The sequence below is a fragment of the Pimelobacter sp. 30-1 genome, from assembly GCF_018831735.1.
Classification (GTDB): domain Bacteria; phylum Actinomycetota; class Actinomycetes; order Propionibacteriales; family Nocardioidaceae; genus Nocardioides.
The window spans coordinates 1-56,783 of sequence record NZ_NHTS01000018.1; the positions used below are offsets into that span (position 1 = coordinate 1).

The window sequence follows — 56,783 nt, forward strand, 5'->3', positions numbered from 1 at the left end:
CATCCGTACTCGCCGGTGACGATCTCGGCGACCGCGCTACACCACTATCGGGGACTCAACTCCGCATTGGTCGCGCTCTAGCGTCTCCTGTCGAGGGCTACCGTGTTCGCGTGCCCCTCGCGGAACTCGAGGTGCTGGCACCTCGTGTTCCGGCCTCGGGGGCTGGCACTCGTGAAGAGCTGCTTGCAAGTGTCCTGTGGGAGGCGTGCGCGGAGGCCGCGGTTCATAACCGTGAGAACGCTCGGGCCACGCGCGCCGGGGCGCTCCCCAGTGAGCGGCTCGTCGCCCGGCTCCTGCGGCGCTCTCACGCCGAGTGGCACGACTACGGCACTTGGCTCTTCACCACCTACAACAGGTTGGCCGCCGGGGCGCCGGCGGAGTTCATCGAGCAGGCCTGGAAGTCGAGGCATGCTCGTCTCGAACACATCAAGCCGCGCGAGACCCCGGCGCGACGCCTGCCCTAGCAGCCGATGGTGCCGTTCAGGCTGAACGGCTGCTGTAGCGCGGCGGCCGCGGTCGGAGGCCCCGGGACGTACTGGATCGTCGACGTCACGGGGCGTCGGGGTTCGGCCACCGCCGCGAGATCTACAAGTGAGGGCGCAGAGTTCGGAGCCCCTTACCGGAGACGCCGCCGTCGGGCGATCGCAGCGAGATCGACGACGATCGCGCCCGACTCCCAGCACTCCGTCCACCCAGCTTGGGGGAACTCTGCTTCGCTGAGGCGTGCGCGATGCGCTGCGGTGGCTTCCAGCACCGCGCGTTCCAGGCGTCGAGCTGTGTGCCAGTCCTGGAGTTGGATGCACTGCACCACGCGCCCGCCCTGTCGCTGGTGTTGGTTGAGTCGGTGGTCGTTGAGGCAGTGAGTGATGCCGACCTTGAACACCTCAAGGTGCTCGAACTCGACGACGTAGACGCGGTGCGGGAGGTTCTGGAAGCGATGCTTCCTGTCGCACAGCGGACACTCAGCCGGGTCATGCTGCACGGCGGCCCACCTACGGATGCTCTGGACGATCCGCGGTCCTCCAGGAACTGGGTCACCGCCTGCGTCGACGATCTCGTAGAGGCGCGTGCTCCCGTCTGGTCCGCCGCGCCAGATCTCCACGACTCCGTAGCGCCGGCCATCGCGGCAGGCTTCGAACCAGTGCTGCCCTGTGCTCGTGCCGGGGATCGGGCCGTCCAGGAGAATCCCACGGCGAGACCGATCGTCATCGGGCGGCGCGTTGTCGCAGTCGTGGTCCGGGGTCGCGATCGCCCACTTTCGGTAGGCATCGAAGGTGGGGGCGCGGGGCGCTCCGGGCACGGCGATACCCGTGTTGTCGACGAGCTCGTAGAGACGACCGTCGCCGCGGGGGCCACCGCGCCAGACCTCCACGATCCCGTAGCGGCGGCCGTCGCGCAGCGCCTCGATCCATCGGAGCCCGACTCCGGTCCCAGGGATCGGCCCCCTGCGCACGACGCCGCACCGGGCACGGACGACCGGGCACGATGGATCGTAGGGAGCGCTCACTGTTCGAGAACCCTCACGGGTACCTGCATCAGGTCGAGGCCGAAAGCCACGGCCCGGGCGGCGCCGTTCGGCTCGCGGCTCGGGACCACTACCGCAACGATCGGGTGGCCCGGCCGGAGGACGAGGGCTGCGTTGCTGGCACCCTCCCCAGCCAGCTCGACGAGGTCGACGGCGCCTGTTGCTGCGTCTCGGACCTCGAAGCGGAGAACGTCTCGGCCGTTCTCGATCGTGAGGATCGGCCGGTCCTCGACGGTGCCCTGCAGCGTCACTAGCTCGACCATCGCGGTACGCCCTTCGCGACCTGGTCGTTCTAGTAGCCGAAGGCGGCGGTCAGGATCGCGAGGCCCTGCCCAAGGCCCACGAGGGCCAACAGGACCAAGTTCTCCCGGGTCCGAGGGACGATGCGCCACCGTAGGGCGAGCGCCCACGCCAGGACGAGGACGCCGAGGATCAGGGAAGCCATGAGTCCCGCGGACGCATCGGTGAGCAGGGCAACCGGAGCGACCGCGACGGTCAGAGGGACGCACGCGACCGCGAGAATTTGCAGCCGCTTCCGCCACCTCCCACGCTCCTCAGGGCTGAGGTCTCTGGGGCTCACGCGTGATCCAACATCTGATGTAACTCCCATAGAGGTCGATACTGCTCGAAGGGTCCGACAGAACCCGTCCGCTCCGGTTCGATGCTAGGGCCGGGCGGTCAGTGACGCGGCTGCTCGGTACGCGATCCGCGCCCGGTCGCCGTCGTCGCGGTCATCGTGCAGCGCGCCAAGTCCATACCAGACCTGAGCGGCCGCTCCGCGCTCGTCGACGGGGACCTGGTCGGGATCGCCCAGCGCGGTAGCGGCGGCATCGAAGTTCAAGACCGCCGCCTCGAGACGGCCGGCACGCTGGTCGATCTCGCCCCGCACGACCAGGCAGGAGGCCCTCACGACGTCGTCGACGAGCGCGTCGTGGCTGGCGCCCTCGAGCACCTCCAGGGCCGCGTCGTCGTCGCCAGCGGCGACCGCTGCCCGTGCAAGGAGCGCCCGGACCGCCTCGACCCTGGCCGGCATCGCCTCGGTCTCGATGAGCGTCTGCAGGACTGTCGCGAGCGTCTCCTGCGCCGAGAACCCAGGGACCGCCTTCTCGTCGACGAGCAGCAGCTCGCCGACGACGGCGAGATGCTCGGCCCTCACGCGAGCGCGCGTGGCCTCGGCTTCCACTTCGGCGGCGGAGCGTGCGTAGGTGGCGGCCAGGTGGGTCTCGCCCGAGGCGAGTACCTTCGCGGCGGCGTCGCGGTAGGCGACGGCGAGGTCACGCTTGCTCGCGGCCGGCATTGCTCGACGAGCAACTGTGGTCGCCGCGCCGTAGTCGCGACGGGCCAGGTGGACCCTGGCCAGCCGCGTCGCGAGCATCCGGGCCTCCGGCGCGGCCGCGAGACCGACGGCCTCGAGGCGAGCCAGGGCGGCTTCCCCCGTCTCGACCGCTGCTCCGAGACGGCCGGCGCGGAGCAGCGCGTCGACCAGCAGCGGCGCGGCCGCTGTGCACCAGGCGGCCAGGGGGTCGTTGGCGGGCGCGTCCACGATCGCGTGCAGCTCGTCGATCGCGCCGTCGACGTCGCCGTCGGCCAGCCTTGTTGCTGCCTGGAGGAAGGTGACCTCGCCCTGGACCGCGGTGTCGCCGGTGCCGACCAGGAGCGCGCCCGCGGCGCCGAGGGTCTGCTGCGCACTGGCAAGCTCGCCAGTACGCAGCAGGTAGGGCACCTCTGCCAGGCGCACGGCGATCGCTCCGCGCTCGCTGTCCAGCCCTGTGAGGAGCTGCTCGGTGCTCACGCCGAGACGAGCGGCGATCCGCTCCAGGAGGTTGAACTCAGGACGTCGCTCCCCTGACTCGATCCGCGACAGGTAGGCCGCCGAGACGTCGCCGCCGACGACATCAGCCTGGGTCAGCCCGGCAGCTCTGCGGGCCGTCTTGATGTTGTGGCCGAGTACGGCCGCGTCGATCATCTCGTGCATCGCGACGAGGTCGTAGCGGGTAGTGACCGCGTTCATGCTGGTGATCCCTTTCGGTTCGTTCGACGTCCCGAAGGCCCCCATTCGCGCCAGGCCCTCGGTACATCGGGGTGTTTGCTCTACCTCACCCGGCTGCGCAGTACGCCTCGCCCCTTCGTCGGTCCGGCCTGGCTCCTTGCCTCGGCGCCCACGGCACCGCTGGCGAGTTGCGCAGCAAGTCCGCTGCCAGCGGCATGACCGGATGCCTCACGTGCCACGCGCGCGGCGTCGGACAGCCCGACGGCAGTCGCGGGAGCGCCGAGCGGCGTCCGATCGACGCGGGTAGCAGCTCCGACCTCGATGTGGTCCGGGCGCAGCCACGCCACCGATTCGACGTCCCAGCCGTACATCTGGGCCCGAACCGCCGCGTTCGGCGCGGCCCAGTCTTCGCTGTACCAGCCGTTCGGGAGAACCGAGCGATCCACCCACACAGCGTCGATCCCATCGGCTGCCATGGCCTCGAACGCGATTCGCCCGTGCGGTCCTGGCCAGCGTTCGGCCGCCTCCGCCAGGGCGGCGACGGTGTCGAGATGGACGACGCGCGCTGCGGCCGGGTCCGCTCTCACGCTCCACATCCGCTCCGGCCGTCCCACCGCCTGCAGACGCTCCCGGCCCGACATGCGATCGCGCCGCCGCTCGTCGTACTTGCCCCCGTAGTACAGCTCTGACCAGCCCGTCCGCACCCCCTCGGAGCTGCGTGAGGTCGCCGGGCCGGTCCACAGCGCACCGCTCGGCTTACCGCCAAGCTGGTGTGGCCCCGCAACCTCCGAGTCGCGCGCGGCGATCCAGGACGTCGAGCAGCGCCGTCCGAGGTGGAACTGTTCAGGCACGTCCGCGCCCGACACGATCCGTAGCTTCGCTTCCATGACCGGCTGCCCCCTCTCCCTAGGAACGTCGGAGTGTTCGGCCGGCGGACCTGGTGTTGCCTGGACCTCGCTGGACCTTGGCCGCGGCCCCCTTACGGGACTGCGGCGCGGCCTGCAGCTGGTCCTGGGTCGAGCGGGAGAAGCCGTGCGACGACCCGTCGCGCGCGGTCTCGGCGTTGCTGCTCATCGCATCGCGCATTGCCTCGTCGCGGCGGTCGTACGCGGCCGCCTGCTCCGCCCGCGCGTCGTCGGTGAAGCCCTCTGCGGCGTCGAGGTACTCCTCACTGGCAGCAGCGTCCGCCTCCAGGTCATCGGCGCGCTCGTCGACGACGCTCCGGCCTGCTGACGACAAGCCGTCGCCATGCGCCGGCACAGATCCGTCGCGGTCGGCCGCCGGCGATCCGTCGCCAAGGCGCCGATCGTCCGGGTCCACGGCAAGACCCGCCAGGGCGGCCTGGGCGGCGTCTCGATCACCTCGAGCGGCGGCCTCCCTGGCCTCTGCCGTGCTCCGTACGCTCGAGGTCGCGTCAACCTCGGCGACCCGGAGCGCAAGAAGATCGCGCTCGATCGGGTCGCGCAGGTGGGGCTCCAGCTCGGTCATGAGGACCCCGAATCCGGTGCGGGTGGCCTCGGGCGAGGCCAGGTAGCGGTCGACCACGGTCTCCGCGGCCGAGCGCGCGTGCTCGAGGTCGGCGAGCTCGCTCCTGAACAGCTCCGGGGCGGTCTGCCATGCGGCTGCCGGGTCGCTGCCCGGGACCTGGAGCTGGCGGACGTCGAGGCCACGCTCGCTGAGCCGGTAGAAGTCCTCCTCGGTGGCCTTCTGCCCGCCGGCGTCGTTGTCGTTGGCCACCCAAACGCGGTTCTCGTTGCGACCCGCGCGCTCGGCGATCGCTGCCGCCTGCGTCCCGGTCATCGCGGTGCCCATGGTCGAGACGCCGGCAGCGCGGCCCTCCGAGGCAAGGCTGGTCGCCAATGCGTCGAAGGGGCCCTCGACCCGCACAAGTTTCGCGTCGGGGCCGGCCTCGTAGAGACCGAAGACGTAGTCGCCCTTGCGGAACGCCGGCGTCTCGCTGGTGTTCTTGACCTTCGGCGCCCGCGGGTCGCCCGACAGGTCGCGGCCGAGGAACCCGACAATCTCGCCGCTCTCGTGGTCGCGGATACCCATCATCACGCGATCGCGGAAGGTGTCCCGCACGCCGTAAATGCCCGGCTCCGCGAGGCCGGCGGCGAGCATCTCGTCATCGCTCGCGCCCTGCGATCGCAGATGGTTGCAGAGGTTCATCCAGCCCCCGGGTGCGTAGCCGAGTGCCCACGGGCCGGAGTCGACATCGCTACCGAGGCGGTCGACCAGGTAGCGGTGCCCCTGCGTCCCGGGCCGCAGCTTGCCGGCGTAGAAGTCCGCGGCCATGTGGTTCAGCTCGATCACGCGCTCCCGCGCGATCGCCGGCACCGACCCCGACGCCGTCCGTCCGGACCTCGCCGCCGTGCTCGGCGCGCTGGCCGCGCCGGCTGTCGGGGGCACGGCGGCGACCAGCGGCGCTGTGGCCGCCGTCGGCGTGCTCACACGCGCCGCCTCCGCCGTCCGCCGTTCACGGTCCTCGGCCGCTCTGCGGGCCTCGGCGTTCACCGCGGCCCGCTCTGCGAGCGTCCCGATGAGAGCGCCCTCAGGGCTCAGACCGCGCCGCTCGCGCATCATCGTCGCCAATCGCTCGGCGGATCGCTGGGCGCCGACGTCGCCGACGAGCGCAGCGGCCGAGGCATCACGCCAGGCCGTCGCGACCTCTTCCGGGGACGCGGCGTCGAACCGCGACGGCGTGAGGAAGGCGTGCCACGACTGCTCGACCACGACCTCATCGGGCAGCCCGATGTGGTCATCGAGGCTGCCCATCCCGGCCTCGTGCATCGCCGCCTCGTGGTCGCCCGCTTCGAGGGAGGTCCGCGCCTCGCTTCCCTCGACCCACAGACGCTCAAGTGCGTTCTCGCGGCCTTCGCTGTCGAGGATGCCCGCATCGTCGAGCCACTTGACCTCTTCGAACTCGTCGCCCCGGTCGACGTGGCGCGACCACTGCTCCCACTGCGAGACCTCGGGCAAGGCCCCGGCCTCGGCGAAGTACTGCCAGTCGGTGTGGAAGTCCTCCTCGATCTGACCGTTCGGCGGCCGGTCCTGCTCCAGCCTCTGCACCTCGGCCGGCACGGCGTACCACGAGGGCGCGTGCTTCTGGGCCAGGTCGTACGCCTGGTTCATCGTCAGCATGGGCCGCGCCGACGAGTCGTCCTTCGGCAGTGCTGACCGGTCCGCGAAGTTGATCAGGACCGACGGGTGCTGCCCGTGGGCAGCCTGGATCCGCTGCGCCATCTCCTGCTCGGCGGCCCGCGCCGTCGGGTCCATCCCCGACCATGACGCCGCCGCGGCCCATCTCCGTGAGGCCGCCGCCGGATCGAGCTTCTCCAGGGCGCCCTCGCGCAACCACGGCAGGTACTGCCGGCGAGCAGCGTCACGCTGCGCGAGCCAGTCCTCGCGGACCCGCGCAGCGCTCTCCCGCACACCGTCCTGGCTGCGGCGCGCGTAGCGCTCCATGACTTGCGCCAGCCCGGTCGCGACGGCCCGGAGCGCCCGGTCCATCTCGTGGCCGACCTCGAACTCTTCATGAGTGCTCATCGAGCAGCTCCTCTCGTGTGGTGTCGGGTGGTGGTGCCGGCGTGGGTCTCTGCCCGGCGCGCTGCGGCCGCGTCCATCGCGATCCCGCCGCCGCCGGGCTGGTCGACGGCGGGCTGGTCGACGGCGGGCGATGCCGCGCTCGACGACGGGCCGCTGGTCGACGAGTGCTGTACCTGCGCGGCCTCGATGACGGCGAACATGCCCGCGGGTGCCGGCACCGAGCTCCACGGCTTCTGGGGCTCGTGGTGCTCCTTCTTGTAGTCGCAGTTGTAGAAGACGCCCTCGGGATCGGTCAGCGTGCGCATGTGGACGTCGAAGTGGTCGCGCAACCAGGTCGAGAACGACGGCGCAGGCTGAAGCCGCATCACCTCGAACGCCTCCCACAGCGCCTCCAGGCGCGTGATCGCTTCGGCGTGCTCCCACCACTTCTCGCACCAGCGCACCCGCGTCACGGCGTACCGGTGAACCAGGTTCGGTAGCACGAACTTCGTCACGAACAACTCGACCGTCGCGAACCGCGGCGCCGGCGGCGCCTCCTCGACGACCGGTGCAGCGAGCGCCGCTGCCAGTGCACGATGCTCGGCGTCGACGAGCAGGCTGGCCGACTCGAGCTTGCGCTCTGCACGGCCAAGCTTGATGCCCGCGCGCCGGAAGGCGCGCTCGGCCTCGGCCAGGTTCGCGCGGGCCTCGGCCTTGCGCCACGGCTCGAGAGACTCATCGGTTTCCGCGGCCTCGGCCTTCAGCTCGAGAACCGCGATCCGACCCTCAAGGTCGGCCAACGAGTCCTCGGCCGACGCGAAGGCCTCCGCTGCCGCCTCGAGCGCCGCCTCGGCGCCAGCCAGGTCACCGGTCGGCCTCACGGGCAGGTCCACGGTGAGGCTGACGCTGTGAGGACGGCCCCGTGCGGGCTGCCGGTCGACGTCGTGACCGCCGCCCAGCTCGCCGTCGACCTCAGCGACCTCGGCGTCATCGTCGTGGCTCGTGGGCATCAGGACGCCACCTCCCCCGCCGCGGCGCCGGCGCCGTCGTGCTCGCGGTTGGCGTCGACGTCCTCGTCCTCGGCAACCATCCACGGCTGCTTGAACGCCTCGACCGATTCCGCGACGCGCTCAGCGTCGCGACGCTTGGACAGGTCGACCAGCTCGCCGAGGATTGACCGTACGCCTGAGACCAGCAGGACTCCCCTGCCGGTCGGCATCGCGCGCAGATCCGCCTCGGTGAGGATCCGCTCGTCCTTCGTCGACGTCGACGTCGAGCGGTGTCCCGGGCCGGTGCTCACCGAGCTGTCGCGGCGCTGGCGATCGCCGACCAAGTGTGCGAGGGAGGACAGGTGCTCGTCGTCGTTGATGCCGCGTCCGACGAACGCCACGTTCGCGGCCGACCACAGCTCGGTGAACCCGTCCTTGCCCCAGCAGCGGTAGCCCTGGGACCTCGATTGCAGGATCACGACCAGGATCAGGCCGAGGCTGCCCGAGTACGAGAACAGCGAGGGCAGCTCGCCCCAGCGCACGATGTTGGCGCACTCGTCGAGGCAGAACAGCACCGGCGTCGGCACCCGGTCTCCGTTCTCCTCGGCGAGCTCGCGGCCGGCTTCCCACAGCGCCGCCGTCAGCGATCCAACGAGCGCGCGGGCCGAGCCCTTGCCGTCCTTGGACAGCAGGTAGATCGTGTCGGTCGACCGGACGAAGTCCTGGGTCGAGAACTCGACGCCGCCCACCTCGGGCCTCGTGACCCACTGAACGAAGTCCGGGTTGGCCATCCAGCCGACCCCCGACTGGGCGCCGCCGTAGATGCCGTCGCGGGTCTCCGCGACCTTCGCGCGTACCGACTCGACCTGGCCAGCGGCTACCGCGTAGCCGCTTTCGTGCAGGATGTCGGCCGGGTCAGGGAGCCCAGGCGCGCCGTCGGGGTTGTCGAGCCAGCGCGCGATCATCGCCACCTCGTGCCCGCCGAGAGCTGCGGCCATGATCATGTTGCGCAGCAGCTTGCGGCCCTCGGGGCCGAAGAACGGGTCTTCGGTTCCCATCTCGCCTTCGGAGCGTGAGTCGAGCCAGATCCCGGCGAGCTTCTCGGCGCGCTCGATGTTGGTCACGTACGAGAGCGGGTTCCACCAGAACCGCACGCCCTCGCGGTAGATGTGCTGCGGGTCGAAGATCCAGCAGCGGCCGAGCTCCGAGCGAGGCCCGCGGGTGAGGTAGACGATGTCGCGCTTGTTCGACGTCGCCACCGCGGCGCCGCCGTGCTCGACGAGCTGAGGGACCGCGACCGACCGGGTCTTGCCTGCGCGTGGCCCCATGATCCAGACCTGGCACCACTCGTAGGTTCCGTAGAGCCACTGCCGGTTCAAGACCGCCTTGCACAGCGAGATCCCGATGCCGGCCTGCTGCGAGCCCAGACGCTCGGTATCGGCGGCAACCGCCTCAGGCGACAGCTCGACCAGGTCGCGCCGCGACGACATCGCCGACGCCAGGCTGTCGGTCCACTGCCGTCCCTTCAGCGCGACCATCACGACCCTGGTGACCGTCCAGGCCAGAAGCGCGATCGGCACCGCGAACGCGGCCAGCCACAGCGTCGCCGTCGACGACCAGCGACCCTCGGGCCCCGGCTTCAGGAGCCAGCGGCCGGGGCCGCCGGCCCCCAGGCCAGCCATGCTCGCGGCGAGGTAGGCCAGCAGCCATCCCCCCACGAGCAGCAGGAGCGCGGCGAGGGCCGCGACCCAGAGCCAGAGCCCGTCCTGGCCGACGTTCGTGAGTTTGTTAGGCCGCTGCCTCGTCATCGCGTTGCTCCTCTCAGGAGGCGTACTCGTCGAGGGCCTCGACGCCGCCGCGTCGCGCGGCCGCCTTTTGATCCCGCCACGTCTTGTCCGTGTCGTGGATGCCGCCAACGACCCTCAGGCCCTCGACCTCGACGCGGGTCAACTTCACGCGGAACGGGATGCCGGGCTTCTTGCCGGCCTTGATCATGAACATGCCCTTGCCCAGCGGCTCGCCGCCCTGTCCGGTCTCCGGGTCCGCCTCGCCGATCTGCGCCCACTGCGTCAGCTGGTCCTTCTCGACGTTCGACAGGGCGAAGACCTCCTCGAGGTTGCCCATCTCGCCCGGGTTAAGGCCGCCCATGATGACCATCTCCGAGCGCGACACGAAGCCCCACGCCTTCGCCGTGGCCTCGGGGTTGTGCAGCTTCAAGTCGTCCATGCCGTGCGTGCACAGCAGTTGGCCCAGACCGATGGTCCGGTTGAGCCGGGTGATCTCGTCGACGCGGTCGACCATGAACTCCGCGGCCCGCAGCGCGCGCCACAGCTCGTCCATGACGAGCAGGTAGACGCGCCGCGGTGCCAGGCCGGCATCGGCCAACACCTTGGCGGCCGCCAAGGTCGTCGACCCGTAGGTCCAGCAGACGAGCTGGACGCCGGCCTGCAGGATCGGGTCCATCTCCTCGAACGCCGACAGATCGAACACCACCGGCTTGTCGATCCGCAGCTGCGTCGTCGTCGGCTTGGCGAAGACGTCGCCGAAGATCTCATCGCCACCAGTCAGCGAGTTGAGCGCATCGAGCAGACCCTCGGCGCGGTCGTCGTACCGCTCGACGTCGCCGCGGTCCTGAGCCTGGACTCGCACCCGCGGGTGCCGCGCCTTGATGAGCGCCTGGATGTCGGCGAACACCGGCACCTCATCCGGATGCTCCGCGTCCCAGGCGCCCAACGCCGCCGAGAGCATGTTGCGCTCGTGGGCAGCGAGGTCGCGTCCCAGGGCAAGAGCACACAGGCCCACGGCGACGTTGATCCGTCGCCCGCGGATGTTCGCGAGGACCCGGCTCCTGACCTCTTCCGGGAGCTGCGCCAGCAGGCCAGCCACGGGCCCCGGGTCGAGCGGGTTGATGAACGAGTCCGACCGGTTCGGCGACAGCACCTGACCGTCGAGCTCGTTCATCAAGTCGACGTAGTCCGGCTTCCAGTCCGACAAGACCATCGGCAAGATGCCCTTGACCGGCAAGAAGCCAGCGATCCGGCGGATCAGCGTCGACTTCCCGACGCCGGGGCGCCCGATCACGAATCCCGACGGGTTGTTCAGCATCCCGTGCAGGAACCACAGCACGGGATCCCCGCACACCCATCCGCGGCCTTCGAGGTGCTCCCCCAGCGGCGTTCCGATCAGCGGCAGGCTCGACCCGACCACGAACGGGAACAGGCCGCACGTCTGGACAGTTGGACCCCGGAACTCCGGGTGCGTCATGACCCGCATCGTCCGGCCGCCGCCAGGTAGCCGCCAACCCTTCGGGCCCAGCTCGCCCCGCTCCCCCTCCTCGGCGGTCTTCTTGCTGGTCCTGGTCGGCTTCGCCGGACGCTCCGGTGCCTGCAGCGCCTTCCGCTCGCGTCGCGAGAGCCCGCGGGTCGAGAACAGCGCATCGACCTCGCGAGCGCCGACCGTCGCGCTCGCGCGAGCACGCGGTGCGGACTTCCTTCTGAACGCCATCGTCGCCTCCTCAGACCTGGTCCGCGAACGCCGCGAGCCCGGCGTGACGGTGCGGCACCATCCCCAGCGGCAGCGCCGCGATGAACGCGGAGTCCTGCGCACCGCGCGGCAGTCGCATCCGCAGCCGCGCCTGCGGCGCTAGCCGCGTCGTGACCATCTGGGAGACCCGGTCAAGCAGGTCACGGTCCAGCACGGTCACCGTCACCAGGAGCCCAACACGGATAAGCGGCGATCCGAGAGCCTCCTGCTCCGCAGTCCGCCGCGCCGTCATCACGGCCTGACGCTGCGCCTCCTTCGCTCGCGGCGATCCCGAGTACGCGATCGACGCCGCCCGCACGTCGTTGTCAGCGATGTCGGCCGACTTCAGCGGCGACTCCGTCCGGTAACACAGCGTCACCCGCTTGCGGACGATGTCGCGGTGCGGGGCGAGCAGACGCTGCAGCACCGTGCCGAAGAACGAGCCCTTCGGGGCCTCGCGCATCTGCCAGGTCCGCGAGAACGCTGTCTCGTGCTGGTAGTGGTCGAACCGGTTCACCGCCGTCAACGGGCCCGACTCGTCCCACGTCAGCCCCGTCCCGCCGGCGAGCTGCGCCTCTTCCACGCGAGGCGCCACCGACGGGTCGAAGGCGACCCGGGTGAAGTCGACGATCTGCTGCGCCTGAGCCGCCCTGCACTTGGAGCCGGCCCCCGTCGCCACCAGCGTTGAGACCAACTCGGGCAGGAGATCTCCGATCTGCTGTCGCATCTCCTCGGCGCTTCGGACCAGCACCTCCCCCGTCTCGTCGTTGCGCTCCTCGCCGGAGAAGGTGATCGTGACCCGCGTGATCACCTGCGGCGAGCCCAGCGAGGCCGACGCCTTGATCTGCTCAGCCATCGTCGCCGAGAACGCCGGCACCTCGTCGGCGTTCTCCGCCCGGCCACGGTCGATCGCTCGCGCAAGCCTCTGCCCCGAGTCCGGGGCAGACTCGACCGTCACCTGAGCCGCGACGATGTTGCCCACCTTGTTGAGCTGGCCCATCCACGCGCCCCACTGAGCGACCTCGGCATCGAACGTCTCAGGGTCCTTGCCCGAGATCCCGGACGGGTTCGTGTTGATGACCACCGAGTAGAGGTTCGTCTCACCCCACGTGAGCAGCCCGAACGCGTTCCCGTGGATGTCGTGGCACTCCTGCAGGCCAAGCGTCGCCGCAACTCCCGGGAGCGCGATCTTGCCGTCGGGGACCTTGCCCGTCAGACCCTGCGACAGCAGCGTCTCCCCCGACCGCTCACCGCGACCGAAGCGCACCCCCGCGACGGCCTTGGTGTAGCGACCCTGACCGTCGCGCGTCTTGATCGCCTCCGGCAGCACCGCAGCCAGCGACAGCACCGTCCACCCGACCCCGAGCCCGAGGCCCCACAGACCCCAGCCTGCGACCATCCCGGCCGCGATGATCCCTACGAGGACCACCGCCGCGAAGATCAGCGCCACCGACGCCACCGCCGAGAGCCCCCACAGTCCCGGAAGCTTCGGCTCCCGCAAACCGGCGTACTGAGTCTGACTTGCCATTTCGCCTACTCCGATCAGGTCGTGCTTTGTGATTTGTCGCGTTTAGCGCACGTAGCCCGGCGCCGGGCCCGCTGCGCGCTACTGCGCGTCCCGGCTCGTGTCCTCGCCGGCCTGGCTTGCCTGGCTGGTCAGGTTCTGCACCGTGGCGGCGCCGAGCTGCACGCCACCACTTCCGCCGCTCCCCGACGTCGACGACGCCGGCGCCGGCGCCGGCGGTGCCGGCGGCGTCGCGTGCTCAGCACCCGAGGCCCCGGTGGCACCGTCCTCGCCGTGGTCGCCGGGCCCTCCCGGAGCACCGGCCTGGCCGCTCCCTCCCGAAGACGGTTCGCCGTCACTGGAAGTAAGCGACGGCGACGCTGCGCCCGGAACGCCGTCACCGCCCGGCCGGCCGGTGCCCGACCCTCCGCCCATGCCCGCGCCCGCCATGGCCGCGCTTCCACCACCAGTGCCCGCCAGGGCCACGACCGCAGCACCGGTCGCGACACCCGCCGCGATCGCTGCGCCACCAGAGAACGCCGACGACGACCCCACCGCGGCCGCCGGGGCGACGAACTTCAGCAGCGCCGGCAGCGCGAGCACCGCCATCACGATGACCGTGAAGCCGTAGATGGCGTTGATCAGCTGGTCCGACGTCGTAGCCCCTTCCGACATCAACTTCAGTCCGACGCCGTAGATCACCGCGGCGGCCGGCTTGTAGAGCACGAATCCGACCAAGAGCGCCACGACCTTCTTGAACCGCATCCACCCTTCCTCCGTCGCGGTGCCCGCCGCGACGGTCTGGGCAAACGAAAGCAGCACGATGACCGCCGCGCCCCGCACCACCATGAACAGGCACTGCATCAGGCTCGCGATGATCGCGAAGATGTAGAGGATCAGGAGCGACCCCGCCGGCGCCGGCGCCGCCGACTTCGGCCCCAGAATCGCCGACGCGAAGATCGACGAGAAGCCCTTAGAGGTCTCCTCGCCGGATGCCCGCTCGAGCACCCACGGCGAGAACTCATCGCCCGCCTGGATGCACAGCATCGTGATCGCCAGAACCGGCAACCCGCACGCCAGCGTGACCACCAGCGACCGTCCGATCCCCCGCGCCCCCTCCCCCGCGCGCCGGGTGTCGAAGGCGATCTTCAGCAGCGCCCCCGACAGGCTCATGAGGAACACCAGGAACGCCACCGGTCCCAGCCACCCCTGCACCGAGGTGATCGTTTCGTTGCCGGTCCAGCTCTGCCCCGACCCCGACGCCACCTCCGGCGACGGCACCTTGATCCAAAACGTCGCCACGGCCTCGAGCACGTCACGAGCCCCATCCGCGATCAACTGAAAGAACGAGTCCGCCGCACTCGCCGCAACGCTCTCCGCCGCTCCACCTAGGAGCTCACCCGGGCAGGCGAGCGGATCCGTAATGCCACACGACATCGCTACGCCCCCCAGCTGACGTAGCCCGGCGGGACGGACTCAAGTCCACCGCCGCCGGCGTTGCGCGTACCGTCAACACGCCAGTCACCGGCAGCCCAGATGAGCGGGACATTCAGCGTGCCGAAGGAACCCTTCGCCGAGACGACCAGGACAAGGTTGCAGCGCTCCGCACTGCAGCCTTCGACGTGGAACGCGGCGATCTTCCAGCCCAGCTCCCCCGGCGGAGCGGAGAGCGCCTCGTCGCGGTACTCCCCGGCTGTCATGCCGGCCTCAATGACAGCGGTTCGTTCGGCGCTAGGTGCGGCCGCGATCGCCGACACGATGTTGAGCGCTGCGAAGAGCGCGCCCGTCGGGCTGTGCTGGTAGCACGTTCGCACGAAGCCGCTGACTTCCGAGGGTCCGTAGTCGGCAGAGCTGGGCGCGACCGCGGCGCCGACCGGCTCCCAGGTCGCTTTCGGCGGCAGCGTCGGGGTCTCGGTGGACCCCTTGGTTCCGTTGCAACCCAGGTCGTTCCAGCCGGTCGCGGCGGTTCCGCCGTCGCTGGGGTTGGGGGCTGGTGAGGAGAGGGGGGCAGGCGGCGGCGCGGGGTCGGGGCCGCCGGTTCGTGCCGGGTCGTCCTTGGACGAGGGCAGCACGAGGATCAGCACCAGGCCGAGGGGGATGATGATCACGACCACGGCTGCGACCCACCACCACGGGTTGCGGTCGAAGAAGGATCCGAGTCGTCCGTTCGTCTCGCCACTGTCGTTGCTCACGTGCGTTGCTCCCTAGTTCGGGCGGGCAGAGAGAAGTTGTTGGCGCCTGGCCCGCCCTTAGCCGATGACGGCGAAGGTCGTGAAGATCGCGGTGGCCGAGCCGAGCACGATCGCGCACATCAGGATGATGACGGAGGCCTTGCCGCCCTCGAAGTGGCCACGGCTGAGGGCCCCCCAGCCGGTCATGCCGATGGAGACCAGGAAGGCGATGAACAGGAGGAAGGCGACGATGCCGGTCGTCCATGCGCCGAGGACGCTGAGCTTCTCCATGCCCGGCGGGAGGACCATCGGGACGAGGTTGGCTGCGAGTGCGGTGATCTGAGTCATTTCGGACCCTTTCGTTTCGAGTTGAGGCGGGGGTGTCGGGGGTGTCAGTAGTTCTGCGAACCGGTGGGCTGCTCGGCGTCGCCGTCGTCGCGATCGCGCAGGCGCGCTGCCTTGCGCAGGATGCGCCGCACGTCGCGGGCGATGCGCCCACGGTCGGCCGCCGGCGGTAGAGCGGGGTCGTGTCGAAGGTCTTCGTCCCAGGGCAGGGTCCAGCAGTTCGGTAGCGACCGCTCAACGGAGCGCAGCGCCCGGGCCAGGCCCTTGGACAGCGTCGGTGCGTCTTGCACCACGCACAGCCCAAGGACCCGTAGCGGCTCGAGGTTGCGGGCGGCGAACTGCTGACCAGCGCGCCGCGCAAGGTCGAGCCCTCGAGCGTGGCTGCGCGTCACGAACAGGACCGGGATCGTCACGTCGACGACGTTGTCCAGGCCGACCCCGCAGTCCAGTGCCTTTGGACCGAGTAGGGCTGCCATGGTCGACGTCCCCGCACCACCGTGCAGGCCGACGACCTGCACCAGGTGCTCGCCGGAGGCTGGCCTGACCGGTGGCCAGGTCCCGGGCACCCGGAGCGCTGGGTTGAGCGGGGTCGGTGCCGGAGGAGGGATCGCAGGACCCGTCACGTGCCCCAGGCCGAGCCTGCTCAGGCCGCTGCCGCCTTCGTCGGCGGCCTCCAGCTCGTCGTCGTCCTCACCACGTCCGCTTGCGGCGCGACGTGCCGCCCCGCCTGGCTCGGCCAACAGCGGGTTCACTCCCGCTGCCGCGGGCGCCGTCGCGGTGTCCGGGTTCGAGCGGGAGAAGAACCGCCGCTTGGACCCGGCCACCGCCTCCGTCTCAGCCGACCGCGACGGCGCCGAGGAGATCTCGTCGAGCTCGACGTCCTCCGGCGCCTCCGTCGACGCGTGCTCAGCGGCAGCCGCGACGCGCTCAGCGGCCACGTTCGCGGCCACCCTCGCCCAGTGCTCGCGTGCCGTCGCGCTCTCGGAGGGATCGTCGATCATCACTGCGCTCCCTTCGGGAAGCCGATGTGCTCGAGCCGCCACGGCGCTGTCTCGCTGGTGCGTACCAGGAACAGCGAGTAGCGGCCCTCGTTGGTGGGGACGTAGACCTCCGCGGTCACGCCCTCGGTGTACGGCGCAACCGGCGCCTCGGAGATCTCGCCGGTCACCTTCACCGTCGGGAAGGTTCGAGGGTCGTCGTAGATGTGCACGCCGGCCGCTGCAGGCGACAGCAGCGGCTCCAGCTCGGCCCACCACTGCTCGTAGCCCATGCCCGCGCTGGCGTGCCCGTAGAACGCCTCCCACACGGCCTCGCCGAACGCGACCGGGTCGGTCTCCTCGGCGCCCTCGGGAGCCGTACTCGGCGTCGACGAGCTGGCGCCCGGCCTGGCGCCGGGTGTCTCGTCGCCGCGATCGTTGTCGCCGCCGAGCACTCCGGTCGCGAACAGCACGACGACGCAGACCGCGACGAGTCCGACCCCCAAGACGATGAACGTGCGCCGGCCCTCGGCCAGCACCGTGCTCAGTGCGCTCATGCTCCCTCCTCCTCCTCGCTCGGTCGGTCGACGACGTCACGGGGTGCCGGGCGAGGGTCAGCCACCCACCCGAAGAGCAGGTCGGCCGCGCTGGTCGGTCGGCGGCGGAACCAGCAGAATCCGGCGTAGCCGCCGATCATGAGCGCTACTCCGGGAACGGTGACCCACCAGTTCGACACGAGCCCGCCCACGATCACGACGATCGAGCCCAGCGGGATCGCCGCCACGACCACGACCAGGACAGCACGAGGCGCCGAGGAGAGAGGAGAAGGTCCGTGCGTCATCGGGCTGCTCCTTGCAGGATGCCGGCGTTGACCGGTGCGGCACGGCCCGCGAGGGGCGCCTTGACCGGCACGTCGTTGCCGGACGTCGCCCACGGCACCGCCCAGCCCTCGTAGGTCAGGTGCCAACGGCCGTCGGTGATGTCCGAGGCGGGCCCGACGTCGACGTAGTCCTTGCGCCAGGTGTCGGTGCCGGCCACCTGGCCGTTGCCGAGATAGGTCACGACGTGGCCGTACGGGTTGCCGGCGTTCGTGTAGTAGAGCCAGGCCCCGATCGGGGGCGCGTGACCGTCGACACTGTTGGCGTCGTGGAACACGCCGTTTGCGCGGAACGTGGCCATCGCCGTGGCGGCCGACTCGTAGCCCGAGTTCGGGCGTCCAGCGAGCTGCGCCACGAAGTTCTGGCACCGCCGGAACCAGCCCCCGCCACCGGCAGCGAACCGCTTCGCCCGGGCGATCAGCTCGGCCTGGTCGTAGGGCCCGACGCGCTTCACCGCAGCGTTGACGACGAACCCGCCGCCGCCGTTGTCGGTCGAGGCGCCCGCGGTGTCGCAGTAGACCGCCGGCAGCGGCGCCGATCCACCGGCCAGGGCGTCGACGTCGACCAGGACGCCGTGGTGGTCACTGATCAGCGAGATGGTCCGCTGCGCGACCACCCGCGCGTCGGCCGGAACAAAGACGTAGTCGATGATCCCGCCGCCGTCGTGAGTGGAGACTGGCCCCAAGACGTCAAAGCTAGGCTTCAGGCCCGCCAATCCGAGCTTGGCTCGCGGCCCCCACGGGTCGTTGGCCCGGTACTGGGAGTTGAAGTCGCCCATCGTGATGACCGGGCCCGAGCCCTTCAGCTCGTTGATCAGCGCCACGCCACGGTCCATGCCCTTCGCGAAGAGCTGACGCCGCAGCGGCACGTTGGGACCAATGTGTGCCGGGTTGACCATCTGGTGCATTGACACGACGGACACGACCGCTCCGTCGGCGTTGGCAAGCGTCGCCCAGGTCGCTGCCCGACCGCGGTCGGTCTTGCGCGGGCCGTCCTCGACGAGCACGACGGCCCCGCCGGCGACCTTGCGCCAGCGGTCGGTGCGCCAGAGCACGGCCGTGGAGCGGAACTCCGCCCTGGCCGATCGGAGCCCAGCCGGCGGCTGGTTGCGCTGCAGCGCGTAGCCCGCCGGCGTGATCTGGGCGTCCGAGCGCAGACCCTGCTCGTTGAGCGAGATGAAGTCCGGTGCCTGAGCAACGACCTTGGACAGGTCAGAGTTGAAGCTGCCGCGCGGCAGGTTGTACTTGATGTTGGCCTGGACCACCCGGATTCGGCCGAGGTCCTTCGCGTCCTTCTCCGCCGTCGCTGCGGTGCGAGCCGAGGTGGGCAGGTCGACCGTCGCTGCCACCGGCCGCGCGACGCCCGTGCCTCCTACGCGCTTGCCGCCGGTGAGGTGCTGCAGCAGGGCCGCAGCGTCGTCCCAGAACTGCTGGTAGACGTAGGGGTCACGGTTGCGCTGCACCGCGTGGGCCGCGAGCGTGGGCGGGTTCATCGTCGCCCAGCCCTTGACCTTCACCAGACGGCTGTAGAAGGCGTTGGTCGCGTAGACCGGGTCCATCACCTGCTCGAGCGTCCCCCAGCCGTACTTCGGGGTCTGCTGGAACAGCCCCCACGCCGTCTCGGGGTTGGTGGGGCTCATCCCGTGCTGCTTCTTCGGGATCAGGCCGGACTCGTCGATCGCCGTCATCAGCGCGATCTGCTGACCTCGAGGCGGGATGTTCCGCTGCGCACCGACGCGCACGATGATCGCGGCGTTCGTCATCTGCTCGGCGTTGTAGGGCCCCCACGGCGCGACCTCGCCGTCCTTGACCTGCAGCGACGACCCGCCCGTCGGCGAGCACGCGCTCGCCGGGGGCGTGTAGTCGGCACCGCCGACGATCGGGATCACCAGCAGGATCAGGAACCCGACCGGGAACGCGATCATGGACGCGATGAAGGCCTTCATCGCCCACCGCCCTCAGCAGGCGTGAGCGCGTACAGCCACACGTCCGGCTCGCCGCCGTTGGTGACCAGGTAGGCCGAGGACCGCACAACCGCCTGGGGAGCGGTGACGGTGACCGAGGCCTGCCCGGGATCGGAGCGCCCGCCGAGCCCATCCGGGCCCGCGGACAGCACTTCGTTCCCGGAGGTGCCGAAGGCGATCTCGTCGCCCACAGAGACGGTCGTCCAGCCCTCGATCTCGTGCGTCGCGCCGTCGGTCAGAGCAACCACGGTCGAGACATAGAGGCCCCACGCTCCCGACGGACCCGCCACCAGGGGAAGCTGGGCACCCGCCGTCGTGGTGCCCGTCCCGGACGCCAGCGGCTTGCTGACCCAGCGGCGGGCCCAGGTGCCGTCGTCGCCACCGCTCGTGGGTACGTCGTACCCGGCGAGGACGATGCCCGCGCTGCTCGACGACGTCGACGCCGTCGCCGACGTTGTGGTCGGCGCCGGTGCGGCGTAGGCCAGGATCAGGCGCTCGCCGGTCCAGCCAGCGACGGACACCTGGCCGGCCGCACCCGGCTCGATGCTGGCGCCTGCTCCGGAGACTCTGCCGGAGGTCGAGACGTATACGCGGTCATGGGAGACGGCGATCAGCGAGCCCTCAGGCCCGGGCGCGACAGGCAGCGCGCCGGCGGGCATGACCCGGTCGACGAGCTCGCCGTCGACGACGATCTGTGCGTGGTTCGACCGGCCAATCACGACCGGACCCGTCGCGGTGACCCTGATCTGACCGCCCGACGCCGTGTCGAGCTTCCACTCGCCGACCTCGTCACCGTCGGCCGGGTCGAGCGCAACGAGCGACGACGACGTCGCCACGACCACGGCCGGACGGTCCTCGATCGTGGTCAGCAGCGGCCCCGTAGTGATCGACGACCCCAGGTCGTGATCCCACGCCTTGATGCCCGTGTCCGCCTCGTACGCCTTGATCCGGTCCCCCGAGCCGCCCGCGGCGTACACCCGCTCAGCGTCGGCAGCGACACTGCCGCTGGTCGCGCCAGACAGCGAGCCGAGCTTGACCGCCCACGTCGCGACGGGCGCGTAGCCCGCCGGCGCGACCACCGGGAGCTGCCGGGCGGCCGGTGCCTTCACCGCGGCGGTCTCCTCGGAGCCGCGCAGAAACAGGATCCAGACCATGAACGACACCAGCAGCACCGGGGGACCGAAGACCAGCAGCACGATCGGATGGATGCCGCGCTTCGCGTCGCGGTCACCATCCGGCGTCTGAATCGCCCGGCCCTTTCCGGGCTTGCTGCGCTTGCTCGACTTGCCCGACTTGGCGGGCTTGGCGATGCCAGTGCCTCCCGTCGGCCCCGACGACGTCGTACCCGTGGGCGCTGCGGTGACGTCGTAGACCTTCTCGTCGGCGGTGACCACGGTCTGGAACACCTCGCCGTCGGGGGCCTGAACGCGCACCCGCACCGCCTTGGTCGACCGGATCTCGCCGAGCCGGCGGCCGGCGATGGTCGCGGCCTTGGCCACGATCGCTGCCCGCACTGGCTCGAGGTCGAGGTCGGAGGCGACGATCTCGTCGTCGACCAGGCCGACGTACTCGCCGTCGTCGGTGTCGCGGATCTCCGCACGCAGCATGGGGTACATCGGCACCGTCGTCGGGTCGAACTCGTCGGGCTGCTCGGCAACCGACAGCTCAGGCTTCGCCATGGGTCACCGCCGATCCGAGGCTGCGACGTCCACACGCGGCAAAGACCAGCAGTGAGGAGAGGAGGGGAGCGATAGTCGGCGGCGACGGCTGCGCGGAGGACCTGCGCGACGCGTCGTTGAGGCCGGTCGACCACGACACCCGCGAGGCCAGGTGCGCCACGTGCGTATCGGCCCGGCGGCCGCGGAGGCATCGCGTCGCTGAGCGCGGAATGCCCAGCGCGGCTCCCTCAACCACGACTCTCTCCCCTCCCCTTGCTTGCTTCCCCGAGATCAACCACGAGCGGTTCCCCCGTCAGCTCCCGGTCGCGGCGCCGTCGGCCCCCTCGGCCAGCCGGCGGTGAACGGCCTGCCCTGCCGCCAACCACGGATTGACCACGTCCGCATCAGGCAGCGCCGGAACATCGACGACCGGCTCCTGGGGAGCCGCAGTCACGGCGCCATCAGGTGCGAGCAGGAACTCCGCAGGAACCTCGCCACCCTCGATCCGGATGTGGACCGGGCGGCCAGCACGCTCAGCCTCGTCGAGCAGCATCCGCATCACTTCGACCTCGAGGTCTGCGTGAGTCGTGGCCGAGCACTCCTCGCTCCCCTCGGAGGTGGTGAGGGTCGCGGCGTTCTCGTTGAGAACGGCGAACACCTCAGGACCCGCGGTGCCGGACATCAGCGCACGACCTCGTAGAGGACGCCGCAGCTCGACGTCCCTCCGGCGATCAGGTCGCCGGAGGAGAGAGTGGTCTGCCACACGTACCAGCCTGTGTTGGCCTTGGCCGTGATCACGGCCTTGCCCATCGTGTAGTCGCCGTTGCCCGAGACGTTGCGGCTCTGGTTCTTGCTCGCGACCCGCTTGGCCTCGGTGCAGCGGGCGTTGTCCTTGCTCGCGAACGGTCCGTAGAGCCGCGAGACCACGGTGTGGCCCTCGGCCCGGTCGAACCCGCTCACCTTGACGGTGACGTTGAAGCCCTCGCCGATCTTGACCTGGCGGCTGCGGCCGGCTGGCCGGTCCTGGGCGATCGCCGCCTGCTTGATCACCCGCACCGGCGTCCCACACGTGGACGCGGCGGTGCTGAGGTCGTTGCCGCCGACCGCGACTCCCGCACGGTAGTAGCCCGACTTCGGAGGGAGCCAGGACGGCAGGGAGTATCGGCCGTTCGTGCTGGTCGACGTCGACGAGGTGTAGGGCCGCGGGGAGCTGCAGTTGCTCGCCGAGGTGTCGAAGGGGCCGTAGTACGAGCGCGTCACGCTCCGAGTCCCGGAGCCGCCCGCGATCGTGTACGAGCCACCGAGGAGCTGGCCGACCCGCAGGGCCGAGGCGGCGTTGGCGACGCTCACCGACTGCGAACCCGACGCCCGCACCGAGGTGCTCGAGGCGATGGCGGTCAGCCGGCCCGCGACGGCGACGGCAGAAGCGCGCTTGTTCTTGGGCGCGCGGACGAGCAGGCGCCACTCCGGGACCCGGTCAGCGCGGGCGGTCGCGGTCGTGATCCCCGACTGCGTCACGTCGAAGTTGGCCGTCGCGGTGCCCTCGCTGTTGGTGTACTCGACTGGCGTCGCGCCGCCGTAGCTGAACGTCACTGGCACGTTGGCCAGGCCGAGCCCCGAGGCGGACTTGATCGTGTAGGTCACCCTCGTGGCCGATCCGACCGCGGCGGTCGTCGAGGTCATGCTGACTCGGTACGGGCCGGCCGTCTTGGCGCAGGCCGCCAGCATCGACTTCGCGTAGGAGCGGACGTACTTGCTCTGCCCGGCCTGACGGATCCGCGCCGCGCCGCGAGCCTTGGAGATCCGCCACTTCCCACCCCTGAGGAGGTGGTAGGTGACGGCGTCGACCGCGGCCGCCTGGATACGGTCCTTGAGGTTGCCGTAGGTCGCGAGCACGCACGCGGCGACGCTGGTGTTGCGCGCCGAGGGCTTCGCGGCCGACCCGTTGAGGTCGGAGACCGGGACTGCCGGTCGATACTTGGACTTCACGTTGAGCTTGCGCGGCTCCAGCCGGTAGACGTGCTGGCCGCCCATGCTGCGGCCGCCGATCCAGGAGGAGTCGGCGTACTTGGTGGTCTTGATGGAGTAGCCGGCCCACCGGCCGCCGGCTGCGGCCTCGGCCTCAGCCATCGTGACGCCCTGCGTCACGACCGTCAGCGAGACCAGCGCGGCGAGCCCAGCCATCGTGAGCTGCCACGGACCTCTGTTGCGCGGCATCACCCACCAGCGCAGCAGCCCCAGCAGCACCATGCCCTGCCCGACTCCGATCAGGACGACGGCCGCCGTGGGGAGAAGCATCGTCGCGACCACGACCCGCAGGAAGGCCGTTGAATCCAGCTCGTCGGGTCGACGCCCCGCCCACAACGTGTTCGCGGCGTGCCATGCCAAGACGCCCGTGATCGCTGCCAGCGCGCCGACGAGGACCAGTGTGCGGGCCTGCTTCTGCCCCTCCGTGTCCGGGTTGCTCAGTGCATTCGTCATCGGTTCTTCCTTCCCCCAGGGGCCACGCGTGGGCCCTCGATCTGCATGTTCTGTGCCGGCGTGCCGTCTCATGGCCGCGGTCCCGGCGGTGGGTTGTCGTTGATGCCCTTCGGGCCCCGCGGCTTCTTGCCACCGCCTGAGCCGCCACCGGAGCCCGTGCCGCCGCCCGAGGTTCCCGAGCCGGTCGTCCCTCCGCTCGAGCTCCCGGACGATCCGGTGCTTCCCGACGAGCCCGACGAGGTGCCGCCGCTCGAACGCGGCGGAGCGGTCACACGAACAGTCCCGGTCACCGGCTCCGCGCCGACGACTCGGACCGTCCACGTCGTCCGGCCGGCAGGGAGCTTGCTCAGCGTGAACGTCGTCCACCGCTCGGTGAGCGTGATCACCCGCCGCACCGACGTGCGCGGTCCTGCGGGATCGATCACGACCACGGCACGCGCAGGACGTTGCCGCGCGGTGATCTTCAGCTCGATCCGGTTCACGCCTCCGCGCGCCCGCACTTTCGGCTTCTGCACAGCCACCGGCGGAGCCGCGGTCGGCTCCTGCGTTGGTGCCGAGGTTGGTGCGGAGGTTGGGGCTGAGGACGACGGTGCCGAGGTCGGCGTCTTGGTGCCAGCGCGGGCTGGCTCGCCGTCCGCTCCCCCGGTGAGCAGGACCGCGCCCCCGGTTGTCAGAGCCGCCAGCATCACGACCACGACCGCTGCGACGACCCGGCCCGAGGAACGGCGGCGACCATGACCAGGATCGACAGGTACCGCGACAGCGGGCGCCGTCGCCGTCGGCGCATGCTCACCGTCGACGGCGGCCGCCTCAGCGACGTCGCCCTTCTCCTCGGTGCTCTGGTGGTCGACCATCTCGGCCGCGTCCGGGAGAGCTGCCTCAGCCGATCCCGCCTGCGCCGACGCCGGTGCCACGGGCTCCGGGTCCTCGAGGACCCTGAAGTCGCTCGTGGAGCCGTCCGGGTGGATGACGAGCTCGATGCGCCCCGTCGCGTCAACCGCGATCGCGACGACCGGGCGCTGCAGCGGCTGCGCGAACCGCTCAGCGGCCGCCTCGATGCCGACCTCGTGCAGTGACCGGCTGCCGTCATGGCTGACCAGGTCGCCGTTGACCCGCACGGCGTCGCCGTCGAGCTCGATGCGGACCAGCGGCTCGCTGCGCTGGCCGTCGCTGTGGTGATCGCTCATAGTGCGACCGCCCTGGGGGTAGCGCGCATCCCAGGGGCGCAAGCCCGTTGGTTCATCCCGAGATCCTTCGTTCCTGCCCTGACGGGGACCGCCAAGACCAGTGGGAGGCACTGTAAGCCTGTGAGCGCGCGAACGTATCGCCGATTTCCGCGGAATCTGGCTCGACCTGGCATGTCGAGCCCTCTCGCCGATGCCTGTCGGGAAGCGTGATGGTGGGTGGCGCCGCCGAGCTGGGCAACGCTCGGCGGCGCCTGGTGGCCGGGGACATTGCGCCTGGAGCGACCTCGACGCGCGATGAGGGGATCGCACGGAGGTCCAATCGGACGTGTCCACCTGGCCGATCGCCCGGGGCATGAGGGTTGGGGACGCCCCGGGACGTTCATGGCGGCTGCGCTCATGACGAGTACCGCCTCCACAGCAGCACCGCTGCCATGGCGAGCAGGGGAACGACGATCATGACGCCCACGACCGGCGCGGGAGCGCCAGCGGACTTCGCCAGCCCCGCCGCGCCCGCGACGATCGCGGCGCCCGCGTAGGGACGCGTCGCGCGCCGCACGCCGGCGGGGATCCGTGTCGCCATGGTCGCCTCTCCTCCTGCTACGTCACCGACCGCTGACCAGCCGGGCAGTGACCGTGACGTTGTGCGTGTAGTGGTAGAACCCCGAGGCGTAGACCCGCTTGCGGGCGCACGAGACGAGGCTGATCGTGCGCGGCCCGTCGTGGCGCCAGATCCGCTCGGGCAGGCTCGCGGTGCGCTTGGTGAAGGTCTTCGCGACGACCCGGAAGACCTTCCGCTCGCCGCCGACCGTCCACACGATCCGCGCGCCCTTGCGCAGGCGCTCGATCGAGGCGAACGCCCCCGGACGCCCAGCGCCGTCGGCGACGTGGGCGACCAGGATGCTCGAGCCGGACTTCGCAGACCACGGGCGCGAGCCGCGCCAGCGGCCCACGACGCTCACATCGGCCGGCACCGCAACGGCGCCAGCTCGCATGCCGACCGTGCGCACCGAGGCGCGCGTCCGAAGCATCGGAATGTTCAGCACCGAGGAGACGGAGGACCGCGGAGCAAGCGGATCGGCGGTCGTCTGAACGGTCGACGTGGGTGGGGTGAGGGCCCCGGCGGGGGCCGGAGCGGCCGCCAGCACCAGGCTGACGACCACCCCGACCACCCCCATAACCCCCGAGAGCGCAACCCCACGACCGAGGGCCAGCCGAACCCGGGACCAGACCCGGTACATGAGGCTGCGGTTCATCAGCTCCTACCTCAGAACGGGTGGTAGGCGCCGACGGTCTTGGCCACCACGCTGCGGCCGAACCCGGCCGGGCCCGTCGGGATGTCGGGACGACGCGGCTTCTTCACCAGCGACGTCTGCGACTTCTTGCCCGGCTTGTGCTCGTGCGGGTAGTTCGTCGTCGACTCGTTGACCGACTCGCCGTAGGTGTAGCAGCCGGCCTTCTTGAGCTTCTTCGAGACCCGCGTCTTGTACTTGCCGTTCTTCGACGCGATGAACGAGCCCTTGTCGACGACCTTGGCGCGCGCCTTGGGCCGGTCCCAGTTGACGGCCTTGCAGGAGCCGTTGACCGGCTTCATCGGGCCGTACAGGGTCCAGTAGACGCGGACCTGGACGCCCGGCAGCAGGCCGGTGACCCACACCGTGTCGTGCAGGCGGCCGCCGGTGAAGGCGATCTGGCGCGAGACCAAGGTCTTGACCGCCGGGGCGGCCTTGTCAGCGAGCGTGGTCTGGGTGACGTGGCCGACCGGGTGCTCGACGTTCTCGACGACGTCGTTGCCGATCAGCCGCTCACCGTAGGAGTAGCAGCCGCGCGCCTGGACCGGCTTGCTCACCGGGGTGGTGATCGGACCGTTGCCGGTCGCGATGACGGAGCCCTCGTCGAAGACCGGTGCGTCGACCCACGCCGAGGCGGGCAGGTCGCACTTGCCGTTGACGGCGTCGACCGGACCGTACTTGGTGTACATGATCTCGACCGTCTGCCCGGGCAGGAGGCCCGAGACCATGATGGTGTCGAACGTCGTACCGCCCACGAGGATCTTCTGCGCCGAGACCTGCGTGGCGATCGTCGGCTTGTTCTTGTCCGCGAGCGTGGTCTGCGAGACCTGACCGACCGGGTGCGAGTACGGCGCGATCTCGTCGTTGGCGAAGATCTCCTCGCCGTAGGAGAAGCAGCCCGCGGCCGGGACGAGCACCTCCGGCGTCTTCAGCTCGTGGCCATCGACGATGTCACCGGCAGCAACGGTGAAGGGAGCCGTCGCCAGCACGCCAGCGTTGGCGTAGCTGACACCCTCGCAAGACCCGTTGATCGGGGCGACCGGACCGAACACGGTCCACTCGCCCTTCAGGTCCTGGGTCAGCGGCTCGTCGTGCTCCGGCACGCTCAGCTTGATGGTGTCGTAGATCTTGTCGCCGGCGCGGCTGCGCTGCGCGGAGATCTGCGTCGATGCCGTGACGGCGAGCAGCGGGTGCGAGACCAGGGTGGTCTCCTGGACGATGCCGCACGGCGTGGTGACCGCGATAGTGTCGGCCGTCGCGGCGAGCGTGATCACCCAGGTGTAGTAGCCCTCCTCGGAGACGGAGACCTTCGGGGTCTTGTAGTCGCCCGACCCGTTCACCGGGAAGGTGACGGTCTTGGCGAGCTGAGCAGGCTGACAGTCGGTCGCCGTCGGCTGCGCCTCGTAGCGGCCGTAGAGACGCGCGGTCGCCGTCGTCGTGACGCCGGCCGGGAGGTTCTCGATGTGAACGTTGTCAAAGAACTCCTCGCCCGGCTCGACGAGCTTGCTCGAGGTGACGGTGAAGACCACGGGCTCGCCGAACCGGACTTCGCCCGAGAGACGCAGCTGTGCGGTGTCGGACTCCTTCTGCGCGATCCAGCCGCGCTGGATGCCATTGTTGGGCGGGTCGAACAGCTTGCCCTCGCCGGCGGGCCCGACGATCGAGCCGTTGATCGCGAGCGTGCCGGCCTTGCGGGCGGTGATGGTCACCGGAACATTCCGGTCGCCGAGGCTCGTCACCGTGGTGGGACCGGAGACGCGGTCGTTGTAGGCGAGGGTGATCTTCGCGCCCGGGACACGCTTGCCCGCCGCCGAGACGACCGAGGCCTGCAGGGTCCGGGTCTGGCCGACCTTGATGTCAGCGGTGCTGCCGGTGAGCTGGAGCGTCCAGGGGCCGTAGTAGGCCGACGCCTTGTTCCACATCACCCGCGCACGCTTGATCACGGCGTCCGGGACGGCGCCCTGGCCGGGGACCTCGTCACCGACGCGCAGGTTGCCGGGCAGCTGGCCCTTGGTGTCCGACATGACCAGGCGGATCAGGTAGTGGATGGCAGCCGCGTCCGTGTCCCCGGCGCCCGTGGCGTACTCGAGGATCACGTAGTTGAGCGCGGCGCGCTCCTGCTTGCGGATCGCCTTGCCGTACTGACTCTTGAGGTCCTTGGTCGACTTGATCGGCGCCGACGCGGGCAGGCGCGAGTCCTTGCCCTTGTCGATGCAGAAGAAGATCCGACCCTTCGGGTTCGTCAGGTTGCCCAGCCACGTCACGCGGCCGTCGGCGAACCTCACGCACACACCGTTGCGCAAGTTCGGGTCGTAGGGACGACACGCCGACTTCGGTGCCGCCGCCCGGGCGACCGGCCCGACCGCCTTCGACGCCGCCTTGACCGTCTTGGCTGCCGTCTTCGCGGCCGCGTTCACCGTCGCCGTCGCTGCCCCAGCGGCGGGTGCGTTCGCGACCGCGAGGCCGCTCAGCACCAGCGCCAGGGTCAGCGCCGTGGTCAGCACGCCGACGACCGTCTGGACCGCATTGCGCCAGGTGAGGCGCGGCGGGGGGTGAAGGTGGAACACTATTCGGGTCCTCTCATAGGGGATGGACCCCGCCACCTGAGTTCCTGCCTGCAAGCTTTGATCTCGGGTGGCGGGGGTTCTTCAGTTTTCCGACATGACGTCGCAGCGAAGCGTTTCGTTGCCCCGACGTCAGGTCGACCTCATCTGCCGCCTGGTGCGACGGACGAGGAGTCTCTTTTGGGGACGACGTGCGGGGCTAGCCCGCGACGTTCGTGCAGTCCTCGTTCGTTGTACGAAGCACGACCGCCCAGATCTCGCTCTCGGTGCTGAATGCGAGTCCAACACCAGCCCACTTCATCGAGGGCGACATGAGGATGCCGCGGTGGCCCGGCGAATCCATCCAGGAGTCGACTACCCAGGTGGCGATCTGGGTCGCTGACCCCGATGCGCCGTAGTGCAAGGCCTCCAGGTGGCCCGGCGAATACCCGCTCAGCGGCGGGTTGCAGCCGAGCCCAGCCAGATCAGCCTTGTATCCCGTGACTGGGTCGCTGTCGTGTCCGTACGGACCGTCCTTGGTCGTCTCAGCCCAATCGTCCGCCAGCGGCTCCGCTGCCGAGAGGGTCTGGAAGGCCGCGAGGCTCTCCCCCGCTCGGCGCGCGTTGATCTCGGCGAGCACCGCGGCGCGGATCGCGGCCTTGTTGACCTGGGCGCCGAGCAGCTTCGACAGCTCGCGCTGCGCGTTCGCGCGCGCGGCCGCGTCGAGCGCACGGATGGTCAGAGTGCGGCCCTCAACGCGCGCCGACGTCACGGCGTTCTTGCGGGCCGTCTTCTTCGCCCGCGCCGCCTTGCGGTGCTTGGCGACAGCGCTCTTCGCGACCGAGCGCGCCGCCTCGGGACGCATCGTCAGCGTCACCGTCTCCGGCGCCGAGACGCCGCCGGCGCAACGGTCGACCACACCGGTGACCTTGTAGGAACCCGTGGTCGAGACGCGGACCGTCGCGGTCGCGCGGACCTTGAACATCCGCCCGACCTTGCGCACCTTGAACCGCAGCCGCTCGGGGTAGGAGTTCACAGCCCACGACAGGCCCTTGACTGTGGTCACCGACGCTGTCTGCGCGCACGCCGTCGTCTCCGCAGCAGCACGCGCCGGCGCTACCGCGCTGACGAGCGCGCTCATCACCAGGCCCAGCAGAACAGCGATCGCGACGCTGCCTGCTCCCGAAATCCTCCGCGTGTGATTCACGCGAACCAACCTAAGTGAACTTGTCACGACTTGCCACCGTTCCTGTTCGTTTGACCCCCGAATGCCGCCCGTGATCCATCTCGCACAGTGATCTGCGTAATGAGCACGGGTGTCATTACCCCCTCTTCTTCAGCCCTGGAAGTGCGGCCGGACGACGTCCAGGGGATCCAATCCCTTTCGTCGTCCGGCCCCACCTGGCGCAGCGCGTGGCGCCGGCGCCCCGTGCTGGTTCCTTGCAGTTCAAGGCCTCCCCCATAGGCGACCCGTTCCTGCGAACTCCAGCCCGTCCCCCGCTTCGCCGGGCCTCGACACCTCCTGGCGAAACGGGCAAGTCAAGGTACCATCATTCTTGTGTTAAAGACTAGAAAGAGCCTTGGTCCTTACGCGGATTCGCTCAACGGCACAATGACGCCGTGCCCGTCGTTGTCCGCCCCGACCCTCCGCTCCCTGTGAGTGTCGAGGTCGCGCTGCGGGTTCTGGGTTCGCAGGCCCTCGCCGCGCTCATCCGGCACTATCGGCTCAACCCCGGCTCCCAGGTCGACGCGGTCCGCGCGCTTGGCCTCACTGCCCCGATCGTCTCCGCGAACACGCGCATCCTCATTGACGCCGGCGTCGTCGTCGGACGACCCGAGAGCCGCGGGCGCCGTGCGGGTATCTACGCCGTCGATGAGGAGCGCCTCAACTTCCTCGTCGACGAGCTCAAGAAGTTCGTCGCCGGCGAAGAGCCGCGCACGCCGGGTCAGGCCGACGCCCCCTCGTCCTAGGGTCCCTGCATCGTCGCTGTCTCTCCGCCTCATCGAACATGTGTTCTATCGTGGTGGCGTGGCTGCCAACCCTCCGAAGCGCGACGCGTGGCGGCCCTACGACGACATCGTGTTCGTGCTCATCCCGAGCATTGGGCGGCTGAAGCCGCACCGCGGCGTGATCGTCGAGCTGCCGCATCCCTCGGACCGCAAGGGTCGTGCGCTGGTCTTCTACCGCGACGACACCTACGCCGAGAGCCAGTGGAAGTTCGGGCGCTTCCGCCGCAACGAGCTGATCCTGGTCCCGGTGGACCCGAACTGGAGCGGCGCGCCACCGTCGCTGCGCCGGCCACGTGGCGCTGCGAGTCCGATCGCCGGAGGCTAGAACCTAACCCCGCAGCGAGGAGAGGGGGGGAGCGCCGCGCGGCTAAGTGTCTGCTTCTGCTTTCTCGTTTAGCGGGCGTAGCGGGCATGTCGGGTCTAGCGGGTGTAGCGGACTGGTGTTGTGGGTGGTCAGCGGCCCAGGGGCCGGCCGTGCGGGCGTGGGTTCTCTGGAGCGCGGCTCACGCGCGCGTCGGCAGGGTCACCGGATGCCGTGCGCTGCGTTGGGTCGGTTGGGGCGGCCTGGCTGATGGTGCTCCCGGTCGGGCGGCGACCATGCCCCGATGCCTCGAGCGCTGCACGGGCAGCAGGGCTCAGCTCGGCCCCGCCGGCGCCAGGGGCGGATGGTGCCGCCTGCGCGGGCTCTGGTGGTGCGGCCTGGGCGGCAAGAGCCGCGTCGACCTCCTCGACGCGTGCTCGGGCAGTCGCCAGGTCCCCGGCGTGCGGGAAGGGGCGACCGATTTTGCTGTCGACGTCGGCGACGGTGCGGTGTGCCTCCGCGATCTCCGCCTCGTAGGTGCCGATCCGGCGCTCGATCGCGACGGCCTTGTTCTCGATGGCGCGGATGGTGCCCACGCTGGCGCTCTGGAGCTCACGCAGGGACGTACGGTGCTCGGAGCCGGGGACGTCGCGGAGCCCGACCATCACCATGTGGTCGCTGCCCAGCAGCGAGCGGTCGCCGGTGACGGTGACTTCGTGGCCGCCGAGGGTGCCGAGCGCTAGTGGCTCGTCGTGGCGGGAGGTCGCCAAGATGACGGGCTGGTTGCGTGTGGCCCACGCGGCGATCGAGGCGGCCGCGTCGGGCCGAGTGGTCGCCAGGTGTCCGGCGACCCTCATCGTGAACGCCTCGCCGGTGGTGTCGATGGTCCGCCCGGCTGCGGTGCGCAGCGCAGCCACCTCGCCTTCGCGGCGCTCGATACGCGCCTCGGCGCTGTGCCGGGTCTGGCGCAGGGCGGCCTGTGCGCGGTGGAAGGCGACCTCCTGGCGGCGCAGCTTCTGGTACGCGGCATCCGCGCTGGCCTTCTCCAGCACGAGCGGGTTGCCTGAGGCGAGAGCCTTCGCCTCGGCCGCCGAGAGGGCGGTGTCGCCGATGTCCTCGATCTCGCGGGTGTCGAGCCGGCCGCGCATCACCTGGGCGATGAAGGTCGCCTTGCGCCCCACGGTCTGCCACGAGTAGGCGTCGAAGGAGCGCTCGACGACGTAGCGGAACATGCCGACTTCGGCGTTCTGGTTGCCCTGGCGGATGCCGCGACCGTCGCGTTGCTCGAGGTCGGCGGGGCGCCACGGGCAGTCGATGTGGTGCAGGTCGGTCAGCCGCGCCTGGACGTTGGTGCCCACGCCCATCTTGCCGGTCGACCCGATAAGGACCGCGACGTGGCCGCTGCGCGCGGAGGCGAACAGCCGCGCCTTGGCGGCGTCGTTCTTCGCGTCGTGGATGAACCTGATGCCGTCGGGTGGCATCCCGCCATCGATCAGCTTCGCGCGCAGCTCGTTGTAGGCGTCCCAGCGCGTGGCGTTCGGCGTACCGAGGTCGCAGAACACCATCTGCATCCCGCCGCGGATCTCGCTCGGCTGTCCGGTGACCTCGTCGAGGTACACGTTGTCGCGGGTCGCCTCCCAGCGGGTGAGGATCTTGTTGGCGACCGCATCGAGCTTGACCGTCCCGGACTGGCGAGCGTCCTGGTCGACCAGCCGGAGGTCCAGCGCGGCCTTGCGGCCGTCGGTGGAGATGAGGAGCATGTTGTCCTCGGCCGCGCTCACCGCCTTGCTGGCGACCTTCTCGGCCCGATCGGCGATCTCGGCGATGTAGTCCTCCAGCTCGGGGGTGGGCTGGAGGACGACGGTCTCGATGTCGCGCTTGCCGTCGCTGGCTCGTGGCGCCAGCTCGGGCACCGGGAGGTTGAGATCCTCGGCCGTCTTGACGTCGGCGAAGACGTGCCACATGCGCAGCATCTCGGGGACGTTCTGGAACTTCGCGAACCGGGTCTTGAGGCGGAACCCGCCGGCCGGGCCCATCTCCATCTCGGTCACCTGGGAGCCGAACGTGGCTGCCCAGCCGTCGAACGACGTCACGCCGGCGGCCTCGAGGAGGTCGGGGCGCAGGTAGCGCTGCATGACGTAGGCCTCGGTCACCGAGTTCGCCAGCGGCGTCGCCGTGGCCATCGTCGCGACCCGGTCCCCGTGCTTGCCGCGCAGGTACTCCAGCTTCATGTGCAAGTCGGTGGCCTGCTGAGAGCCCTCGATCGCGGCGTCGCGCATGTTCGAGACGGTGGCCAGGTTCTTGTACATGTGCGCCTCGTCGACTACGAGGTAGTCGATGCCGGCGTCTTGGAAGTTCACGCCCGGGTCGCGCGGCATCGCGAGCGCCTTCTTGTGCCGCTCCTCGACGGCCAGGATCTTCTTCTCGATGCGCTTGACGCTCATGCTGTCCGCGCCCTTGGCCGCGTCCAGGCCGGTGCGCAGCTCGCTGAGCTGACGGGCGATGTACTCGGACTCGAAGTCGGCCGAGAGGCCGATCTTCTTGAACGCGCCCTGGGTCAAGATGATCGCGTCCCAGTCGTTCGCGGCCGCCCGGGCGACGAAGAGCCGGCGCTTGTCGCCGGTCAGGTCCGCCGTCGACGCGGCGAGCACCCGCGCGCGGGGGTAGGCCTGCAGCCACTCGCGCGAGAACTGCTCGAGCATGTGGTTGGGCACCACGACGGCGGGCTTGGAGACCAGGCCCATCCGCTTCATCTCGGTGGCGCCGCAGATCATCTCCAGGGTCTTGCCCGCGCCGACCTGGTGGAAGAGCCCCACCGAGGGCTCTGCGATCATCCGCGCGACCGCGGCCCGCTGATGATCGCGGAGCTGGATCGAGGCGGTCAGGCCGGGCAGCGTCAGGTAGTCACCGGCCGAGGAGTAGTCGCGCAGGCGGATCGAGTTGAACCGTCGGTTGTAGATCTCCGCGAGCTCGCTGGCTCGTTGAGGGTCTTCCCAGACCCATTCGCCGAACCGCTCTTGCAGGGCGTCGGCCTTCTCCTGCGCCGCGGTGGTCTCGACGGGGTTGATGACCCGCCGCTTGCGCCCATCGGGCCCCTCGACCTCGTCGGCGACCTCGACCCGCTTCTGCTCCATGAGTGCCTGGGCAAGGTCGGTCGCCGGCCGCCGGCCGGTGCCCCAGTCGTTGGTCGCGCGGATGCCCGCTCGCTGGCCGCGGACCTCCCACTCCCCTGGCAGCGGGTTCTCGACCCGCACGGTGGAGTCGTCGAGCAGCTCGGCCAGGAACTGTTGGTGCAGCTCGGCGCTGATCCAGACCGCGCCGAGGCGAGCCTCGATCTCGTCGACGCCGATCGGGTCGGGCAGCACCTCGCGCAGAGCGTCGACGTTGACCTGGAACCGGTCGTCGACGGCGGCCGCCTCGATCGCGGCGTCGAGCTTGGCCCGGACGTCGCCGGAGAGGTACTCCGGGGCGTGCACGAGCTGCCCGCTCTTGGGGTCGTCGTAGACCAGGTCGCCGAGCCGGGCGCGGGCCTCTGTCTCGTCGACGCCGAGGAGGCGTGCGACCAGCGGCAGCTCGACCCGACCGGTCTGGTCGAGCGAGAGCGCGATCGCCTCGGAGGGCGTCTCGGCGCCCTGCTGGACCGGCCGCGGGGCGCCCACGCGCTGCACGAGCAACGAGGACGGCGTGCTCGTCTGGGTCTCTTCGTCGAACCGCTCCAGCGCCCGCACGAGCGCGCTGTGCGGGTCCTGGCGGAAGGTGACCATCGAGCGTGGGGTGATCCGGGCCATCACCTCAGCCCCGCGCTCGGCCTCGCCGGTAGCCGGGTCGATCACCGCGGCGCCGGTCTCGGGGTCCGTGACCGGCTCGTAGCGACCCGTGCCGCGCAGCGCGTACCGGTTCAGCGGGCCGTACTTCTCGACGTAGGCGTCGTACCTGCTGCGCAGAGCCGACCGCTGCTCGGCCAGCGCCGAGGTGTCCTCGGCGTCGCGGGCCTCGGCCTCTAGCACGCCGCGGGCGCCGTCGCGCAGCTCCAGCAGGAGCCGCAGCTCGGCCGCCTGCGTCTTGGGCACCGCGAGCGGCTCCAGGCGGCCGCCGTGGGCGACCTGGAATCCCGCCGTCGCGGGGTCCGCGACGATCGTGCCGTCCCACAGGTCCGTGAGCTGCGAGACCGCCTCGGCCCGCTCGAGCGCCTGCTCCTCCCTCTCCTCGCTGAATCCCTGCCCGCGCTCGCGGGCACGGGACACGACGTCGGACAGGGCGAGAGCCAGTTGCCCTTCGAGCGCACCCAGGTCGCTGCTGACCACGTGCACGGTCTCGCCGCCGTACATGCCGGTGCCGACCCGCAGGGTGCCCAGGAGGTGATCGGGGTGCTCGTCGAAGTAGTTGTTGACCCGGACCATGACCGGGCCCTCAGGTCCCTCGACCTGACGCGGGCCGACCGTCTCCCACAGCAGGTCGCGCGGCGGGACGCCGTCCGCGCGACGCTGGAAGATGAGGATGTCGGTGACCGCCTCGGTACCGGCGGCCCGACGGTGGGCACCCGAGGGGAGGCGGACGGCGCCGACGAGGTCGGCCATCGCGTTCATCTCCCGGCGCGCCGCAGGGTTGGTGGCATCCATCGTGAAGCTGCTCGTCACGACCGCGACCATCCCGCCGGGGCGGGTCATGGCCAGCGACTTGATGATGAAGTGGTTGTGCATCGAGTGCCCGCCGGCGTTATGGCGCGGGTCGTACAGCGCGACGTCGGCGAACGGGACGTTCCCGATCACCGCGTCGAAGTGCCCGCGCGGGAACCGGGTCTCAGCGAACGACTCCGTGCGGATGTCGGCCTGCGGGTACAACCCGCGTGCGATCGCCGCCGTCGTCGGGTCCAGCTCGACGCCCACCATGCGCGCTGTCTCGGGCGCCATGCCGATGAACGTCCCCGATCCACAGCCCGGTTCGAGCACGTCTCCGCCGTCGAACCCAAGATCGCGCAGCGTGATCCACATCTGGTCGACGTAGGACGCATCGGTGTAGTGAGCGTTGATCGTCGTGCGTCGCGCCGCGTCGTAGGCCTGCTCGTCGAGCAGACCTCTCAGCTCTTCACGCTCCGCCGCCCACTCGGGGCGCTCGTCGTCGAAGACCTGCGGGATCGCACCCCACGACGACCACCGAGCCAGCACCTGCTGTTCCTCGGCCGTCGCCGGCCGCGCTGCGGCCTCGATCTGGCGCGACGTCGCGATCGCGGCCACGTTCGCCGCGAACCGCGCCTTCGCGCCCGACGGCGCGAGCTGGCTCTGCGCGTGCGGCCGGAAGACCGGCCCGAGGGCTACGCCTCGGTCGCGGCGCTCTCCGGCGGCAGGAACGGAGCCAGCGCCTGAATCCGCTCGCTCAGCTCCGCCTCGCTCATCTGCGCCGGGTCGCGGTCCAGCCGCACCAGCTGCAGCAGCGCCAGAAGCCGATCCTGCTGCTCCTCCTGCTCCTCGCTGAGCAGCGGCTGGCTCCACCCCTCCCGCTCGGCTTCCTCGGTCGCCTCCGCCGTCAGCCGGGCGAGCTGCTCCTCGAGCATCGCCGGCGAGGGCAGCAGCCCCAGCAGCGTCTCCAGCTCTTCGGCCCGGCTCGACGGTTCCGCCGTCACCGAGTAGACCAGGTCCGTCAGGACCAGTTCCTCGGCCTGCCGCTGGAGCGTCCGAAGCTGCGCGACCCGGTCCAGGTACTCCAGCTCCGCCGGCAGCCCCTGCTCCAGCCGATCCTGCGTCGACGCTACCTGAGCGGCCACCGTCTCCCCCAGCGTCGTGAAGTACGCCGCCGGATCCTCCAGCGCTGCGTACCGCGTCGGAGCGTGGGTCCTCCAGTGCGCCTGCGCCAGCAGCCCGTACCGGTTCATCGACGAGTTCCTCTTCTCCGCCATCCGCCGCAAATAGGTCGAGAGCCTCTTGATCTCCCGCTCGGACACCAGCCGCCGGCGGTCGCGGCGCAGGCGCCCGCGACGGTCGCCGGGACCGGTCGACCCGCTGGACTCGATCGTCCGCGGCCGACTCGGGGGTGCCCCAGAGATCGAACGCCAGCTGCTCATCGCCATCCGCTCCCGCCACGCGCCACCCCTCGGTCCTCCCGGTCCCCTCGATCTTTGCATGGGTTCCCTACCTTCGATGAGCGGCTTCTTCACGGCGGCCATCACCGACCCGCAGCGAGCCCGAGCGAGCCGGCGCAACCACGGTCGGCGAGGTACAGCAGTCTGCGCGCGGCCCCAACCTGAGCCGAGCGACACGCCCAAGCCTCCCCCAAATCCGCTTCTGTAACAGTTACGTCCGCAAGGATGGGCGACATGCCCCAGCCGCACCGTGGAGAACGTGTCCTTCTCGGGACCCGTGTCCCTGAAGACATGGGTGAAGCTGTCAAGGCCGTCGCGAAGCGCAAAGGCTTCCGATCGGTCAGCGATTACCTCTTGGTTCTCGCGGCCCAGGACATCAACTACGACATCGCGGACCCCCGCGATGTGCACGCGCACCCGGAGCTGCCGCTGACCGGATGACGTGACTCGGGGCAGTGCCCCGAAAACGCGAAAGGCGACCGTTGCCCCGGTCGCCTTCGCTGAAGCTCTTAAACCTTCACGCTCCACTTGCCAAGGAGATGAACGAGGCGGCTATGCCGACTCACAGAAAGGTCGCTTCGTGCTGCCTACAGTAGACGACTCTGCCCGTTTTGCGGCACTCCCCCACGCGCTCGGATCGAAATTTTTTGGTTTCCTCCGGAGCGCGCGGTGAGCCGCCCCGTCGACCCCGCCGTCGAGGCGGCCCGCGAAGCCTGGGAACGCGTCGCCGTACGCCTCGCTGCCAACGGCCGCATGCGCGTCTCGCGCACCGGCAGGACGTTCGCGCGCCGAGGCGAGCGCGACGTCACCCCGGAGCTGCCCTCGCAGGTCGCCGCGGTGCTGCTGTACGACCAGCGCGGCTGCGCACCGGTCTTCGTGGTCGACCTCGACTCCAGCAAGGCCACCGCCGGCACCGTCGTCGACGCCGGCGTCGACGGCGTCGACGGCGTCGACGAGGACCTGGCCGCCATCGAGGCCCTCATGGACGACGCGGGCCTCAGCGCCCGCTTCTCCGACCGCTCCGTCAGCGGTGGCCGGCACCTGTACGTGCCGCTGCGCACGCCGGTCTCCTACTTCGAGGCCCGCCAGGTCGCGGTCGCGCTCGAGGAGCTGTTCGCCACCGTCGACGCGATGCCGATGCGGGGCCTCACGGACGGCTGCATCCGCCCTCCGGGCGCCTGGCACCGTCGCGGTGGCCACCAGGTCCTCGACGGACCCATCGAGGCCGCAGAAGCCGCTCTCGACGCCCCCAACGACGACACCGCGTGGCACGCCTTCGCCCACACCGTGCTCGAAGCTGCTGAGGCGGCGCGCGACGTGTCGCGGTCGGCCGAGCGCGACACGTCGCAGGTGGCCAGCCGCGACACCTCGACCACAGCCGCCGAGAACGACGCGCTATCTCAGCCCCCCGACACCGCCCGCACCACAGCGCTAGCCGCGCATGGTCAGACTGTTGCGCTATTCCCGCTAAACGGGATAGGCGAGCGCTACGAGGGTGCTGACACCCACGAAACACACGAGGCCGCCGGCACCGCTACGCGTCGCCACAGCAAAAGGGCGAGATCTCCCCTCTCCTCACCGGCTTCGGTCCCCCACTCCCCCGCGGACGCGGCAGGCGAGGAACAGCTCGAGCCGCTCCGCGGCTGGACCGAGCCCGCCGCCGACTACCAGCACATCGCACGCACCGGCGAGTACGACCCCGAGGAGTACCGCCGCGCCGACGGCAGGCCCGCCACCGACTCCGACGTCCGCCAGCGCCTCATCTGGTCCTGCGTCGCCGCCGGCTGGGAGTTCGGCGACGTCGTACGCCGCCTCCACGACGGCACCTGGCGCGGCCTGGCCGGCCTCTACGCGCGCTACAGCGACCAGCAGCGCCACGGCGCCCTGCGCCGCGACTGGCGCAAGGCCGTCGACCACGAGCGCCGCCGACGCCAGCGGCGCTCAGAGCGCGACAAACGTGCCTTCCACGCCCCGCAGGAGAGCCGTGTCCGCACAACCACCACTAGCGGTCGTAAGACACAGCGCGCGCGGGCACAGGAGGCCAGCAACAGCACGATGACTCGGTCCCAGGTCGAGCGGTTCGTCCGCGAATGGCTGGCGGCAGTCGAGCTGCTGAGCCAACCGACCAGCGACCTCACGGCCAGAGCCGTCCTGTACACCTTCGCCGCGCTAGCGCTCAGCAAGGGCACCGTCGAGCTCGACGTAGGGAACCGCAGCCTCGCGATTGGCGCCGACACCGACAACGGCACCGTCAGCAGGCTCCTGCGCCAACTCCTCAACGAACCCAGCGACCGAGCCTTGCTCGACCACGTCCAGAACGGCCGCGGCATCCACGCCCACGTCGTCGCCCTGCGCATCCCACCGCTGCTCGCCCCCGCCTGCGCGGCAAAGCCCTGGCGACGCGGCCGCATCCACGGCATCCGAGCCGCCTTCCGCGAACTCGGCCGAGCGGCCGCGTTCGTCTACGACGTCCTCGAGCAGCTCGACGAGCCCGCCGGCGGCCGCGACATTGCCGCCCGGGCCCGCCTGAGCCCGTCCGCGACCTACGAAGCGCTCCAGGCCCTCGCCGCATGGGGCCTCGCGACCCGCGTCGACGGCGGCTGGACCCTCGGCGATGCCTCGCTGGCTCACCTGGCCGAACTCTTCGGCATCGACGAGGCCGTCCGCGCCCAGATCCAGCGCTACCGCGACGAGCGCCGCGCCTGGTGGACCTGGCTCGTCGACCACGGTCTCCTCGACCCGGCCTGGATCGCCCGACGCACCGCTCCCCCACCACAAGCCGAACATCCACCCCCGCCAGCCCCAACGCGATGGACCGACGACACCAGCTGCGTCGAACTCCTCCAGCGCGAGCTGGACGCCGTCGTCATCGCCGCCGGCTGACCTGCGCATCCGTGTCTAGCCGGTTTAGCCGGTTTAGCCGGTCTATCTGAGATAGCCCGTTGATCCCCGACGGGGTGCGCCGGGGGCGTCGTAGGCGTCAGCACCCTCGTAGCGCTCGCCTATCCCGTTTAGCGGGAATAGCGCAACGGTCTGACCATGCGCTACTAGCGGGCTGATGCGAAGAAGGCGCCGAGGAGAGGGGAGCCGGCCGAGGCCGGGCGGTGCTGAGCGCGCCACCCGACCGACGGCGGTCAGCGCGTCTTGGAGTGCGTAGCGATGTACTCCTCGGCCGCCGAGCGGAGCACGGCGGAGAAGGGACGACCCTCCTCCTCGACCAGGGCGAGGAACCGCTCATCGAGCATCGGCGGAACCCGCAGCCGCCACGACACCGACGCCTTTCCCTCAGGATCGAGCGCCGGACGGCCGCCGACGCTACGGATCAGGTCGCGCTCCTCGTCGGTCCCGGCCGCCTCGAGCAGCATCGCGCGCGCGGCGGCGCGGGTCTGCGCCGTCCCCTCGTGCACCACCACATCGGCGGGAAGCTCGTAGTCGTCAGCGCCGACCTTCGCGGCCAGCGCAGAGCGCTCGCGATCCAGGCGCTCAGCCTCAGCGCGCATCTGCCTCTTGTTAGTCATCGTCGTCATCACTCCTTACGGCTTCCTCGGCCCGCTTCAGGGTCTTCTCCCGCAGCGGCATGACGTGAAAGATCTCCAGGTCCCGCGGTGGGGTACGGGTGAGCATGACCTCCAACATCGGCCCACCGAGGCTCGCCGGACCGATGTACAGATCGGGCCGCCGCTCCCCCACCCGTGGCTCATCGAACTCAGGGACGAGGTAGTGGTGATTCATCACCGCGTACAACGCCTCGTCACGGGGGACGCCGTGCTTGTCAGCACTGTCTGTCCACCTGATCGCCATGACGCAATCGTATCACAAAACCTCAGGTTTCGGGATACAAAAGGTCGAACATTTCCGGGCGTGAACTCTAGACCCAACGCGCTAGTCACGCTAAACTAGACATATCACAAAGCACAGAAACATCACACCATCAGGAGGAAGCATGACCACCACGCAGACCGCCGAGACGACCGAGGCCACCGTGACCCTCAAGGTCAGGATCGAGAACTACAGCGCCCAGGGCGAGGAGGTTCTCGCCTACGAGACCGCGACGGTGCCCGCCCTGCCTCGCGGAGCGAGCGCGGGGGACCGCCAGAACTGGTTCGACGACCACCTGTTCGCCTTGACGGGAACCGGTCAGACCACGGGGGACTGGTGCTACTTCCTGACCATCGTGGAGGCCAGCGACGAGGCGCTGATCGGCCAGAGCTTCGAGTGGCTGTGACGATCGACGTCAGCCGCACCGGCGGACGCGGCGGCCTGCTCTGCCGCGCCGCCGGTTGCGACGGCAACCCGCTGCGCCCGAGGACCGGCTGGCACCTGGTCACTGTGCTCCTCGACGGAGACCGGTTCAAGGGCCTGCACGCGTTCGTCTGCAACGCCCACCTCGAGGAAGCCGAGCGGGCCCTCGCTGAGGCCATGACCGATGAGCCGCTGCCGTGGGAGGTCGAGACCTTCCGAATGTACGGCTGGGAGGACGACGGGCGCGGCGACGTCTACATCACCGCCAGGGGCGGGGGAGACCTGACCCTCTTCTGAACCACAGGCCCGGGCGCGCGGCCCCCAATGACCCGCCGTCGCGCCCGGGCCCGCGGGCCGCCCCGCGCTAGTCCCGCTCAGGCCGCTATGCCAGACAAACCCGGCATCGAGGAGAGGGGAGACGGGCGGCGCCCGCGCGAACAAGCCTCCCCGTCCGAACTAGTCGCGCTAAATTACATAAAATAAAGTTGCTGATCCCTATTGCACCCTCACGCTAGTCACGCTAAACTAGATACATCACAAAGCACAGACCGCAAAGGGGCAAGACCATGGCAACCACTCCCAGCAAGATCCTCGGCTACGACAGCCGGCACTGCGACGGAACTCCCGGCCTGGAGTACTACATCGCCGACGGCGACATGGCGTGCGCCTGGTCGGGCAACCTCCACGACCCGATCGAGATCTCCCTCGGCGGCTACGGCGAGCCGGTCGAGCACCTGATCCTCGTCGACGACCTGAAGGCGACCGGAAAGGTCCCGAGCAACCTGGACGCCGCTCTGCTGTGGTTCGTCCAGGTCTGCCGGGAGTGGGCGGGGACCTTCATCCTCGCCAACGAGGGCAACGCCCACCCTGAGGCGATCCCGGCCTGCGTCGAGTTCGACACCGAGACCTCCGCCTCCTCGCAGCACTACATCGACACCGGCGTCTACATGCTCCGGGCCACGGACCGGCGTCCCTGATGACCGTGACGTTCGCCGCCCAGGACCACCTGGGCGGCGGGCGCCGCCGCGCCCGCACTGAGCGGAGGGCCGTCGCATGCTGATGCCCAAGCCCACCAACAACCTGGTCGCGCCCAGCAGTGGGGGAGTGACCGTCACCGACATGTTCTGCGGTGGTGGCGGCTCCTCAACCGGCATGGGCCAGATCCCCGGCGTCGTCGTGGTCATGGCCGCCAACCACTGGGACCTGGCGATCAAGGTCCACAACGCCAACCACCCCGAGGCCGACCACGCAGCGGTCGACCTGCACGAGGAGAACCCCCGCTTCTTCCCCCAGACCGACGTCTTGTGGGCCTCCCCGGAGTGCACCAAGTGGTCGCAGGCCTCCGGCGGCCGCTACGACAAGGTCCCGCTCGACGGCGAGATGGACCTGCTCGACCTCCTCGACCCCGACCTGGTCGAGGAAGAGCCCGAGGACCCCGAGCTCGACGCGATCCGGCGCAGCCGCCTCCTGATGTTCGACGTCCTACGCTTCGCCGAGCACCACCGCTACCGCGCCATGGTCATCGAGAACGTCGTCGACATCGCCACCCAGGCCAAGTACGCGACCGCCTGGCGCCTGTGGTGCAAGTCCCTTGCCAACCTCGGCTACGACTTCCGCGTCGTCTCGCTCAACAGCATGCACGCCCAGGTGCACGGAGCACCGGCCCCGCAGTCCCGCGACCGCATCTACGTCGTGTGCTGGCGCCGAGGCGACAAGGCGCCCAACCTCGACAAGGTGCTCCGCCCTCGGGCCTACTGCCCGAACTGCGACCAGGTCATCGAGTCCCAGCAGGCGTGGAAGAACGGCAAGACCGTCGGCCGCTACCGCCAGCAGTACGTCTACGTGCACGGCGGTGCGAACGGGTGCGGCACCATCGTCGAGCCCGGCTGGCTCCCCGCGGCCGCCGCGATCGACTGGTCGATCCCCGGAACCCCGATCGGCGCCCGCAAGAAGCCGCTCGCGGTCAAGACCCGCGCACGCATCGCCGCGGGCATCGCCCGCTACTGGGCGCCTGTCCACCTCGAGGCGGCCGGGAACACCTACGACGCGGCTGACCCCAAGCACCGCGCGTACGGCGACCCCAACGGCTACTACCGCTCCTGGACCGTCGACGAGCCGCTCCGAGCCCTCACAGCCACCCAGACCCGCGCGCTCGCGGTGCCGGTCGAAGGCCGCGACGGCAAGGACGCCCGCCCGGTCGACCTGCCCGGCCGGACCCAGACCACCCGGTCAGAGACTGCCCTCCTCACCCCGTCCGGCGGGACCTGGAACAACGAGGCCCGACCGGCCACCGACCCGCACCGGACCATGACCACGCGCGAGCACATGGCGCTGGTCCAGCCGCCGCTGCACGTGTCCCTCATGGGCGGCCACGAGCACGCGATCGCGAACTCCGCGCGCCCGGTCGACCGCGAGCTGCGGACCATCACCGCGGAGGGCAACAACGACGCCCTGCTCACGCCGTACTACGGCACCGCGACCACCTCCCAGCCGGTCACCGACCCGGTCGGCACCCTCACCACGGTCGACCGCTACGCCCTGGTCACCCGTCACAACGGCACCAAGGACCGGCCCGGGGCCGAGATGACCACGCCGATCTGGGAGGCGCTGCGCACTCTCACCACGACCGCGCAGCAGTCGATCATCACGCCCGGCGAACTCGAAGCCGCCCAGGCCCAGGTCGACGACTGCCTGTTCCGGATGCTCGAGCCCCACGAGGTCGCCGCAGGCATGGCCTTCCCCTCGGACTACATGTGGGAGGGGACCCGCCGCCAGCGGGTCAAGCTCGCGGGGAACGCGGTCACCCCGCCGGCCGCGCGCGACATCATCGCCGCCGTCATCGAGCCCCTGGCGTACGCCGCCTAGCGACCCGCAGAAGGCGGAACGGGCGCCGCTCAAGAGCGGCGCCCGTTCCTATCACAAAGCACAGCACGCTCATCTGGAGCGACTGCACCTCAAATCCTAGCCCCCACGGCTCGCCGACCTCACCGGCCACCCGACCGAGCGCCCCAGGAGCATTGCCAAACGCGCGCTATGTGCGCTAAATTAGATAAATCACAAAGCACGCACCTACGAAGGAGCAGGAACCATGGACACGAACACCGCAGGCGACGACCGCTACGCGCGCGCAGTGAAGGCCCTCGGCTGGACCAAGGGCCGGATCACGGTCGACGAGGGCGCAACCGTCGTTGAGGGCCAGTACGCCGCGAACAGCGACTGGAACGGATGGCTGATCGTCCGAATGCCGCTGGCTTCCGCAACCAAGGTGCTCGACGCGGCGATCGCCTTGACCCCGGAGATCTTCCGGTACGAGGTCACGAGCGCCGGCCTCCTGCGGGTGTGGCTCGCGGACGCGCCGGTCGAGGAGTACGGGCCCGACGAGGACGGCCTCTATCACCTCGGCTCGCGCGCCTGGTGCTGGGAGCTCGGCGCCGACACGGACAGCGCGGGCGGCACAGATGACGCAGCCGCGGGAGGCGACTGACCCGGGGGAGTGGGGGCCCGACCGTCTCCCCTCTCCTCGATGCTCCAGCTGTGGGCACCGAGGAGAGGGGAGACGCCGTGCTGTGCAGGGGTGACGGATCCGTGGCGGCCGAGCGCGACACGTGGGGCAAGGGATCGGAGGATCTTGCCAGCAAACCGCTCAGGGACTTTGACCTGTGCGCTATATGCGCTAAACTAGACATATCACAAAGCGCACACCTCAAGGAGAAAACGCCATGATGACGAAGACCGCACAGGCGGAGGCCGCACCCCAGGCCGCGAAGGAGTACCCCCGGCTCCACGAACTGACCGTCATGCAGGCCGAGGCCCTCATCGAGAAGGGCAAGCCCGTCTACTGTGTCGACACGCCCGGCGCGACCCACGCGAGCCTGTTCGCGTCGAAGCACCGCGCGCACCAGGCCGCAGCCTTCTGCGGGGTGCACGAGGTCTACGACTGGCTCACGCACGAGATCGTCTGATCGCCATGACTGACTCCGCGAACGAGCAGGCCCGCGACCAGGTCCGAGACGCGATCGCGGGCCTGCTCGCCCGGATCGCAGAGGCGATCGACACCAGCGACTGGGACGCCGTCGCGCCCCTGGCGAACCAGCTCGCAGCTGCCGGCTGGAGGCCGGCCTGCGGTCAAGTCCCCGGTAGTGGTGTAGCGCTGCGTTCCTTCTTTGGGGGTTAGGCGGTCAGGGCGGGTAGTTGATCAGCTCCGATCTCGGTGTCGGTGTTGGGGACGAGGTTGACGCGGCAGCGGGCGAGGAGGTCGAGTCCGAGGTAGCGGCGGCCTTCGGCCCATTCGTCGGTCTGCTCGGCCAAGACTGCGCCGACGAGCCGGACGATGGCGTCGCGGGTGGGGAAGATCCCGACTGAGTCGGTGCGTCTCCGGATCTCGCGGTTGAGCCGCTCGGCGGGGTTGTTGGACCAGATCTGGGTCCACACGTCCTTGGGGAAGCCGGTGAACGCGAGGATGTCCGCGCGAGCGGCGTCGAGGTGGTCGTGGACCTCGGGGAGCCTTTGGTCGACGTAGTCCAGGAGCCGGTCGAACTGGGCGTGCACTGATGGTTTGTCGGGCTGGTCGTAGACCGAGTGCAGCATCGCCTTGACCGCCGGCCACATGCTCTTGGGTGTCACGGACATGAGGTTCGCTGCGTAGTGGGTGCGACACCGTTGCCACGACGCCCCGGGCAGGTTCGCTGCGACCGCTTCGACCAGCCCTTGGTGGGCGTCTGAGGTGACGAGCCGGACCCCGGTCAGGCCGCGGGCGACCAGGTCGGCGAAGAACTCGTTCCACGCTGCGCCGGTCTCGCTGGTAGCCACCCGCATGCCCAGGACCTCGCGGTGCCCGTCGCTGTTGACACCGGTGGCCAGCAAGACGACGGCGTTGATGACGCGGCCGCCTTCGCGGACCTTCATCGTCAACGCGTCAGCAGCGACGAACGTGAACGGTCCCGCAGCGTCGAGGGGGCGATGACGGAACTGTTCGACGTGCTCATCGAGCTCGGCCGCCATCCGCGACACCTGGGACTTGGACAGGGAGTCGATCCCCAGGGTCTTGACCAGCTTGTCCATCCGCCGCGTGGACACGCCGGCGAGGTAGCAGTCAGCGACCACGGTGATCAGCGCGGACTCCGAGCGCTTGCGGCGCTCGAGGAGCCACTCGGGGAAGTAGGTGCCCTTGCGCAGCTTCGGGATCGCCACGTCGATCGTGCCGACCCTGGTGTCCAGCGGGCGGCGGCGGTAGCCGTTGCGTTGCGCGGTCCGGGCCGGATCCGGGCGACCGTACTCGGCGCCGACCACCGCATCGGCATCGGCGGACAACAGTGCGTTGATCATCGTTTGCAGCAGCTGCCGCATCAGATCCGGACTCGCCTCGGCGAGAGCTTCACCAAGCAGGCCAGCAGGGTCGACAATGTGTGGTGCGGTCATCGTGATGACTCCGTTCGAGGGTGCTGTGAGAGGTGAACTCGAAGGATCACGCGGTGGCCGCGTCTTCGTCTGCCGTACACGCCGGTGACGATCTCGGCGACCGCGCTACACCACTATCGGGGACTCAACTCGGCCTGCCCCACGTGCGGCATGCCGATGCGCTGGGAGCGCGACATGGACGACTCCGGCGAGCAGTGGCTGTGGTGCGGTCACTGCTCGCACTCGTACGAATCGGACCAGTTCAACACGCTCACGACCTGAGCCCGAAGCGCAACCGCAGCCGACCGAGGTCGGGCGGGAGAGGGGTAGCGAACCCCGGCTCCCGCCCGACCTCTTGGTGCGTCAACGCCTAAAGCCCGGCACCGAGGAGAGGGGAGACGGGCCGCCTTGCTGCCGGGTCGAATTTGCCTCAGGAAAGATCCAAGAATCGCAGCGAAACCCGTTGACTCTCACGCTAGATGCGCTAAACTAGACACATCACAAAGCACACACCCTAAGGAGCAAGATCATGGACAACATCACCACCTTCGCCGGCAACCTGACCGACGAGCCCAAGCTGACCTTCACCTCGAAGAAGGGGACGCCGGTCGCGGAGTTCCGCGTGGCGATCAACCGCCGCACGAAGGACGCCAACGACCAGTGGGTCGACGCCCCTGCCACGTTCAAGAACGTCAAGGTCATGGGCCGCCAGGCCGAGCACCTGGCCGACGCGGTCACGAAGGGCACCCGGGTCCTGGTGCACGGCGCCGAGGAGACGCGGACCTACTCCAAGGACGGCGAGGAGAAGTTCTTCACCTACGTGCTCGTCAGCGACCGGTTCGGCGAGGTCGGGCTCAGCACCAAGTTCGGCGCCGGCTCCGCCACGAAGAACGGCCAGGGCGAGACCCCCGCGACCGACCCGTGGGCTGCGCCGTCCAACTGACACCGATGGGATCGGGGGAGGGGCGCAGGGCATGGCGCTGGCGCCCCTCCCTCTCCTCGGTGCTCAGTGATGTGCGCTGAAAGGAGTAGGACTCATGAGCGACAGCCCGCCCCCGGGCCTCGTGGAGGCCCTCGAGCAGTTCGTGGCGGTGGGGTCCATCGGGGCCGTCCTGTTCGCGATCTGCCTCGTGGCCATGCTCGGGTTCCGTTACGTCACGACGGGAGCCTTCACTCGTGAAGGCGCGTTGAAGCTGGACCTCGAGCGATACAAGCAGGAGATGGAGCACTACTCCTCTGCCGTGCACCGTCTGGTGGACGCCGGGGGAGGGGAGATGGTCATGGGTCTGCGGCTCGGCAATACGCCAGAGTTGCTGGCGATCGAGCTGAAGATGTGTGGCACGACCGCCGCGATCGCTGAGCGCGGCTACAGCCTGCACTTGCTCCCTGCGCGCCGGGGCGTCATGTTCCGCGCGATCCCGATCGATCCGCCGCGGAAGCCGGCCCGATTCACGCTCGTGATCGGCGACCGTCAAGACCGGCACGCGACCCGCGACGGCGGGCCGGCGGAGACGCACGGCGCTCGGCGAAGCCCTGACGCGGAGCCTGTAGAGGTCGTCGAAGCTGAGGTGAGCGACGACGGCGAGGGCTGGCAGGTCTACGCGCCAGGCCGGCCCTGCAGTGAAGACGGCAACCCCATCGACGACCAACCGCCTCGGACACGGCGCGAACCGCCGTGGCGCTGGCCCCGACCGACGATCCTCAACCGAAAGCAGGACCGCACATGACCATCTACTCCTTCGTCAGCCCCAAGGGTGGAGTCGGCAAGACCACATCCGCGGCCGAGGCGGTGCTCGTCTTGACCAGCGCCGGCCGGAAAGTGCTCGCGATCGACTTCGAACCGCAGGGCAACTTCGCCGCGCGGCTCGGGATCACCTTGGACACCCTGGTTGAGTCCGTGACCGACGACGTGCTGCGTGGCAACGCGACGCTCACAGAGGCCGCCGTACCGGCCCCGGCGGTCACTGGCGCCGACGTCGTCATCGGCACCCGTGACCTCGCAGCCTGGGACGCGGACCCGGAGACCGTGCACCTGCTCGCCGACGAGCTCGCACGCCTGGGCGACGCCTACGACGATGTCGTCATCGACACCCCGCCAAGCCTGCACAACCTGGTCCGCGCCGCCCTGGTGGCCGCCGACGTCGTGGTCGCGCTGGTGCAGTGCGCCACGGAGGCCTTCGAGGCCGTCGCCGACGACCTCGTGCCGTTCGTCGAGCAGCGTGTCGCCGCGCGGCTACGCCCGGGTCAGCGCGTGCACTGGTTCGTGCCCACGATGGCCTTCTTGCAGACCAGCAGCACCAAGGACGTGCTGGAGATGCTCGAGGTCGACTACCCCGGACGGGTGACGGTGCCGATCAGGCACACGACCGATGTCAAGGACGGGTACACCTCGGGCCTGCCCGTCGGGCTGTACCGCCCGAACTCGACCGCGGCGCAGGACTACGCCGTCGCGCTCGCGACCGTGCTCGCCCCCTCGCTCACCGCCGTCACCACCCGCTGAAGAAGGAAGGAGACCGACCAATGGCAAACCCGAAGCGCGGGACCCTCCGTGACCGCCGACGCATGGCATCCGACAACCTCGAGCAGGGGCACAAGGCGCCTGCGAGCACTCCCGCGACGGCACCTCCGGTCGACCCGGCGTCCGCGGCCGAGACGCCCACGGAGACCGCACCTACTCCCACGCCGGCCGCGACGGACGAGAAGAAGTCCGACAAGCCTGCCGAGGCCCGCGGCAACGCACCGGTGGCTGACCCCGGTGGGCTCGATGCACTGCAGCGTGGCCTGGAGGGCAAGCGCCGTAAGACGACCGCGGAGATCGCGCGCGAGCAAGGCAAGGTCGCGCTCGGGCTGTACTTCCCTGTCGTCGACGACCTGGAGCTGGCGCGCCGAGCGTTCGCCACGGACTTCTACGAGCACGACGGCCCCGCTGCATTCTCGGAGTGGCTCTCGCGGGCGATCCTTGCGCACGCCAAGCGGACGCCCGGTCAGCGCGCCGAGCTCGCGCAGCCCCGCCGAGAGAAGAGCCGTGGCGTGAAGGGCAAGCTCCGCAAGATCGATGTGCGGCCCGAGATCAGCGCCGCGGTCGAGGCCGGTCGGACGGCCGACCGGGAGGAGCTGCGTCGCACGACGTCCGTGTCGGCGTGGTGCTACGACGCGGTCATGGCCGCGATCGACGACACCAGGAACCGCACCGCCGGAGACCTCGTGGTGATCGACGGTCCGCTGCCGTCGCGGCTCAGGAAGTAGGGCAGATCGATGCTCTGCGATCCGTGCAGTCAGGCCGGCCACGACGCCTCCACGTGCGCCAATCACAGCGTGCCGATGATCGCCCGTGCCTGCGCCTGCGGCTGCGCCAGCATCGCCACCGACCCAGCGCCGTACTGGACACACGTCAGCGCGACGAAGGACGAGAAGTGACCGCGGACAAGTACCCCGGACTCAGTGAGCCCGACCGCCAGCGCGTGATGCAGCTCGACCGGACCATCAGCACGCGCCTCACCCTCGTCGCCGGTCTGGCCATCGTCGCCATCGTCAGCGACCAGACGTCGGTCCGCATCATCATGGCCGGAGCGATCGTCATCACCCTCGCCCTGCTCCAGCCCGTGCTGCGACAGCGGCACCGCCTGACCAACCCTGACCGATACCGCTCGAAGAACGGAGGGAGCCGATGAGCTGGGAGACCGTCGACGGCACCCACGAGTGCTACGTCCTGCCCGAGTTCGCCGACGGCGCGCGAGGCGCCAACGTGTCCGGCCTGGGGGAGCCGGCCAACCACGTCGTGGTCGCCTTCGCGATCGACGCCGACACGCACCAGCGCGTCGCGACCGCCGTCCGTCCGGCCTCCGAGGTTGTCGGCTGGCGAGTCTGCTGCGACTGCCGCGACAGCCTGGCGGGTCCGATCCGGACGATGTGGGTGGGGCCGCTCGTCGACCGCGTCGACGAGCCAGATCAAGCTGGACCAGGACGCGTGTTCCTCGCGGACGGCGACGTCGTCAACGCCGACGCGATCGACCCCGCACCGTTCTACGACGCCTGGGTCAGCGGTCACGTCCCCGACGCCATCACCGCGTGAAGAGTCGGACCCTCCATCTACCGTCGGTCACCCCCGACTCACGGGTGATGATCGCCCTCATCCTCTAGGCCAACAGCAACGCCCCCGGGCTCCTCTCAAGGGAGTAGCCCGGGGGCGTTGCTGCGTCCCTAGCCGGCCAGGCTGACGCCGTCCTGACCTTGGTTGCTCGCGCCTGCAGAGCCCGGAGCCGTGCCACGCCCCTGGCCGCCGGTGCTCTTGCGGGTCGACTTCCGGCGCGTGCTGCGCTTGGGCTGGTCGGGGATCGTGATGCCGAGCTGGCGCAGTTCGTTGCTGGTCCAGCCGGCGTCGGTCGCGACGTCGAGCGCCGCGATCAGCTCCTGCTCGGCCTCCTCCAGTGCGACGCGTGCCGCGTCGGCGGCCGCTGCTGCCTTGTCGACGCCGTCGATCGCCGTCATGCGCTCCTCGAGGAGGAGCTGTGCACGCTCCCGGACGGTGCGGTTCTCATCACTCATGGTGTGCAGCGTAGGCGTTCACGCCAACCTCTGCCACCGGTCTCCCCCCTCCTCGCTGCCTCCCCCCGCTTTGCGGGCGAGCGACGCGAACGTCGCGCTGGTGCGCGACGGCCTCCGGCGGGAGCAAGATGTACGGTATGGTGCCCTTACGGGCCCCATACCGGGGAGAAGGCCGCTGACGCGCGGCCTTGAAAAGCGGGGAGAGGTGGCATCGACGATGGCTGAGAAGAGCGAGGAGAAGACCGCAGGACGAACGAAGACGCGGCGCCGGCGCAACCAGGGCGGTGCGCGACCAAACCGCACGGTCATCCGCCACACCGACGAGGAATGGGCCCGCGTCAACGCTGCCGCGTCGCACCTCGGCCTCAGCGTGCCCGGCTTCTACGAGCGTGCAGCGTTCGCTGGATCCGCGCAGGCTGCCGTCGAGCTCTCGATCATCGAGGACGAGCTGTTCGGCGTTCGCCGCCTGCTCGCCAACGCCGCCAACAACCTCAACCAGGTCGCGCGCTCGCTGAACACTGACGGCTCTCACGAGCCCGCCCAGCTCGCGGGCAGCCTGCAGTTGTTCGAGGACACGATCGCGCGCCTCAACGGTCTGCTCGACTCCCTGCCCGGTCACGGCATCCAGTGATCATTCGCTGTCACAAGACCGGCAAGGACGCCGCCGGCCTGACCCGGTATCTCTTCGGCCCGGGCAAGGCCAACGAGCACACCAACCAACGGATGGTCGCCGGGTCTCCTGAACTCGCGGGGGAGTGGTCCGGTGCCGCGTTGTCGATGCGCGAGGCGACGCACCTGGGCCGCGTTGTCGAGGCGTCCTGGCGACGCCAGTACGCCCCCGAGCTCGCGCTCGCGGGCGTCGGCGCAGGCGGCATCTCCCGCGACGGCCTGCACAGCAACATCACCGAACGCCTGGCTGATGGCCGCGCCGACGGCTCGGTCCGTTTCGACCTCGCGGCCCAGCAGGACCACGTCTTCCACGCGTCCCTCTCGCTGCACCCCGACGACCCCGGCCTGACTGATGAGCAGTGGAACGAGGTCGCGACCAAGTACGTCGAGGAGATGGGTTTCACCGGTGTCGACGGGCGACCCGACTGCTCGTGGTTCGCGGTGCACCATGGGCGCTCGTCGCGCCAGCTCGGGGATGACGGCAAGAAGGACCCGACGCACCCCGGGAACGACCACATCCACATCGTGGTCTGCGTGACCCGCCGAGACGGGTCGCGGGTCGACCTGCACAACTCGGGCCGACGCTCCCAGGAGGTGCGCCGCGACGTGCTCGAGAAGCTGCCGTACCTCACCCCGCTGCACGAATCCGGCCGCGCCGCGAACACGCCGAGCCCGAGCAGCTTCACTGCGGCCGAGCACAACATGGCGCGCGATCGCGCGGCCCGCGGAGACGGACCGGCGACCCCCGACCGCGTGCTTCTTCAGCGGATCCTGCGGGCGGCCGCGACCGACGCGACGACCGAGGCCGGCTTCATCAACAACGTCATCAAGAACCCGCGCATGGAGATCGCCGCGGCGCGCTGGAAGCCGGGCACCGACCAGCAGGTCGTGACCGGCTACAAGATCCGGTTCAAGGACGGCACCTGGTTCTCGGCCTCGACGCTCGCGCCCGACCTCACGCTGTCCAAGCTGCGCCCCGGGTGGCGCAGCGAGACCGATGAGTCCCGGGAGTACGCGCGCGCTCTATGGGCCGAGCAGGCGCCGGGGGAGAAGCGCGTCACGACCACCGATGCCCCCGCGCAGCTCGACCAGGCCGCCGTCGCGCTCGCGGCCGTCAACGACGCCCTCGCGGACCTCGACCCCGCCGCGGTCGACGCCTGGAACGACGTCGCCGCGGCGACCGCTGGCACGGTCGCCGTCGTGGCCACGGCCGCGCCCCGCGGTCTCGACGAGCACGGCCGCGAGACCGGTTTCAGCGTCGACGCAGGACGTGCCTCCGACGTCTTGACCCGGCAGTGGCTCGCAGACAACTACAACCGCCAGGCGACGTCGCAGGCCCCTCCGAAGGTCCCCGCCGGGCTGTCCAACATGGAGCTGGCCGCGCGCCATATCCAGCTCGCAGTTCGCGCTACGAGCACCGACCGGCACCAGGGCTGGCTGGCCGTCCTCCAGCAGCTCATGCGCACCGTCAACGCGATCGCCGACGCGAAGGCCGCGCGCGGCGAACTCGTCGGTGCGCTGTCCCTGCGCCGTGACGCCGTCACGGCTATGGGACGCCTCGAGGCGTGGGTAGGCACTCGCGCTGCCGACCCCGGCGCCGATGCAGCATCGACGCCGGTGTCGGGGGAGCGGGGCCCGGAGCTGAGCGAAGCCGCGCGCGCCGCACGGGAGGCGTCCGGTCACGCCCGCGGGCCAGCGCCGCAGGCTCCGCAGCCCGCGCCCGCGGCTGGCGAGGCGCGCGTCAACCGTGGGCCCGACGGTCCCAAGCCCGGACGCAGCCCGCGCCGCGGGTAGCCGCACTGGACGAGCGCAACGAGGAGAGCGGAGAGCTACATGGCCAACATCGCGGGGCGACGCTGCGCCTGGTGCAAGGGCCCGATCGCGCTGACCGCACGTCGCGACACCGTGACGTGCTCGAAGCGCTGCCGCCAGGCGCGACACCGCTTCACCACCGCGGTCAACGCCGACCGGCCGGCCCTGCCCACTACGGCGGCGCCTGCCGGTCGAGGTCGGCGGCTCGCCTACGCCGACCCGCCCTACCCGGACCTCGCCAGCCGCTACTACCGAGACCACCCCGACTTCGCCGGCGAGGTCGACCACGAGCAGCTCGTCGACGAGCTCGCGCGCTACGACGGCTGGGCACTCTCGACCTCCGCCCGCGCGCTGCCCGACGTCCTGCGCATCTGCCCCGCCGGCGTTCGCGTCGCGGCATGGCACCGCGGTGCAGCGAGCTTCGCCCGCTCGCCCTACCCGCTCACCGCGTGGGAGCCGGTCATCTACGTCCCGGTCGGCCGAGCGCCCGTCGACGACGCCTCGACCGAGGTCCTACGCGACGGCTACGCACCTGGTGGCCGCGACGGCTCCGCCGCGGTGGTCGACGACGTCTCAACCGCACAGCCGCCCGCGGTCGTCGACTCGCTGATCTACGTCGCGCAGCCGCGGCGCAGCGATCCCGCGCGCGTGGTCGGAGCCAAGCCCGCGACCTACTGCCGCTGGATCTTCGACCTGCTCGGCGCCGACCCGCACCGAGGTGACACGCTCGATGACCTCTTCCCCGGTTCCGGAGGCGTGGCCCGCGCGTGGGAGATCTTCGCTGCAGCACAGGGTCGCCCGAAGCCCGCGGCCGTGCTGGCCGTCTAGCTTCGGTCGACTGCTGCCGGGGGCGTCAGATGAAGAAGATCGCGACGACGCCCACCGCACCAACGACCGCGATCCCACAGAAGGCGAGCGCCTCGAGGCGGTGAAGCCTCTGGTACGTCGGGGAGGAGCGCCGGTAAACCGCTAGGTAGGCCCCCACGTTGATGTACAGCGACACCACGGCGAGCACGGCGAACGCCTGCCTGGAGAACGGCAGCGCGATGAACGCCGCCACGATGAAGGCCACCGACAACCAGAGCGCAGGAAGTGGCCCTCGTCGGCGCTGACTCGTCTTCCGAGTGTCAATCTCGCTGTCGGTCACCGATGCTTCTCCTCGACGTAGGCGCTGAATCTGTCGTGGGCCAGACGCTGTGAGGCGCGGCCGCGAAGGTCGTCAAGAATCTGGGTGCGGGCCTCGGCGATGGTGCGCGCCGGGTCGACGTCCCCGTCGATCGGGATTCTCACCCGCCCAGCATCGCACCACGGCACCCGCGAGGTGCGAACGAAAGCTAGCCTGCGCGCGAGGCGGCGAAGCGGGTGACCGGCCGTCTCCCGGCGCATGCGGCCGTACGGCGTCTCGAACTGCAGCGCGACGGTGACGGTCGTGTAGTTGACGCTGGCGGTCCAGCGTGCGACGTCCAGTGTGTGCGAGTACCGAGCCCGCGTGTCCAGGAGCAGGTAGTTCGCCGCCGGGTCCAGCAGGCCGCCGATCTCACGAGCATCGCGCGAATCGCAGGCCTCCACGACGTGATCGAACGTCTCCTCCCTCATCGGTCCTCCCCGGCGGTGTCGCCGCCACCGCGAAGGTGCGGGAGCCGGCCGGACGCGGCCTCGGTCGACCCGATCGTGTAGTAGCGCTCGTACGCGACGGGGTAGTTCGACGGCGCGATCCCGACGCCGGGCAGCGGAGTGTTGAGCACCGCGTCGCGAAGCACGGCCACCTCGACCGACTCCTCGGCGGCATAGCCGTCGAGGATCGCGCTGGCGTAACTCTCGGCGCTGCCCGGATCATCCGGAGGCGCGGTGTCGACGAGGACGACCTCGACGCCGGGGTAGCGCCGCTGCGCCTCGGCCCTGACCGCCGCGGTGACGGCCTGGCGGTACTCGGTCACGTCGGCAGCCCGAAGCTCGCGGAGGCGCTCCAGGAGGGCGTCGTATGGCGCCTCGGCGGCAGCATGCGCGGCCTCGAGGCGCCGGACCTCCGCGGGGTCGACGCCGGACTTGATGATCCACGCTCCGGTCATGGAGTAGCCGCGCTCGGCCTCGAGCGCGACCTGCTCCTCGATCCGGGCTAGGAGCCGTTCGGCCTCCGCGGGGGGCTGCCCGCCGGCGACCGCGCTGTCGTACCAGGCGTCGTAGGAGAACGGCGGAGCGTCGGCGCCCTCGGGATCTTCGGGCACGAAGTTGCCGGCGCCGTCATGCCGGTAGCACCAGTGCAGGGCGCTGGTGTCGTACGGCGCGGTGGCACGGTCCATGTCCTGACCGATCGCCTCGGCGGCCGCGTCGTAGAGCTCGTCCCAGCCGAAGTAGTCCAGCAGCCGTGCGGCGTCGACGACGATGCGCAGCGGCTCGGTGCGGTAGTCCATGAGGTTGGTGGCCTCGTCGCCGATCTGGGACTCGAGCAGGTCGCGGACCCGCGAGGCTTCCCAGGAGCCGGGTCGGCCCGCGAGCGCGGCCTCGATGCCGCCGGCGTTCGCTGCGGCCGAGGCCAGGGCCAGGCACACGAACTCGGCCCAGTCGACCGGCTCGGTCTGGTCCGGGTCGGCCTCCCACCGAGCGCCTCCAAGGAGCCCGGCCGCCGGCACGCCAGCGTCGACGGGTCGCATGGTCGGTCGGCGCAGCCGACCTGCCTCGGTGAGGATCGCGATCGCGTCCCGCAGCACCGTCTCGTAGGGCCGGGCCGGGCCCCACGTCGACGGGGCCGGCAGCACGGTGTTCACGACGCCGTAGGCGAGCGGCTGCGGGGAGGCGTTCGGGATCGGGTCGGGCCGACCGGCCAGCGGGTGGTCGGGAAGCGGCCGGCCCTCGATCGCCACCCGACCGTCCACGAACGCCACGCCCTCGACCGTGGCGACCTGGACCACGCGGTCGGCGTGCACGAGGACCGCGAGGGCCGCGTCTGCGAGGGTGGCCAGCTTCGCCTTCCACAGCCCGCGGCCGCGGGTCCACAGCTCGGTCGGGCTCAGCCCGTCGGCGTAGCCGACCAGCTGACGTCCCAGCGGGTCCGGGGCCGGAGCCGGCCGCTCGGCGGGGATCCGGATCCGGACCACGGTGACGTCGCGTTCCGACGTCCACCGGCCGTTCGCCCGCGGCTGGGCGGCAGGCGAGGCCGCTGCGGGCGATGCGCTGTCATCGGTCA

General features: G+C 70.2%; 54 protein-coding genes (1 of these 54 running past the window's edge). 20 read left to right on the forward strand and 34 right to left on the reverse strand.

Annotated elements, in window-relative coordinates:
* Window positions 1–110 precede the first annotated feature (110 nt).
* Entirely contained in the window at window positions 111–464 is a 354-nt protein-coding gene (locus CCO04_RS27570; protein ID WP_215817396.1) for a hypothetical protein, read from the forward strand.
* A 152-nt stretch (window positions 465–616) separates the two neighbouring features.
* On the opposite strand, the gene CCO04_RS27575 is transcribed toward CCO04_RS27570, so the two are convergent.
* The 25 genes from CCO04_RS27575 to CCO04_RS27695 form a co-directional block, all read right to left on the reverse strand.
* Window positions 617–1,507: a hypothetical protein gene (locus CCO04_RS27575; protein ID WP_215817397.1), complete on the reverse strand. Its 891-nt coding sequence runs from the start codon at window positions 1,505–1,507 to the stop codon at window positions 617–619.
* Window positions 1,504–1,788 (reverse strand): hypothetical protein, encoded by a 285-nt coding sequence (locus tag CCO04_RS27580; RefSeq protein WP_215817398.1) that lies wholly within the window; start codon window positions 1,786–1,788, stop codon window positions 1,504–1,506. Before CCO04_RS27580 ends, CCO04_RS27575 begins: the two co-directional genes overlap by 4 nt.
* A gap of 29 nt (window positions 1,789–1,817) precedes the next feature.
* A complete protein-coding gene (locus CCO04_RS27585) occupies window positions 1,818–2,105 on the reverse strand; it encodes a hypothetical protein (RefSeq protein ID WP_215817399.1) in 288 nt (95 codons plus the stop codon).
* Between the two features lie 84 nt (window positions 2,106–2,189).
* Window positions 2,190–3,581 carry a helix-turn-helix domain-containing protein gene (locus CCO04_RS27590; RefSeq protein ID WP_215817400.1) on the reverse strand — a complete coding sequence of 464 codons (1,392 nt, stop codon included), beginning with the start codon at window positions 3,579–3,581 and terminating at the stop codon, window positions 2,190–2,192.
* Window positions 3,582–3,616: 35 nt separating this feature from the next.
* A complete protein-coding gene (locus CCO04_RS27595; protein WP_215817401.1) occupies window positions 3,617–4,402 on the reverse strand; it encodes a hypothetical protein in 786 nt (261 codons plus the stop codon).
* A 19-nt stretch (window positions 4,403–4,421) separates the two neighbouring features.
* A complete protein-coding gene (locus CCO04_RS27600; RefSeq protein ID WP_215817402.1) occupies window positions 4,422–7,061 on the reverse strand; it encodes a toprim domain-containing protein in 2,640 nt (879 codons plus the stop codon).
* Complete coding sequence (locus CCO04_RS27605; protein ID WP_215817403.1) at window positions 7,058–8,050, reverse strand: DUF4913 domain-containing protein; 993 nt, start codon at window positions 8,048–8,050, stop codon at window positions 7,058–7,060. The genes CCO04_RS27600 and CCO04_RS27605 overlap by 4 nt, the downstream gene beginning before the upstream one ends.
* Window positions 8,050–9,945: a type IV secretory system conjugative DNA transfer family protein gene (locus CCO04_RS27610; RefSeq protein ID WP_215817404.1), complete on the reverse strand. Its 1,896-nt coding sequence runs from the start codon at window positions 9,943–9,945 to the stop codon at window positions 8,050–8,052. Before CCO04_RS27610 ends, CCO04_RS27605 begins: the two co-directional genes overlap by 1 nt.
* Window positions 9,851–11,533 carry an ATP/GTP-binding protein gene (locus CCO04_RS27615; RefSeq protein WP_215817405.1) on the reverse strand — a complete coding sequence of 561 codons (1,683 nt, stop codon included), beginning with the start codon at window positions 11,531–11,533 and terminating at the stop codon, window positions 9,851–9,853. Before CCO04_RS27615 ends, CCO04_RS27610 begins: the two co-directional genes overlap by 95 nt.
* A 10-nt stretch (window positions 11,534–11,543) precedes the next feature.
* Window positions 11,544–13,079 (reverse strand): SCO6880 family protein, encoded by a 1,536-nt coding sequence (locus CCO04_RS27620; protein ID WP_374197032.1) that lies wholly within the window; start codon window positions 13,077–13,079, stop codon window positions 11,544–11,546.
* 78 nt (window positions 13,080–13,157) lie between these two features.
* Window positions 13,158–14,369 (reverse strand): hypothetical protein, encoded by a 1,212-nt coding sequence (locus CCO04_RS27625; RefSeq protein WP_215817407.1) that lies wholly within the window; start codon window positions 14,367–14,369, stop codon window positions 13,158–13,160.
* Between the two features lie 125 nt (window positions 14,370–14,494).
* Window positions 14,495–15,247, reverse strand: coding sequence for a hypothetical protein (locus tag CCO04_RS27630; protein WP_215817408.1), 753 nt, complete (start codon window positions 15,245–15,247; stop codon window positions 14,495–14,497).
* A gap of 57 nt (window positions 15,248–15,304) precedes the next feature.
* Window positions 15,305–15,574 (reverse strand): hypothetical protein, encoded by a 270-nt coding sequence (locus tag CCO04_RS27635; RefSeq protein ID WP_215817409.1) that lies wholly within the window; start codon window positions 15,572–15,574, stop codon window positions 15,305–15,307.
* A 44-nt stretch (window positions 15,575–15,618) separates the two neighbouring features.
* Window positions 15,619–16,572 carry a DUF6668 family protein gene (locus CCO04_RS27640; RefSeq protein WP_215817410.1) on the reverse strand — a complete coding sequence of 318 codons (954 nt, stop codon included), beginning with the start codon at window positions 16,570–16,572 and terminating at the stop codon, window positions 15,619–15,621.
* Entirely contained in the window at window positions 16,572–17,105 is a 534-nt protein-coding gene (locus tag CCO04_RS27645) for a hypothetical protein (RefSeq protein WP_215817411.1), read from the reverse strand. Before CCO04_RS27645 ends, CCO04_RS27640 begins: the two co-directional genes overlap by 1 nt.
* The gene (locus CCO04_RS27650) at window positions 17,102–17,389 is read right to left on the reverse strand and encodes a hypothetical protein (protein WP_215817412.1); all 288 of its coding nucleotides are present in this window, start codon (window positions 17,387–17,389) and stop codon (window positions 17,102–17,104) included. The genes CCO04_RS27645 and CCO04_RS27650 overlap by 4 nt, the downstream gene beginning before the upstream one ends.
* Window positions 17,386–19,371: an endonuclease/exonuclease/phosphatase family protein gene (locus CCO04_RS27655; protein WP_215817413.1), complete on the reverse strand. Its 1,986-nt coding sequence runs from the start codon at window positions 19,369–19,371 to the stop codon at window positions 17,386–17,388. Before CCO04_RS27655 ends, CCO04_RS27650 begins: the two co-directional genes overlap by 4 nt.
* Window positions 19,368–21,068 (reverse strand): PQQ-binding-like beta-propeller repeat protein, encoded by a 1,701-nt coding sequence (locus CCO04_RS27660; RefSeq protein WP_215817414.1) that lies wholly within the window; start codon window positions 21,066–21,068, stop codon window positions 19,368–19,370. Before CCO04_RS27660 ends, CCO04_RS27655 begins: the two co-directional genes overlap by 4 nt.
* A gap of 292 nt (window positions 21,069–21,360) precedes the next feature.
* Entirely contained in the window at window positions 21,361–21,729 is a 369-nt protein-coding gene (locus CCO04_RS27665; RefSeq protein WP_215817415.1) for a hypothetical protein, read from the reverse strand.
* A complete protein-coding gene (locus CCO04_RS27670) occupies window positions 21,729–23,528 on the reverse strand; it encodes an Ig-like domain-containing protein (protein ID WP_215817416.1) in 1,800 nt (599 codons plus the stop codon). Before CCO04_RS27670 ends, CCO04_RS27665 begins: the two co-directional genes overlap by 1 nt.
* A 68-nt stretch (window positions 23,529–23,596) precedes the next feature.
* Complete coding sequence (locus tag CCO04_RS27675) at window positions 23,597–24,646, reverse strand: hypothetical protein (RefSeq protein WP_215817417.1); 1,050 nt, start codon at window positions 24,644–24,646, stop codon at window positions 23,597–23,599.
* Window positions 24,647–25,109: 463 nt separating this feature from the next.
* On the reverse strand, window positions 25,110–25,295 hold the full coding sequence (locus CCO04_RS27680) for a hypothetical protein (RefSeq protein WP_215817418.1): 186 nt from the start codon (window positions 25,293–25,295) through the stop codon (window positions 25,110–25,112).
* Between the two features lie 22 nt (window positions 25,296–25,317).
* A complete protein-coding gene (locus CCO04_RS27685; protein WP_215817419.1) occupies window positions 25,318–25,743 on the reverse strand; it encodes a class F sortase in 426 nt (141 codons plus the stop codon).
* Between the two features lie 236 nt (window positions 25,744–25,979).
* Window positions 25,980–28,571 (reverse strand): hypothetical protein, encoded by a 2,592-nt coding sequence (locus CCO04_RS27690; RefSeq protein WP_215817420.1) that lies wholly within the window; start codon window positions 28,569–28,571, stop codon window positions 25,980–25,982.
* Between the two features lie 196 nt (window positions 28,572–28,767).
* Complete coding sequence (locus tag CCO04_RS27695; RefSeq protein ID WP_215817421.1) at window positions 28,768–29,754, reverse strand: CAP domain-containing protein; 987 nt, start codon at window positions 29,752–29,754, stop codon at window positions 28,768–28,770.
* Between the two features lie 449 nt (window positions 29,755–30,203).
* On the opposite strand from CCO04_RS27695, the gene CCO04_RS27700 reads away from it, so the two are divergent.
* Window positions 30,204–30,518 (forward strand): hypothetical protein, encoded by a 315-nt coding sequence (locus CCO04_RS27700; RefSeq protein WP_215817422.1) that lies wholly within the window; start codon window positions 30,204–30,206, stop codon window positions 30,516–30,518.
* Window positions 30,519–30,576: 58 nt separating this feature from the next.
* The gene (locus CCO04_RS27705) at window positions 30,577–30,882 is read left to right on the forward strand and encodes a hypothetical protein (protein ID WP_215817423.1); all 306 of its coding nucleotides are present in this window, start codon (window positions 30,577–30,579) and stop codon (window positions 30,880–30,882) included.
* 128 nt (window positions 30,883–31,010) lie between these two features.
* Here the strand turns inward: CCO04_RS27705 and CCO04_RS27710 are convergent, their stop codons facing one another.
* Both CCO04_RS27710 and CCO04_RS27715 read right to left on the reverse strand, forming a co-directional pair.
* Entirely contained in the window at window positions 31,011–36,092 is a 5,082-nt protein-coding gene (locus tag CCO04_RS27710; protein ID WP_215817424.1) for a methyltransferase domain-containing protein, read from the reverse strand.
* Between the two features lie 77 nt (window positions 36,093–36,169).
* Window positions 36,170–36,916 (reverse strand): hypothetical protein, encoded by a 747-nt coding sequence (locus CCO04_RS27715; RefSeq protein ID WP_215817425.1) that lies wholly within the window; start codon window positions 36,914–36,916, stop codon window positions 36,170–36,172.
* Window positions 36,917–37,168: 252 nt separating this feature from the next.
* Here CCO04_RS27715 and CCO04_RS27720 point away from each other — a divergent pair, with 252 nt between their 5' ends.
* Together CCO04_RS27720 and CCO04_RS27725 are read left to right on the forward strand one after the other, a co-directional pair.
* Complete coding sequence (locus CCO04_RS27720; protein ID WP_215817426.1) at window positions 37,169–37,375, forward strand: hypothetical protein; 207 nt, start codon at window positions 37,169–37,171, stop codon at window positions 37,373–37,375.
* Window positions 37,376–37,771: 396 nt separating this feature from the next.
* A complete protein-coding gene (locus CCO04_RS27725) occupies window positions 37,772–39,817 on the forward strand; it encodes a hypothetical protein (RefSeq protein WP_215817427.1) in 2,046 nt (681 codons plus the stop codon).
* 251 nt (window positions 39,818–40,068) lie between these two features.
* On the opposite strand, the gene CCO04_RS27730 is transcribed toward CCO04_RS27725, so the two are convergent.
* Both CCO04_RS27730 and CCO04_RS27735 read right to left on the reverse strand, forming a co-directional pair.
* Window positions 40,069–40,461 (reverse strand): hypothetical protein, encoded by a 393-nt coding sequence (locus CCO04_RS27730; RefSeq protein WP_215817428.1) that lies wholly within the window; start codon window positions 40,459–40,461, stop codon window positions 40,069–40,071.
* Window positions 40,445–40,735, reverse strand: coding sequence for a hypothetical protein (locus tag CCO04_RS27735; protein ID WP_215817429.1), 291 nt, complete (start codon window positions 40,733–40,735; stop codon window positions 40,445–40,447). Before CCO04_RS27735 ends, CCO04_RS27730 begins: the two co-directional genes overlap by 17 nt.
* A 142-nt stretch (window positions 40,736–40,877) precedes the next feature.
* Here CCO04_RS27735 and CCO04_RS27740 point away from each other — a divergent pair, with 142 nt between their 5' ends.
* The 6 genes from CCO04_RS27740 (at window position 40,878) to CCO04_RS27765 (ending at window position 45,138) form a co-directional block, all read left to right on the forward strand.
* Window positions 40,878–41,159, forward strand: coding sequence for a hypothetical protein (locus CCO04_RS27740; protein ID WP_215817430.1), 282 nt, complete (start codon window positions 40,878–40,880; stop codon window positions 41,157–41,159).
* Entirely contained in the window at window positions 41,156–41,473 is a 318-nt protein-coding gene (locus CCO04_RS27745; protein ID WP_215817431.1) for a hypothetical protein, read from the forward strand. Before CCO04_RS27740 ends, CCO04_RS27745 begins: the two co-directional genes overlap by 4 nt.
* Before the next feature lie 269 nt (window positions 41,474–41,742).
* On the forward strand, window positions 41,743–42,153 hold the full coding sequence (locus tag CCO04_RS27750) for a hypothetical protein (protein ID WP_215817432.1): 411 nt from the start codon (window positions 41,743–41,745) through the stop codon (window positions 42,151–42,153).
* 76 nt (window positions 42,154–42,229) lie between these two features.
* Window positions 42,230–44,041, forward strand: a complete 1,812-nt coding sequence (locus CCO04_RS27755) for a DNA cytosine methyltransferase (RefSeq protein ID WP_252374025.1) — start codon at window positions 42,230–42,232, stop codon at window positions 44,039–44,041.
* A gap of 223 nt (window positions 44,042–44,264) precedes the next feature.
* Window positions 44,265–44,660, forward strand: a complete 396-nt coding sequence (locus tag CCO04_RS27760; protein ID WP_215817433.1) for a hypothetical protein — start codon at window positions 44,265–44,267, stop codon at window positions 44,658–44,660.
* Between the two features lie 238 nt (window positions 44,661–44,898).
* Window positions 44,899–45,138, forward strand: a complete 240-nt coding sequence (locus CCO04_RS27765; RefSeq protein ID WP_215817434.1) for a hypothetical protein — start codon at window positions 44,899–44,901, stop codon at window positions 45,136–45,138.
* A gap of 208 nt (window positions 45,139–45,346) precedes the next feature.
* Here the strand turns inward: CCO04_RS27765 and CCO04_RS27770 are convergent, their stop codons facing one another.
* A complete protein-coding gene (locus tag CCO04_RS27770; protein WP_215817435.1) occupies window positions 45,347–46,594 on the reverse strand; it encodes an IS256 family transposase in 1,248 nt (415 codons plus the stop codon).
* A 508-nt stretch (window positions 46,595–47,102) separates the two neighbouring features.
* On the opposite strand from CCO04_RS27770, the gene CCO04_RS27775 reads away from it, so the two are divergent.
* From CCO04_RS27775 to CCO04_RS27800, 6 genes are all read left to right on the forward strand, one after another.
* Window positions 47,103–47,516, forward strand: a complete 414-nt coding sequence (locus tag CCO04_RS27775; RefSeq protein ID WP_215817436.1) for a single-stranded DNA-binding protein — start codon at window positions 47,103–47,105, stop codon at window positions 47,514–47,516.
* Window positions 47,517–47,610: 94 nt separating this feature from the next.
* A complete protein-coding gene (locus CCO04_RS27780; protein ID WP_215817437.1) occupies window positions 47,611–48,300 on the forward strand; it encodes a hypothetical protein in 690 nt (229 codons plus the stop codon).
* Window positions 48,297–49,073: a ParA family protein gene (locus CCO04_RS27785; RefSeq protein ID WP_215817438.1), complete on the forward strand. Its 777-nt coding sequence runs from the start codon at window positions 48,297–48,299 to the stop codon at window positions 49,071–49,073. The genes CCO04_RS27780 and CCO04_RS27785 overlap by 4 nt, the downstream gene beginning before the upstream one ends.
* 62 nt (window positions 49,074–49,135) lie before the next feature.
* Window positions 49,136–49,819: a hypothetical protein gene (locus tag CCO04_RS27790; protein ID WP_215817439.1), complete on the forward strand. Its 684-nt coding sequence runs from the start codon at window positions 49,136–49,138 to the stop codon at window positions 49,817–49,819.
* 167 nt (window positions 49,820–49,986) lie between these two features.
* Window positions 49,987–50,244: a hypothetical protein gene (locus CCO04_RS27795; RefSeq protein WP_215817440.1), complete on the forward strand. Its 258-nt coding sequence runs from the start codon at window positions 49,987–49,989 to the stop codon at window positions 50,242–50,244.
* On the forward strand, window positions 50,241–50,645 hold the full coding sequence (locus CCO04_RS27800; protein WP_215817441.1) for a hypothetical protein: 405 nt from the start codon (window positions 50,241–50,243) through the stop codon (window positions 50,643–50,645). Before CCO04_RS27795 ends, CCO04_RS27800 begins: the two co-directional genes overlap by 4 nt.
* A 128-nt stretch (window positions 50,646–50,773) precedes the next feature.
* Here CCO04_RS27800 and CCO04_RS27805 read toward each other — a convergent pair whose 3' ends face one another.
* The gene (locus CCO04_RS27805; RefSeq protein ID WP_215817442.1) at window positions 50,774–51,118 is read right to left on the reverse strand and encodes a hypothetical protein; all 345 of its coding nucleotides are present in this window, start codon (window positions 51,116–51,118) and stop codon (window positions 50,774–50,776) included.
* 217 nt (window positions 51,119–51,335) lie between these two features.
* On the opposite strand from CCO04_RS27805, the gene CCO04_RS27810 reads away from it, so the two are divergent.
* Genes CCO04_RS27810 through CCO04_RS27820 form a run of 3 tightly spaced genes read left to right on the forward strand, consistent with a single transcriptional unit; the run spans window position 51,336 to window position 54,427 of the window.
* The gene (locus tag CCO04_RS27810) at window positions 51,336–51,749 is read left to right on the forward strand and encodes a plasmid mobilization relaxosome protein MobC (protein ID WP_215817443.1); all 414 of its coding nucleotides are present in this window, start codon (window positions 51,336–51,338) and stop codon (window positions 51,747–51,749) included.
* Complete coding sequence (locus tag CCO04_RS27815) at window positions 51,746–53,581, forward strand: relaxase/mobilization nuclease domain-containing protein (protein ID WP_215817444.1); 1,836 nt, start codon at window positions 51,746–51,748, stop codon at window positions 53,579–53,581. The genes CCO04_RS27810 and CCO04_RS27815 overlap by 4 nt, the downstream gene beginning before the upstream one ends.
* A 39-nt stretch (window positions 53,582–53,620) precedes the next feature.
* On the forward strand, window positions 53,621–54,427 hold the full coding sequence (locus CCO04_RS27820) for a hypothetical protein (RefSeq protein WP_215817445.1): 807 nt from the start codon (window positions 53,621–53,623) through the stop codon (window positions 54,425–54,427).
* A 25-nt stretch (window positions 54,428–54,452) separates the two neighbouring features.
* Here CCO04_RS27820 and CCO04_RS27825 read toward each other — a convergent pair whose 3' ends face one another.
* The 3 genes in view from CCO04_RS27825 to CCO04_RS27835 are tightly spaced (each overlapping or abutting the next) and all read right to left on the reverse strand, a layout consistent with a single transcriptional unit that may run on beyond the window.
* Window positions 54,453–54,746 carry a hypothetical protein gene (locus tag CCO04_RS27825; protein WP_215817446.1) on the reverse strand — a complete coding sequence of 98 codons (294 nt, stop codon included), beginning with the start codon at window positions 54,744–54,746 and terminating at the stop codon, window positions 54,453–54,455.
* On the reverse strand, window positions 54,743–55,195 hold the full coding sequence (locus CCO04_RS27830) for a hypothetical protein (protein ID WP_215817447.1): 453 nt from the start codon (window positions 55,193–55,195) through the stop codon (window positions 54,743–54,745). The genes CCO04_RS27825 and CCO04_RS27830 overlap by 4 nt, the downstream gene beginning before the upstream one ends.
* On the reverse strand, window positions 55,192–56,783 hold the 3' portion of the coding sequence (locus CCO04_RS27835; protein ID WP_215817448.1) for a hypothetical protein. It continues 1 nt past the right edge of the window; 1,592 of the gene's 1,593 nt are visible here — the last part of the coding sequence; the start codon is cut by the window's right edge — 2 of its three bases fall inside, at window positions 56,782–56,783; its stop codon occupies window positions 55,192–55,194. The genes CCO04_RS27830 and CCO04_RS27835 overlap by 4 nt, the downstream gene beginning before the upstream one ends.

What these genes read in the sequence shown, in the direction of transcription:
- CCO04_RS27580 (WP_215817398.1), bottom strand. Translation starts at nt 1,788, where the DNA reads ATGGTCGAGCTAGTGACGCTGCAGGGCACCGTCGAGGACCGGCCGATC.
- CCO04_RS27590 (WP_215817400.1), bottom strand. Translation starts at nt 3,581, where the DNA reads ATGGGGGCCTTCGGGACGTCGAACGAACCGAAAGGGATCACCAGCATG.
- CCO04_RS27595 (WP_215817401.1), bottom strand. Translation starts at nt 4,402, where the DNA reads ATGGAAGCGAAGCTACGGATCGTGTCGGGCGCGGACGTGCCTGAACAG.
- CCO04_RS27600 (WP_215817402.1), bottom strand. Translation starts at nt 7,061, where the DNA reads ATGAGCACTCATGAAGAGTTCGAGGTCGGCCACGAGATGGACCGGGCG.
- CCO04_RS27605 (WP_215817403.1), bottom strand. Translation starts at nt 8,050, where the DNA reads ATGCCCACGAGCCACGACGATGACGCCGAGGTCGCTGAGGTCGACGGC.
- CCO04_RS27615 (WP_215817405.1), bottom strand. Translation starts at nt 11,533, where the DNA reads ATGGCGTTCAGAAGGAAGTCCGCACCGCGTGCTCGCGCGAGCGCGACG.
- CCO04_RS27620 (WP_374197032.1), bottom strand. Translation starts at nt 13,079, where the DNA reads ATGGCAAGTCAGACTCAGTACGCCGGTTTGCGGGAGCCGAAGCTTCCG.
- CCO04_RS27635 (WP_215817409.1), bottom strand. Translation starts at nt 15,574, where the DNA reads ATGACTCAGATCACCGCACTCGCAGCCAACCTCGTCCCGATGGTCCTC.
- CCO04_RS27640 (WP_215817410.1), bottom strand. Translation starts at nt 16,572, where the DNA reads ATGATCGACGATCCCTCCGAGAGCGCGACGGCACGCGAGCACTGGGCG.
- CCO04_RS27645 (WP_215817411.1), bottom strand. Translation starts at nt 17,105, where the DNA reads ATGAGCGCACTGAGCACGGTGCTGGCCGAGGGCCGGCGCACGTTCATC.
- CCO04_RS27650 (WP_215817412.1), bottom strand. Translation starts at nt 17,389, where the DNA reads ATGACGCACGGACCTTCTCCTCTCTCCTCGGCGCCTCGTGCTGTCCTG.
- CCO04_RS27655 (WP_215817413.1), bottom strand. Translation starts at nt 19,371, where the DNA reads ATGAAGGCCTTCATCGCGTCCATGATCGCGTTCCCGGTCGGGTTCCTG.
- CCO04_RS27660 (WP_215817414.1), bottom strand. Translation starts at nt 21,068, where the DNA reads ATGGCGAAGCCTGAGCTGTCGGTTGCCGAGCAGCCCGACGAGTTCGAC.
- CCO04_RS27665 (WP_215817415.1), bottom strand. Translation starts at nt 21,729, where the DNA reads ATGTCCGGCACCGCGGGTCCTGAGGTGTTCGCCGTTCTCAACGAGAAC.
- CCO04_RS27670 (WP_215817416.1), bottom strand. Translation starts at nt 23,528, where the DNA reads ATGACGAATGCACTGAGCAACCCGGACACGGAGGGGCAGAAGCAGGCC.
- CCO04_RS27680 (WP_215817418.1), bottom strand. Translation starts at nt 25,295, where the DNA reads ATGGCGACACGGATCCCCGCCGGCGTGCGGCGCGCGACGCGTCCCTAC.
- CCO04_RS27685 (WP_215817419.1), bottom strand. Translation starts at nt 25,743, where the DNA reads ATGCTTCGGACGCGCGCCTCGGTGCGCACGGTCGGCATGCGAGCTGGC.
- CCO04_RS27715 (WP_215817425.1), bottom strand. Translation starts at nt 36,916, where the DNA reads ATGAGCAGCTGGCGTTCGATCTCTGGGGCACCCCCGAGTCGGCCGCGG.
- CCO04_RS27720 (WP_215817426.1), top strand. Translation starts at nt 37,169, where the DNA reads ATGCCCCAGCCGCACCGTGGAGAACGTGTCCTTCTCGGGACCCGTGTC.
- CCO04_RS27730 (WP_215817428.1), bottom strand. Translation starts at nt 40,461, where the DNA reads ATGACGACGATGACTAACAAGAGGCAGATGCGCGCTGAGGCTGAGCGC.
- CCO04_RS27735 (WP_215817429.1), bottom strand. Translation starts at nt 40,735, where the DNA reads ATGGCGATCAGGTGGACAGACAGTGCTGACAAGCACGGCGTCCCCCGT.
- CCO04_RS27740 (WP_215817430.1), top strand. Translation starts at nt 40,878, where the DNA reads ATGACCACCACGCAGACCGCCGAGACGACCGAGGCCACCGTGACCCTC.
- CCO04_RS27750 (WP_215817432.1), top strand. Translation starts at nt 41,743, where the DNA reads ATGGCAACCACTCCCAGCAAGATCCTCGGCTACGACAGCCGGCACTGC.
- CCO04_RS27755 (WP_252374025.1), top strand. Translation starts at nt 42,230, where the DNA reads ATGCTGATGCCCAAGCCCACCAACAACCTGGTCGCGCCCAGCAGTGGG.
- CCO04_RS27760 (WP_215817433.1), top strand. Translation starts at nt 44,265, where the DNA reads ATGGACACGAACACCGCAGGCGACGACCGCTACGCGCGCGCAGTGAAG.
- CCO04_RS27765 (WP_215817434.1), top strand. Translation starts at nt 44,899, where the DNA reads ATGACGAAGACCGCACAGGCGGAGGCCGCACCCCAGGCCGCGAAGGAG.
- CCO04_RS27770 (WP_215817435.1), bottom strand. Translation starts at nt 46,594, where the DNA reads ATGACCGCACCACACATTGTCGACCCTGCTGGCCTGCTTGGTGAAGCT.
- CCO04_RS27775 (WP_215817436.1), top strand. Translation starts at nt 47,103, where the DNA reads ATGGACAACATCACCACCTTCGCCGGCAACCTGACCGACGAGCCCAAG.
- CCO04_RS27780 (WP_215817437.1), top strand. Translation starts at nt 47,611, where the DNA reads ATGAGCGACAGCCCGCCCCCGGGCCTCGTGGAGGCCCTCGAGCAGTTC.
- CCO04_RS27785 (WP_215817438.1), top strand. Translation starts at nt 48,297, where the DNA reads ATGACCATCTACTCCTTCGTCAGCCCCAAGGGTGGAGTCGGCAAGACC.
- CCO04_RS27790 (WP_215817439.1), top strand. Translation starts at nt 49,136, where the DNA reads ATGGCATCCGACAACCTCGAGCAGGGGCACAAGGCGCCTGCGAGCACT.
- CCO04_RS27800 (WP_215817441.1), top strand. Translation starts at nt 50,241, where the DNA reads ATGAGCTGGGAGACCGTCGACGGCACCCACGAGTGCTACGTCCTGCCC.
- CCO04_RS27805 (WP_215817442.1), bottom strand. Translation starts at nt 51,118, where the DNA reads ATGAGTGATGAGAACCGCACCGTCCGGGAGCGTGCACAGCTCCTCCTC.
- CCO04_RS27810 (WP_215817443.1), top strand. Translation starts at nt 51,336, where the DNA reads ATGGCTGAGAAGAGCGAGGAGAAGACCGCAGGACGAACGAAGACGCGG.
- CCO04_RS27820 (WP_215817445.1), top strand. Translation starts at nt 53,621, where the DNA reads ATGGCCAACATCGCGGGGCGACGCTGCGCCTGGTGCAAGGGCCCGATC.
- CCO04_RS27830 (WP_215817447.1), bottom strand. Translation starts at nt 55,195, where the DNA reads ATGAGGGAGGAGACGTTCGATCACGTCGTGGAGGCCTGCGATTCGCGC.